The 55,522-nt window shown below is 67.1% G+C and carries 53 protein-coding genes, 1 other RNA gene and 3 pseudogenes (1 of these 57 only partly in view); 33 read left to right on the top strand and 24 right to left on the bottom strand.

Translation table 11 applies throughout. The features are described 5' to 3' along the window. Window positions 1–374: the 3' portion of an SsrA-binding protein SmpB gene (gene smpB, locus FAB82_RS08720; RefSeq protein WP_136534154.1), read on the top strand. The gene continues 130 nt to the left of window position 1, outside the view; 374 of the gene's 504 nt are visible here — the last part of the coding sequence; the start codon falls outside the window, past its left edge; it ends in the stop codon at window positions 372–374. Between the two features lie 91 nt (window positions 375–465). Continuing rightward, window positions 466–838: a transfer-messenger RNA gene (ssrA, locus tag FAB82_RS08715) on the top strand. Between the two features lie 625 nt (window positions 839–1,463). Here ssrA and FAB82_RS28850 read toward each other — a convergent pair. From FAB82_RS28850 to FAB82_RS08685, 5 genes and pseudogenes are all read right to left on the bottom strand, one after another. Then, a pseudogene (locus FAB82_RS28850) lies at window positions 1,464–2,483 on the bottom strand (recombinase family protein); the annotation flags it as partial. Between the two features lie 731 nt (window positions 2,484–3,214). Then, window positions 3,215–4,165 carry a replication-relaxation family protein gene (locus tag FAB82_RS08700; protein WP_136534153.1) on the bottom strand — a complete coding sequence of 317 codons (951 nt, stop codon included), beginning with the start codon at window positions 4,163–4,165 and terminating at the stop codon, window positions 3,215–3,217. 275 nt (window positions 4,166–4,440) lie between these two features. Continuing rightward, window positions 4,441–4,995: an NUDIX hydrolase gene (locus FAB82_RS08695; protein ID WP_136534152.1), complete on the bottom strand. Its 555-nt coding sequence runs from the start codon at window positions 4,993–4,995 to the stop codon at window positions 4,441–4,443. Next, complete coding sequence (locus FAB82_RS08690) at window positions 4,992–6,125, bottom strand: NAD(P)-binding domain-containing protein (RefSeq protein ID WP_211116470.1); 1,134 nt, start codon at window positions 6,123–6,125, stop codon at window positions 4,992–4,994. Before FAB82_RS08690 ends, FAB82_RS08695 begins: the two co-directional genes overlap by 4 nt. 68 nt (window positions 6,126–6,193) lie before the next feature. Continuing rightward, window positions 6,194–6,784 carry a hypothetical protein gene (locus tag FAB82_RS08685; protein WP_136534151.1) on the bottom strand — a complete coding sequence of 197 codons (591 nt, stop codon included), beginning with the start codon at window positions 6,782–6,784 and terminating at the stop codon, window positions 6,194–6,196. A 44-nt stretch (window positions 6,785–6,828) separates the two neighbouring features. Here FAB82_RS08685 and FAB82_RS08680 point away from each other — a divergent pair, with 44 nt between their 5' ends. Both FAB82_RS08680 and FAB82_RS08675 read left to right on the top strand, forming a co-directional pair. Next, window positions 6,829–8,175, top strand: coding sequence for a helix-turn-helix domain-containing protein (locus FAB82_RS08680; RefSeq protein ID WP_136534150.1), 1,347 nt, complete (start codon window positions 6,829–6,831; stop codon window positions 8,173–8,175). After that, window positions 8,175–8,711 carry an NUDIX hydrolase gene (locus FAB82_RS08675; protein ID WP_136534187.1) on the top strand — a complete coding sequence of 179 codons (537 nt, stop codon included), beginning with the start codon at window positions 8,175–8,177 and terminating at the stop codon, window positions 8,709–8,711. Before FAB82_RS08680 ends, FAB82_RS08675 begins: the two co-directional genes overlap by 1 nt. 231 nt (window positions 8,712–8,942) lie before the next feature. On the opposite strand, the gene FAB82_RS08670 is transcribed toward FAB82_RS08675, so the two are convergent. Then, the gene (locus FAB82_RS08670) at window positions 8,943–10,634 is read right to left on the bottom strand and encodes a hypothetical protein (RefSeq protein ID WP_136534149.1); all 1,692 of its coding nucleotides are present in this window, start codon (window positions 10,632–10,634) and stop codon (window positions 8,943–8,945) included. A gap of 636 nt (window positions 10,635–11,270) precedes the next feature. On the opposite strand from FAB82_RS08670, the pseudogene FAB82_RS28840 reads away from it, so the two are divergent. From FAB82_RS28840 to FAB82_RS08650, 3 genes and pseudogenes are all read left to right on the top strand, one after another. Beyond that, a pseudogene (locus tag FAB82_RS28840) lies at window positions 11,271–11,429 on the top strand (transposase family protein); the annotation flags it as partial. 152 nt (window positions 11,430–11,581) lie between these two features. After that, the gene (locus tag FAB82_RS27940) at window positions 11,582–12,307 is read left to right on the top strand and encodes a hypothetical protein (protein WP_246039519.1); all 726 of its coding nucleotides are present in this window, start codon (window positions 11,582–11,584) and stop codon (window positions 12,305–12,307) included. Between the two features lie 77 nt (window positions 12,308–12,384). After that, a complete protein-coding gene (locus FAB82_RS08650; protein WP_136534145.1) occupies window positions 12,385–13,140 on the top strand; it encodes a hypothetical protein in 756 nt (251 codons plus the stop codon). Window positions 13,141–13,373: 233 nt separating this feature from the next. On the opposite strand, the gene FAB82_RS08645 is transcribed toward FAB82_RS08650, so the two are convergent. Then, entirely contained in the window at window positions 13,374–14,336 is a 963-nt protein-coding gene (locus tag FAB82_RS08645) for a helix-turn-helix transcriptional regulator (protein WP_211116468.1), read from the bottom strand. A 112-nt stretch (window positions 14,337–14,448) separates the two neighbouring features. On the opposite strand from FAB82_RS08645, the gene FAB82_RS08640 reads away from it, so the two are divergent. Both FAB82_RS08640 and FAB82_RS08635 read left to right on the top strand, forming a co-directional pair. Beyond that, window positions 14,449–14,874, top strand: a complete 426-nt coding sequence (locus FAB82_RS08640; protein ID WP_136534144.1) for a VOC family protein — start codon at window positions 14,449–14,451, stop codon at window positions 14,872–14,874. A 193-nt stretch (window positions 14,875–15,067) separates the two neighbouring features. Then, complete coding sequence (locus tag FAB82_RS08635; protein ID WP_136534143.1) at window positions 15,068–15,763, top strand: hypothetical protein; 696 nt, start codon at window positions 15,068–15,070, stop codon at window positions 15,761–15,763. 108 nt (window positions 15,764–15,871) lie between these two features. Here FAB82_RS08635 and FAB82_RS08630 read toward each other — a convergent pair whose 3' ends face one another. Continuing rightward, the gene (locus FAB82_RS08630) at window positions 15,872–16,276 is read right to left on the bottom strand and encodes a DUF2784 domain-containing protein (protein ID WP_136534142.1); all 405 of its coding nucleotides are present in this window, start codon (window positions 16,274–16,276) and stop codon (window positions 15,872–15,874) included. 182 nt (window positions 16,277–16,458) lie between these two features. On the opposite strand from FAB82_RS08630, the gene FAB82_RS08625 reads away from it, so the two are divergent. Then, window positions 16,459–17,298: an alpha/beta hydrolase gene (locus FAB82_RS08625; protein ID WP_136534141.1), complete on the top strand. Its 840-nt coding sequence runs from the start codon at window positions 16,459–16,461 to the stop codon at window positions 17,296–17,298. Between the two features lie 31 nt (window positions 17,299–17,329). Here the strand turns inward: FAB82_RS08625 and FAB82_RS08620 are convergent, their stop codons facing one another. Further along, complete coding sequence (locus FAB82_RS08620; protein ID WP_136534140.1) at window positions 17,330–18,604, bottom strand: glycoside hydrolase family protein; 1,275 nt, start codon at window positions 18,602–18,604, stop codon at window positions 17,330–17,332. Between the two features lie 223 nt (window positions 18,605–18,827). Between FAB82_RS08620 and FAB82_RS08615 the strand changes: the two genes are divergently transcribed. From FAB82_RS08615 to FAB82_RS08600, 4 genes are all read left to right on the top strand, one after another. Continuing rightward, the gene (locus tag FAB82_RS08615; protein ID WP_136534139.1) at window positions 18,828–19,166 is read left to right on the top strand and encodes an ArsR/SmtB family transcription factor; all 339 of its coding nucleotides are present in this window, start codon (window positions 18,828–18,830) and stop codon (window positions 19,164–19,166) included. After that, the gene (locus FAB82_RS08610) at window positions 19,163–19,639 is read left to right on the top strand and encodes an SRPBCC domain-containing protein (RefSeq protein WP_136534138.1); all 477 of its coding nucleotides are present in this window, start codon (window positions 19,163–19,165) and stop codon (window positions 19,637–19,639) included. Before FAB82_RS08615 ends, FAB82_RS08610 begins: the two co-directional genes overlap by 4 nt. Beyond that, window positions 19,636–20,265 carry a dihydrofolate reductase family protein gene (locus FAB82_RS08605; RefSeq protein WP_136534137.1) on the top strand — a complete coding sequence of 210 codons (630 nt, stop codon included), beginning with the start codon at window positions 19,636–19,638 and terminating at the stop codon, window positions 20,263–20,265. Before FAB82_RS08610 ends, FAB82_RS08605 begins: the two co-directional genes overlap by 4 nt. Before the next feature lie 97 nt (window positions 20,266–20,362). Further along, window positions 20,363–20,806 carry a DUF2269 family protein gene (locus FAB82_RS08600; protein ID WP_136534136.1) on the top strand — a complete coding sequence of 148 codons (444 nt, stop codon included), beginning with the start codon at window positions 20,363–20,365 and terminating at the stop codon, window positions 20,804–20,806. A 68-nt stretch (window positions 20,807–20,874) separates the two neighbouring features. Here FAB82_RS08600 and FAB82_RS08595 read toward each other — a convergent pair whose 3' ends face one another. Next, window positions 20,875–21,462, bottom strand: a complete 588-nt coding sequence (locus tag FAB82_RS08595; protein ID WP_246039517.1) for a YqgE/AlgH family protein — start codon at window positions 21,460–21,462, stop codon at window positions 20,875–20,877. A gap of 263 nt (window positions 21,463–21,725) precedes the next feature. Then, entirely contained in the window at window positions 21,726–22,580 is an 855-nt protein-coding gene (mca, locus tag FAB82_RS08590) for a mycothiol conjugate amidase Mca (protein ID WP_136534134.1), read from the bottom strand. 232 nt (window positions 22,581–22,812) lie between these two features. Here mca and FAB82_RS08585 point away from each other — a divergent pair, with 232 nt between their 5' ends. Beyond that, complete coding sequence (locus tag FAB82_RS08585; RefSeq protein WP_136534133.1) at window positions 22,813–23,259, top strand: DUF4307 domain-containing protein; 447 nt, start codon at window positions 22,813–22,815, stop codon at window positions 23,257–23,259. Window positions 23,260–23,380: 121 nt separating this feature from the next. Next, window positions 23,381–23,875, top strand: coding sequence for a transcription elongation factor GreA (gene greA / locus FAB82_RS08580; RefSeq protein WP_136534132.1), 495 nt, complete (start codon window positions 23,381–23,383; stop codon window positions 23,873–23,875). Here greA and FAB82_RS08575 read toward each other — a convergent pair. Next, window positions 23,872–25,278 (bottom strand): ABC transporter ATP-binding protein, encoded by a 1,407-nt coding sequence (locus FAB82_RS08575; RefSeq protein WP_136534131.1) that lies wholly within the window; start codon window positions 25,276–25,278, stop codon window positions 23,872–23,874. The two genes, greA and FAB82_RS08575, sit on opposite strands and share 4 nt — an antisense overlap. Window positions 25,279–25,596: 318 nt before the next feature. On the opposite strand from FAB82_RS08575, the gene ilvA reads away from it, so the two are divergent. The 5 genes from ilvA to FAB82_RS08550 all read left to right on the top strand — a co-directional run bounded on the left by ilvA (window position 25,597) and on the right by FAB82_RS08550 (window position 29,091). Continuing rightward, complete coding sequence (gene ilvA, locus FAB82_RS08570) at window positions 25,597–26,811, top strand: threonine ammonia-lyase (protein ID WP_136534130.1); 1,215 nt, start codon at window positions 25,597–25,599, stop codon at window positions 26,809–26,811. A 3-nt stretch (window positions 26,812–26,814) separates the two neighbouring features. Then, complete coding sequence (locus FAB82_RS08565) at window positions 26,815–27,504, top strand: uracil-DNA glycosylase (protein ID WP_136534129.1); 690 nt, start codon at window positions 26,815–26,817, stop codon at window positions 27,502–27,504. 23 nt (window positions 27,505–27,527) lie between these two features. Beyond that, window positions 27,528–27,752: a hypothetical protein gene (locus FAB82_RS08560; RefSeq protein ID WP_136534128.1), complete on the top strand. Its 225-nt coding sequence runs from the start codon at window positions 27,528–27,530 to the stop codon at window positions 27,750–27,752. A 12-nt stretch (window positions 27,753–27,764) separates the two neighbouring features. Beyond that, the gene (locus tag FAB82_RS08555; protein ID WP_136534127.1) at window positions 27,765–28,046 is read left to right on the top strand and encodes a hypothetical protein; all 282 of its coding nucleotides are present in this window, start codon (window positions 27,765–27,767) and stop codon (window positions 28,044–28,046) included. Between the two features lie 277 nt (window positions 28,047–28,323). Continuing rightward, complete coding sequence (locus FAB82_RS08550) at window positions 28,324–29,091, top strand: alpha/beta hydrolase (protein WP_136534185.1); 768 nt, start codon at window positions 28,324–28,326, stop codon at window positions 29,089–29,091. Between the two features lie 114 nt (window positions 29,092–29,205). Here the strand turns inward: FAB82_RS08550 and FAB82_RS08545 are convergent, their stop codons facing one another. Beyond that, entirely contained in the window at window positions 29,206–30,510 is a 1,305-nt protein-coding gene (locus FAB82_RS08545) for a protein kinase domain-containing protein (protein ID WP_136534126.1), read from the bottom strand. A gap of 338 nt (window positions 30,511–30,848) precedes the next feature. Here FAB82_RS08545 and chvE point away from each other — a divergent pair, with 338 nt between their 5' ends. From chvE to mmsB, 3 genes are all read left to right on the top strand, one after another. Then, a complete protein-coding gene (chvE, locus tag FAB82_RS08540) occupies window positions 30,849–31,940 on the top strand; it encodes a multiple monosaccharide ABC transporter substrate-binding protein (protein ID WP_136534125.1) in 1,092 nt (363 codons plus the stop codon). Window positions 31,941–32,042: 102 nt separating this feature from the next. Next, a complete protein-coding gene (gene mmsA / locus FAB82_RS08535) occupies window positions 32,043–33,596 on the top strand; it encodes a multiple monosaccharide ABC transporter ATP-binding protein (RefSeq protein ID WP_136534124.1) in 1,554 nt (517 codons plus the stop codon). Further along, window positions 33,593–34,912, top strand: a complete 1,320-nt coding sequence (mmsB, locus tag FAB82_RS08530) for a multiple monosaccharide ABC transporter permease (RefSeq protein ID WP_136534123.1) — start codon at window positions 33,593–33,595, stop codon at window positions 34,910–34,912. The genes mmsA and mmsB overlap by 4 nt, the downstream gene beginning before the upstream one ends. Window positions 34,913–35,004: 92 nt before the next feature. On the opposite strand, the gene FAB82_RS08525 is transcribed toward mmsB, so the two are convergent. From FAB82_RS08525 to mce, 3 genes are all read right to left on the bottom strand, one after another. After that, window positions 35,005–36,837 carry a hypothetical protein gene (locus FAB82_RS08525; protein ID WP_136534122.1) on the bottom strand — a complete coding sequence of 611 codons (1,833 nt, stop codon included), beginning with the start codon at window positions 36,835–36,837 and terminating at the stop codon, window positions 35,005–35,007. A 156-nt stretch (window positions 36,838–36,993) separates the two neighbouring features. Further along, window positions 36,994–38,202 carry a coiled-coil domain-containing protein gene (locus FAB82_RS08520; protein ID WP_136534121.1) on the bottom strand — a complete coding sequence of 403 codons (1,209 nt, stop codon included), beginning with the start codon at window positions 38,200–38,202 and terminating at the stop codon, window positions 36,994–36,996. A 203-nt stretch (window positions 38,203–38,405) separates the two neighbouring features. After that, entirely contained in the window at window positions 38,406–38,834 is a 429-nt protein-coding gene (gene mce, locus FAB82_RS08515; RefSeq protein WP_136534120.1) for a methylmalonyl-CoA epimerase, read from the bottom strand. A 33-nt stretch (window positions 38,835–38,867) separates the two neighbouring features. Here mce and FAB82_RS08510 point away from each other — a divergent pair, with 33 nt between their 5' ends. The 5 genes from FAB82_RS08510 to FAB82_RS08490 are packed head-to-tail and all read left to right on the top strand — an operon-like array spanning window position 38,868 to window position 45,370. Beyond that, entirely contained in the window at window positions 38,868–40,049 is a 1,182-nt protein-coding gene (locus FAB82_RS08510) for an acetyl-CoA C-acyltransferase (protein ID WP_136534119.1), read from the top strand. Next, window positions 40,049–40,969 (top strand): methylmalonyl Co-A mutase-associated GTPase MeaB, encoded by a 921-nt coding sequence (gene meaB / locus FAB82_RS08505; protein ID WP_136534118.1) that lies wholly within the window; start codon window positions 40,049–40,051, stop codon window positions 40,967–40,969. Before FAB82_RS08510 ends, meaB begins: the two co-directional genes overlap by 1 nt. 42 nt (window positions 40,970–41,011) lie before the next feature. Beyond that, window positions 41,012–43,630, top strand: a complete 2,619-nt coding sequence (locus tag FAB82_RS08500; protein WP_136534117.1) for a valine--tRNA ligase — start codon at window positions 41,012–41,014, stop codon at window positions 43,628–43,630. Then, window positions 43,627–44,967, top strand: a complete 1,341-nt coding sequence (locus FAB82_RS08495) for a bifunctional folylpolyglutamate synthase/dihydrofolate synthase (RefSeq protein ID WP_136534116.1) — start codon at window positions 43,627–43,629, stop codon at window positions 44,965–44,967. The genes FAB82_RS08500 and FAB82_RS08495 overlap by 4 nt, the downstream gene beginning before the upstream one ends. Continuing rightward, on the top strand, window positions 44,960–45,370 hold the full coding sequence (locus tag FAB82_RS08490) for a DUF4233 domain-containing protein (protein WP_211116466.1): 411 nt from the start codon (window positions 44,960–44,962) through the stop codon (window positions 45,368–45,370). Before FAB82_RS08495 ends, FAB82_RS08490 begins: the two co-directional genes overlap by 8 nt. 3 nt (window positions 45,371–45,373) lie before the next feature. On the opposite strand, the gene FAB82_RS08485 is transcribed toward FAB82_RS08490, so the two are convergent. The 5 genes and pseudogenes from FAB82_RS08485 to FAB82_RS28835 form a co-directional block, all read right to left on the bottom strand. Next, complete coding sequence (locus FAB82_RS08485; RefSeq protein ID WP_136534115.1) at window positions 45,374–46,189, bottom strand: hypothetical protein; 816 nt, start codon at window positions 46,187–46,189, stop codon at window positions 45,374–45,376. Then, window positions 46,177–48,222, bottom strand: coding sequence for a hypothetical protein (locus FAB82_RS08480; protein ID WP_136534114.1), 2,046 nt, complete (start codon window positions 48,220–48,222; stop codon window positions 46,177–46,179). Before FAB82_RS08480 ends, FAB82_RS08485 begins: the two co-directional genes overlap by 13 nt. Beyond that, window positions 48,219–49,163: a hypothetical protein gene (locus tag FAB82_RS08475; protein ID WP_136534113.1), complete on the bottom strand. Its 945-nt coding sequence runs from the start codon at window positions 49,161–49,163 to the stop codon at window positions 48,219–48,221. The genes FAB82_RS08480 and FAB82_RS08475 overlap by 4 nt, the downstream gene beginning before the upstream one ends. 99 nt (window positions 49,164–49,262) lie before the next feature. Further along, window positions 49,263–49,598 (bottom strand): helix-turn-helix domain-containing protein, encoded by a 336-nt coding sequence (locus FAB82_RS27935; RefSeq protein WP_246039514.1) that lies wholly within the window; start codon window positions 49,596–49,598, stop codon window positions 49,263–49,265. 3 nt (window positions 49,599–49,601) lie between these two features. After that, window positions 49,602–49,859 (bottom strand): annotated as a pseudogene (locus FAB82_RS28835) (Crp/Fnr family transcriptional regulator); the annotation flags it as partial. Between the two features lie 210 nt (window positions 49,860–50,069). On the opposite strand from FAB82_RS28835, the gene FAB82_RS08465 reads away from it, so the two are divergent. Continuing rightward, entirely contained in the window at window positions 50,070–50,603 is a 534-nt protein-coding gene (locus FAB82_RS08465) for a GNAT family N-acetyltransferase (RefSeq protein WP_136534111.1), read from the top strand. On the opposite strand, the gene FAB82_RS08460 is transcribed toward FAB82_RS08465, so the two are convergent. From FAB82_RS08460 to FAB82_RS08455, 3 genes are all read right to left on the bottom strand, one after another. Next, window positions 50,600–50,866, bottom strand: coding sequence for a hypothetical protein (locus tag FAB82_RS08460; RefSeq protein WP_136534110.1), 267 nt, complete (start codon window positions 50,864–50,866; stop codon window positions 50,600–50,602). The genes FAB82_RS08465 and FAB82_RS08460 overlap by 4 nt on opposite strands. 64 nt (window positions 50,867–50,930) lie before the next feature. Beyond that, window positions 50,931–51,083 carry a hypothetical protein gene (locus FAB82_RS26990; RefSeq protein WP_168801498.1) on the bottom strand — a complete coding sequence of 51 codons (153 nt, stop codon included), beginning with the start codon at window positions 51,081–51,083 and terminating at the stop codon, window positions 50,931–50,933. Window positions 51,084–51,184: 101 nt separating this feature from the next. After that, entirely contained in the window at window positions 51,185–51,484 is a 300-nt protein-coding gene (locus FAB82_RS08455; protein ID WP_136534109.1) for a hypothetical protein, read from the bottom strand. A 214-nt stretch (window positions 51,485–51,698) separates the two neighbouring features. On the opposite strand from FAB82_RS08455, the gene FAB82_RS08450 reads away from it, so the two are divergent. From FAB82_RS08450 to FAB82_RS08440, 3 genes are read left to right on the top strand one after another with little or no spacing between them, the layout of a single operon-like run. Continuing rightward, window positions 51,699–53,570: an SCO2524 family protein gene (locus FAB82_RS08450; protein ID WP_246039526.1), complete on the top strand. Its 1,872-nt coding sequence runs from the start codon at window positions 51,699–51,701 to the stop codon at window positions 53,568–53,570. 3 nt (window positions 53,571–53,573) lie between these two features. Then, window positions 53,574–54,515 (top strand): SCO2523 family variant P-loop protein, encoded by a 942-nt coding sequence (locus FAB82_RS08445; RefSeq protein WP_136534107.1) that lies wholly within the window; start codon window positions 53,574–53,576, stop codon window positions 54,513–54,515. Next, window positions 54,512–55,507 (top strand): SCO2522 family protein, encoded by a 996-nt coding sequence (locus FAB82_RS08440; RefSeq protein ID WP_211116465.1) that lies wholly within the window; start codon window positions 54,512–54,514, stop codon window positions 55,505–55,507. Before FAB82_RS08445 ends, FAB82_RS08440 begins: the two co-directional genes overlap by 4 nt. The last annotated feature ends 15 nt before the right edge of the window (window positions 55,508–55,522 follow it).

Below are 55,522 nucleotides of genomic sequence, written 5' to 3'. Positions count from 1 at the left end.
CCGAGGTCAAGGCGCTGCGCCAGGGCCGGGGCAATATCGTCGACGCCTACGCCGAGATCCACAACGGCGAGGCCCGCGTCCACAACTTCCACATCCCCGAGTACGACTACGGGACGTGGACGAACCACCCGCCGCGCCGCATCCGCAAGCTCCTGCTGCACCGCGGCGAGATCGCCAAGCTGGCGAACAAGCTCGATGAGGCGGGCCTGACGCTGGTGCCGCTGTCGGTGTACTTCGAGAACGGCTGGGCCAAGATGGAACTGGGTCTGGCCCGGGGTCGCAAGAACTACGACAAGCGCCAGGCCATCGCCAAACGCGAGGCCGACCGCGAGATCGAACGCGCCGCCGGCGCCGCCCTCAAGCGCGGCCGCTAGTCCCCGCGGTGGGAATATCCGCTCGCGACGGGCGGTTGGACTGAGCTAGAATTCCATGACACAACTAAACAGGGGTAACTCACCTCAACCAGGGGCTGATCGGTTTCGACTCCGTGTGTTGATGTGAGGGAAGCGGGTCGAGGAAGCCAACGCATGTCTCGTTAACCAACGTTGGAAACCAATAAGTGCCAACGCAAAACGCACTGAATTCGCCCTCGCTGCTTAAGCGAGAGTGATTCTGCCGCTCCGGAAGCGCGTTCGTTCCGGATTCGCGGCATCATCTAGAACGCTAGGTCGAGGTCTTGGTCGCTGGGGCATCGAATGACATCAACGGCGAATAGAGCCCGTCTCACCGACTTGTCCGTGTGATCGGTGGGGCTCGATAATAGGTACAGCGGACTGCACCCGGAGAAGTCTCACAAAAGCAGCGGAGGACCAGGGTTCGATTCCCTGCAGCTCCACGACAAGGTCTGGCCTTGAACTCAGGGCCGTCTGAATATTGTTGTCGTCAGCGGCACCAGCCTCCGGGCTGGTGCCGCTTTCGCGTTCCCGGTTCCGGTAGGCCAGGAGCGGCGTGATGCTCGCGCTCGTCGAGCTGGCGGCGATGACCGGGCCCTTGGTCTCGTCGGCGTCGAGGGTGAGCCGGGTGAAGCAGATCGTATTGAGCGTCCGGCGGTCCTCGTCGACGAGTGACTCGTAGAGGCCGCGGGGGTCGGCAAGGAGGTCGAGGAAGGGCGTGACGATGCCCGCGGCTTGGTCGAGACGCGGTGTGCAGTCTGTGGCGAGTTGCACGTCGATGCGCTCTCGCTGGACGTGGATGTCCTGGATCTTCGCGGTGAGTTTCTCGGTGGGCCAGTCGGGGTGGCCGAGCAGTTCGATGATCTGGTTTTCGAGTGCGTCGAGTCGGGTGCGTTCGCGTTTGAGGTTGCGGCGCAGGGTCTGCGTCGTGCTGTGGTCGGTGGCGGCAGCGCTGGCGAGACCGGTCCTGGTCCTCGCAGCTTCGGCGGGTGTGAAGGCGATGGTGGCGTAGTGGGCGGCGACGGTGCGCTCGACGTCGGTGACGGCGAACCGGGGCAGGTCGCAGGAGCCGTTCTCGTTGCGGCTCAGGCAGAGGTAGTAGAAGTAGAGGCGGCCGGTCTTGGATTTGGCGCGCTCGATGATCAACCGGCGCCCGCAGCGCCCGCACCAGACGAGGCCCTTGAGGTAGTGGTTCCACTTGCGTTCGCGCACGCCCGCGCCGTGTTCCTCGTAGAGCACGGTCTGGACCTTGTCGAACAATGCGGTGTCGATGAGGGCTTCGTGTCGGCCGGGGTATTCGGTGCCGTTGAAGGTCACGTAGCCGAGGTAGTAGCGGTCGCGGAGCATCTGACCGATCTTGCGGATCGAGAGCGGCGAACCAGCCGGGTACTTGCGCGTCGGCCGGGACCGCAACCCCGCGCTGGTCGCGAGCTCACAGAGCTTGGGGAAGGAGCGTTGCCCGGTGTCGTACTGCTCGAAGAGCATCTTCACCAGTGGTGCGCGTTCGGGATCGAGGGCGATGGTGCGGATCTCGCGTCCGTCGATGGTCTCGCGGACGTTGAGGTAGCCCAGCGGGGGTTTGCCGGGGGTGCCACCGAGCGCGGCTTTGGCTTCCATCTTGTAGGCGATGTCCTGGCCCGAGACGCGCGACTGGTACTCGTTGAAGCCGTCGACCATGTGCGCCATGAGATCCCCGGTGGGCGAGTCGTCGGTGGGGTCCTTCACGGACAGGATCGCGACGCCGAGGCCTCGGAGTTCGCGTTTGGTGAGGCCTGCGTCGGTGGCGTCGCGGAACAGCCGTGAGCGCATGTACACGATGACGTAGTCGACGTCGTGCTGGTTGCGGATGCGGCCCATCATCTTGCGGAATGCGGGCCGCCCGTCGATGGAACGGCCGGACTTGCCCGGCTCGACGTACTCGTCCACGACCGTGAGTCCCATGCGCTCCGCGAGCTGCGCGCAGGCTTTGCGTTGAGCGGGGATCGAGTTGCCTTCGGGGTCGTAGTCGGTATCGACCTGTCCGCGGGAAGACACCCGCAGGTACACCACCGCCCGGCCCCCGCCCTGATTCTCTGCCTGCTGATCGTTCATGCCGCCGTTTCCCCTCTGGCGTCGCCTATATCGCTGTCAGGGGCCGCCGCACCCGCCGCAGCGTCGCTTGCCGCGCCACCATCACCGGTTTCCCGGCGGAGCGCGGCACGCAGCAGCAGTGCGGCCAACCGGTCGGTGTCGATGACTTCCCGCCGCGCCCCGGTGACCCGAATCCGCTTCGGAACCCGGCTCACCGCCCCCACCACCAGGTAAAAGACCAGGTGGCGGCCCTGGTGGCGACCGTAGCTCGTACTCGATGGGGGTACGAGCCTCCGACTCGGACGGGTGAACGGCCTCGGAGCACGCTCGATGGCAGCGGAGGGCTGACGGCTGCCTCGGGTGCGGGGCGGCGTGATGAGCGGGCCCGGTCGGGCGGTGGTGTGGGAGTTGACCAGTGCAAGGGAGGCGACGCGCCGTCACCCGTGGTCTCAGATGCACCCTAGGTTACTGGAATGTGACTCATGTTGCTAGTGCTGGAGTGGTTCCTGTTGCGGAGGTGCGGCGGTGTCACGCCGATAGGAGGCTGCTCGTTGTCGTCCTAGGACGCTTCGGGGGTAAATATGAATGTATTTAGTAGGACCCGCACGGCGACTTGCTTTTATTCGCAGCGAGCTGCGCAAACACGGTTGTGCGGATGCCGGGGGCGTCTCGGGACTGCTCGTGGAGGTTGGTACGGGAGTGGACCCGGACATGGTTCCGGGAGTCCTCGGCCGCATCCTCGGCCCGTGCGACTACAGGTGTCGGAAGGTGTAGACCTCGGCCAGGCTCCGCATGCCGCCGGGCGAATCACCGGCGCACCACCACACGGGTCCGAGCGGATCGGTGCTGCGGGCGCTCGTGGAGGTGGCGACGAGGCCGAGGCCGCCCGCGGTCGCGAGCCGGTCGTGGAGGTTCGCTTCCCGGCCGAGTTTGGTGAACTCGATGAGCATTATCCGGGGCGGCGCCTCGGCGAGGACTTGCTCGCGGGTCAACCTGCCCTCGTTCACGCGGCTGCGCGCGATGCTCTGGCGCCGGGCGATCTCGCGGTTGTACCAGTCGACCTTGCGCACGAGCCGGTCCAGCGGCTCGGTACCGGTGTCGTACTCGAAGCAGAACTCCCGCTCCTGTCCATCGAAGGCGAGATCGAAGCAGCCGTCCGGGCGCTGACCCGAAGCAGGAGATACGCTCCCGGCCTCGTGTTCGACGTACCAGTGCCGCAACTCGGTCTCAGGGCTGTGGCGGGCGGAGTAGGCCAGGCGTGTGTAGAAGTCGTTCACACCCTCGAGGTGTGAGCGGTGGGCCGAGAAGAACAGCGCATCGGCGTGCTGCTGGGCCTTCGCCTTCGTCGGGGTCCTGCCGGGCTTCGGTTTTTCGGGCTTACCGAAAATGTCCATCCCGGGGTCGCGCTCGAAGTCGGCGACGGCGGCGGCGTGGACCAGGCTCAGGCCGAGCAAGCCGAGGAAGTACCGGTACGCCTCGTGCGTCGAGGGCCGCCGGCGGTCGAGCAGCCCCTTCTCGTGCAGCGTCTTGATCCGGTCGTAGGCCGAGGAAGCGGAGTCGAAGAACACCCGTTCCAACTGCTTGATGGTCAACAGCCGGAACCGGCTCAGATGCTCGATGATCGCATGGTCCCGGTCGGTCAACTGGTGCGCGACCTCGCCCAACGACGCCGCCGCTAGGGCACGTTTACGCCATGACGTCATCAGCCACCACCCCGCGCTGGCGAGGCGGCGACATGCCGAACAGCGACACCGCCTGTAGCGCGGTGCCGTCCTGCCATCGCCCACTTCCAGAGAATCGTGCTCGAATCCTTCCTCGCGATCGGTGGAAGCAGCCCGAGTCGACCGCTTCCGTTGACCGCGAGTGTCGCTCGAAAACTCCGCCGAGATGAGGATTGTGCGGGCCACGCACCCTCACAGGCCCGCACAGCGATCGCTGTGCGGGCCTGTGAGGGTCTGGGATATCCGTCGTTCAGGGCTCAACGCTGGAGCGAGAGGGCGGCTTCGTCGGCGCGGGCCCGCAGGGTTCGGTCTGCGATCTCGTCGGCCGGAACCCACACGGCGTCGGTAACTTCCTCGTCCTGGAGGGCGAGATTGCCTTCGCCGGTGTAGGCGAAGGCGTACCGGAAGTCGGCGTGCCAGTGCTCGGGTTCGCCCTTGGCCGGGGAGTCGGGAATGCGGTGGACCTCGATATGGATCGGGCCCTCGCCGATCGCGGTGAGGTGCTGCGGGTCGAGTCCGGTCTCTTCGGCGAACTCGCGGATGGCCGCCTCGGACAGGGAAGTGTCGTCGGATTCGGTGTGGCCGCCGGGGAGGAGCAGGCGGTCGAGGGCGCGGTGCCAGATGTGCAGGACTTTGCAGTCTTGGTTGAGGACGACCGCACCGCAGGTGACGTGTCCGGCGAGTCGCGTCCGGGTGGCGAGGGGTTCGGGGTTGTCGAGGGCGTCCAGGAGCGGGTCGAGGCCGGGTCTGTCGCCGGGGTAGCGGTTGAGGTAGTCCTCGACGGTCTTGGCGATGTCGTGGTTTCCGATCATGCGTTGCTCCTGTAGTAGTCGAGCCAGATGGCGGCGATCGTTTGGCGGTCGACGGTGGTCATCTCATGGTGTCCGGCATCGAGAGAGCCTGCGGCGAGGCGCGCGGCGGCGGCGAGGATCTCGGCTTGGACGAGGTGGATGAACGGGCCGACGACCGCTCCATGGATGAAGTTGACGGCGTTGCCGCCGTTGTGGAGGTAGAAGTAGTGCCCGATCGTCTCGTACCGGGTGACGTGCTCGGCCACGGCCACCTCGCTGTAGAAGTCGGTGAGCCCGGAGAGGTCGAGTTCGTCCTCGGAGCTGGTGACGGTGGCGATGTGGGCGCCGTTGGCGAGCTTGGTGAAGTCGTCGAACCCGAGGGAGTGGTTACCGGTCGCGCACAGGACCAGCCCGGCACCGGTGATGGCCTCGGCGCATGAGGCGGACACGACGTATCCGGCTGCGAGGGCCTGGGTGGCACGGACGGGGTCGGTGTCGAAGACGCGAACCACTGAGCCCTTGACCTGGAGGGTCGCCGCTGCGGCTCGGCCGAGCTTGCCGTGCCCGATCACGGCGACCGGTCGCCCGATGGGCAAGTCGCCTACGGCCCGCATGAGCGCCTCGGCACTGAACGCGCACGACTGGCCCACGAGGTAGTCCTCGGGCTGTTTCAGCGGCGAGCGCGCCACCGAGTAGACCGGGCACGGGACATCGCCGAGGGCGAGGTAGCGCTGGTGGCCGTTCTCGGTGTCCTCCACGACTCCGACAATCCGTCCGGAGAAGTGCTCGCAGAGGTGGCCGAGGACCGGAGCAAAGTAGCCACCGACGTCGAGCAGGACCACCGAACGATTGGATGCCCGCTTCTCCAGGAACGCGAGGGCGGCTTCAGCATCGGCGAAGAGTTCGCGGGTGAGCTGGTCGACTTGGTGCCGCGCCGCGACTTCGTTAAGCGTTTCCGGGTCGACGCTCTTGGGCTTGGGCAGCAGAGCGGCGAGCTCGCCGAGGCCGGCGACGGCGTCGACGAAGGCGGGCCGCTCGCCCAGCAGGTGCGTGATGGCGATGACCGCGATCGGCTCTTTCGGGGCGAAGGTCTCGGTGATGCGGGTGAAGAAGCTCGATCGGCGCGCGAGTGCCGTGGTTTCGATGGTCATGACTTGCTCCCGAAGGTGGAGGGGTGGAGGCCGCCGCCCACCCGGCGGTCTCCTGGGGGAAGAAAGGTCTATCGCCCGCCGCGAGGAGCGGTCTGGGTCAGGATCGCTTCGCACTCGCTGCGCCACTGGCGTCGGCGTTCTTCAGGCGTGCCCTTCCATCCTGGGCGGGTGACGAGGCCGCAGATCCGGCCGTGCTCGTGGAGCAGGTCAGCTACCGGTGTGAGTCCGTTCTCGGTGTTCACCACGCTCAGCACCGCGTGCTCGTTGGCAGTGGTGGGTTCGACGGCGAACCGGAATCCGTCGAGCTCGAAGACGCCGATCACGCTCGCGGGCAGTGGTGCAGGATGGACGGGACGGATGTTCTCGGCGTGCCAGTCGGCAATGAGCCAGGCGATGTGGTTGCGCTGCTGGACCTTCCAGGCCGTGGTCTGCTCGTTCCAGGGTGGATCCCACCGAACTTCGCGAACCACGCCGCCCGCGTGGGCGGCGTATCCGATCTTGATCGGATCGCCGTTGTAGTCCAGCCAGATCGAGGCGTACCCGGTCTTGCGGCGGGCTTTGAGCCGCAGCACGTTTCCGGTCGCGGTCTGCCACTCTCCCAGAATCTCGAATCCGGCCATGCCGCCTCGGTTCGTTCCCTGCATGGTCTTGCTTGCCATCAGATCCACCCTTCACCTGCCGTGTCGGTCTCCTGATCGGGCGAATGACGTCTTGCGCCGGTTGGTTGTACGCCCGTAGCCTTGATTCCAACAGGCACAAACCGTCCAAACCAGAGCATCAACGCTGCACTCATGAGGCACGAATGAGGCATCGAAGCGGTGACCTGGGGTGTTGCGCGGTTCCGAGGTGGAGGTGGGCCGTGGCGAAACGGCGTGAGGCGCTCATCCGGCGCCGAAAGTCGCTGGGCCTCAGCCAGGAGCAGGCCGCTGACCGGCTTGGCGTCGAACGATCCACAATCTCCCGATGGGAACGAGGCGAGAATGAACCTTTGCCGTGGGTCAGGACCGACCTCGCAGCCCTGCTCGAAGTCAACGCGGCTCAGCTCGAACGAATGCTCACCGACAGAGGTCCAGAGCCCACCTCACCGGCTCGATCCCGATCTCAAGGACTTGCAGTCGTTCCATCGCCGAGACACAGTGCGGTGAGCGTCGAAGACCTCCGCAGGATCGAACAAACCCGCGCTCACTTCCAGGAGATGTACCGCCGCGTTGGCGGCGTGCCGACCCTGCCCAGGATCAGCGCCACCCTCGACCAGCGAGTCGCACCAATGCTGCGCACCGCCTACGAGAACAACCTCGGCCGTCAACTCTTCCGCGCTGCCGGAAGCCTCACCGCATTCGCCGGAATCTGCGCCTACGACGCCGACCAGCAGATGGCCGCCACTGCTCGCTTCGCTGAAGCCCTCGGACTCGCCCGCGCCGCGGCCGACCTGCAATTCGAGGGCTACCTCCACGCACTACTCGCCAACCAAGCCATGCACCTTGGCGAGCTCGACCAAGTCCTCGACCACACCGAAACCGTGCTCGACACCCTCGGCGACCAACTCAACCCCGCACTGACCTGCGACCTCCACAGCCTCGCCGCGAAAGCTCACGCCCGCCTGGGAACATCCCGCGCTTGCCACCGCCACCTCGAAGCAGCCGAAACCGATGCCGACCGCACATGGAACGGCCCGGACCTGCCCGAGACCTCCTACATGACCCCAGGCCTCGTCCAGCTCCAGACTGCGGAAGCCCTCCGACGCCTCGGCGACACCAGCGCCGCACGCACCTATGCCGACGAGGCCGTCCGCACCGCGCCCGGGACGCACCTGCGAGGCCAGGTCCATCGCTGGGCCGGCTACGCCCTCGTACTCACTGCTCAAGGAGAAATCGAGGAAGCCGCCGATGCAGCCGCGACCATGCTCGATCGCGCCGTGGGCATGGAGTCCGGCCGACTCCACGACCGCCTCACCAGCGTCGTCAGCGCCTTGCAGCCGTACTCGGCGGCACCTGACGTGGCGAGTACGCTCGAACGCGCCGAAGTCCAACTCACGGAACCGGGAGCATGATGCGCTGGCAGGTCAACTCCAAGCGGACGCTTTACCGGGACCAGTGGGTCCACGTGCGCACCGCCGACGTCGAACTCCCCGATGGCCGCCACCTTGACCACCGTCTCATCGAAACTGGCCCCGGAGCGGGAGCCGTCGTCGTCAACGACGGCAAGGTCCTCCTGTTGTGGCGCCACCGCTTCATCACCGACACCTGGGGCTGGGAAATCCCCATCGGCGGCATCGAACCCGACGAGACCCCCGAACAAGCCGCCCGCCGCGAAGTCGAAGAAGAAACCGGCTGGCGCGCCACTGGTCCACTCACTCCGCTGGTCTACACACAGCCCTCGCCAGGCCTCATGACCGCCGAACACCACATCTTCAAAGCCGAAGACGCGGAACAAATCGGCGAACCCGCAGACAGCTTTGAGTCCGAGCGGATCGAGTGGGTACCGCTGAGTGACATCCATTCGCTCATCGCCAAAGGCGACGTCAGCTCCGGAACGACCCTTGTGGCGCTCCTCTACTTGAGCGCCGAGCGACCCCAGCTTCACTAGATGATCTAAACAATTCAAATCATGTCGGACGCGAGAAGGACTCGGTCTGTACTGCGGCCAAGTTCTCGATCATAAGTACTCAGATCGTCAAGGCCGTCGAGGCGTCGATCAGGTTGAAACAGGCTCAGTGAGTCTTTCTCATCCTCGGTGGCAATGAGGAAGCTATTAATCTCCTAATTGGAGTGTGCGATCCACTCGCTACCCTTCGAACCGGTTCCCCCAAATTGCGGACTAGATTTGAGGAAGCAAGTCTCCCACTCTTTCCAAGGCGAAAGTGGGTGCTGTGCGGAGGATGGCAATAGCTTTGAGCGGTGTATCCCCCACCTTCACGGGCGAATCACTCTTGCTAGAAGAAGACCCACGTATCTTCTTTGAGATGATATTACCTCCTTGGTAGTCAAGGATGTGAATGCCTCGTTTCAGGCGGGATCCCGAGAACTGACTCAGGTCCAACATATATGCCTCAAAACGGTGTCCTGCTGCGTGCGGATCGGAAACGCCATCATCCACTAGGTGAATTAGGCGAAGATCCAACAAGTCGGTCAGGATGTTGTAATTGCTTGGCAAATTCTCCTTATCGCGGTAGCTAATTAGGAAATAGGTGTGGCTCGTTTCCTCGAGGCAAAAAGATCGCACCTTCTTCAGTGCTGCCAGGGTGCGCGTAGCCGAAGCCACGTCCGAGGCCATATCCTCTTCGAGCTCTTGCACCTTCGCTTGAGCTGCATCGCCAGCGGCCTGATTAACGTCCTGAACGCCCACCAACTTTGCATTCTGCCTTCTTTGAGCTCGTTGGATGGAATTTTGGGCGAGAATAAGATAGTCACGCGGAACGCCGCCCGAAGCAAGAACAAGTCGGTCGAGCGCTGTCGAGCTAAAAATCCTAGTTAGAGAGGGGATTCCTACATGTCGCGCATACTCGGTCAGGATGTTCTCTAGGAAGCGTTTTGCCCTGCCCGGGTCTTGCAATGTGACGTCAAGGTCAAGTAGATCAGCATCATGCATCGTTTGCAGGCCCAGAGGGGGGGCCGACTGCCACCAGCGAGTCAAATGCCGAATGGAGGCTACTTTTAGCCAGGCGTTACAGTCTCGAATGCATCCGTGCAACATGTCTAGAATCATGGGCTGATCTTTTCGTGGAAGATAATAAAAATCATCCACGAAAATGTAGATGCGCAGCCCATTTGAATCCAAGAATCGCTTAAGGACTCGTTGAACTTTTGGGATCAAGCGGGTGGCCAAGTCGTCAGCCGTGGAATCCACCGAAAGCAGGCCACGGATCTCGTCGTTAAGCTCTGTCGCACCCACTGAAATCGACGACGCGGATTGAATGCGCTGCTGTCGCGTGATCACTGCCTGGATGATGTCCTCAAGAATAAAGAGGAATACCCTGTTGGACTTCTCGTTCCTAAGGGTCTGCATGTTAGACCATGAGGAGATATTGGAGTTCTCATCCAAACTACGCTTTGCCTCGACAAGCAAGGCACTCTTTCCGGCACCCCGGCGGCCGAAAATCAAGTGGTGCCTAGGAGTTGTGACCGCAAAGAGATTTCGGTCCGCATCCTTAACGTACGACAGACTGGGCTGAATCTCTGAAACCCTTGAGCGCGCGCTAATGAGATTTGTTAGGTCGACAGAGCGACTATCCTGTACCCCTGCGGAAAGTGGCTTCATCTCCTTCTCAAGGAGTTCATCAGGAGCCTTCCTGACGATCACGAAGGCTCGATCACCTGGTGTTGAGATCTCCTCATCAAGGTCGTTTCCTACGACTGCGGCCTCGGCAACATCTGCCTCCCGCACGTAGACAATGTAGTTTGTTTCGTCAGGGTACTCGCGCACCATGACTTCGACCACTCGAATGCCGGCGCGCTGTTGGAACGCATCCTTAATGTGAGAAGAGCGATCACCGTAGATAGGCTTGCTCATACGTGTGAACATCCCTTCTGCTTCAGATATTGCGTTGCAATTTGCAGGAAAGCCGGAGCGGTGACACCGAGTGCCGTCGCCAAGGGATGCCAGTGACTTCGAGATTCGGGATATGGGTCATAGTCCGCGCTGTTTCGATTTAGGCGGGCATCCTTAAGCTCGTTCTGCCAGTAGCTACTTCGCGGGAAATCGTCAGGTAGCTTACCTGGGAGAACTGAATGCTTCTCGTGATCATCTCCGCCGTGATTGAAATATACAACGGCACGGGCAGCGTGATACATTGAATAGTAATATCTACTGATCGCGCTTCGATCTTGTCCAGGTCTCGAGTTAAATGCCTTATTTGCGGAGACAAGGAACGATGCTGAGAACCTTATGCGATCCGCGCAGACCTGATGTTTTAGGTCGCTTATGACGCGCGAGCTTCGGGTTTGCAAGCTGACGCCTTCGGCGAACATCTCCAGGGTCTTCTTGTCGGCCTGAGTTATGCGTGCAAGTACATCTTCGATGTTGGGGGTTCCCCCGGAGGTCCCGGCTCCGATACTTGGCATCACGCCGAGAATTCTATCTGCCTCTGTCTCGTGTCTGGGGGGCGGTGGCCATTGATGTATCTCGGCAGGGTGACAATTGCAGTGTGTGAGCGAAAGTCCCTGGGACGCAAGCTGCCGGGCCCTCGGCCCCGGCAACCAGGCGCTGCTCACCCTCTCCTACCTGCACCAGGGCCATACCCACGAGCTGCTCACCCCAGGGTTCGGGATCTCGCGGGCCACCGCTGCCAGGCGGGGGAACGAGCTCCTCGACCTGCTCTTGACCGGCGCCGCGGTTGCGGTCCGGCCTGCGCCACGAGAAGCGTTCGGGCCGGGGCTTCGTCATCATCGACGGCACACAGCAGTTTGGCCTCGGCCACGGTTGCCGAGTGTTCGGCGGGTTTTCGCTAGGCTGCGTCGGTGGATCGGTGGTCGGAAGTTGATGAGCGTGAGCTCGGTTGGCTGGTCGATGTCTGCGGGCAGGAGGTCACCGGGTTCGGGCCTCCGCCGTATCCTGCAGGGCTTTGGATTCTGCATGCCATGTATGAGGCGGAGACCGAGGCCCTTGCTGCTCATCGAAGGGCTCAGGATGAGGATGAGGCCGACAAGTCGGGGTGGCCCGCTGATCCCGGACCGGGGTGGCGGCGGCTGCGTTGGCATGAGCTGGCCGAGCGAACTGGAGATCCGTTGGTGGCGCAGCATGTAGCGCCGCAATATCGAGTGCCCTCGTTTCGGGCGTTCCCTTCAGTTCGGCAAGGGGACGGACTGTGGGAGACGATCAGGTGGCCGGATTGGGGCAGCTTGGATCGGGAGAGCTTCCGCTGTCTTGCTGACATTTTGCAGCGTTTCTCAGGTCCGGACTTGGTTGCGTACGCTCATCCTGCATTTCTCCGAGATCCGCAGGCCAGCCCGCGCGTATTCCGAGGCCACCTTCGTGACTTGGAGGCCCTTGAGCAGCTCGACGTCCATTACGGCCCGGCGAACATTTGGCCTGTTGACCGATCCTGGCTGGTTTATACCGACTGGGACTTGTCGGGAACGAAGGTCTACGGCCCCCCAGAGCTGCTGACGATGATCGAGGAGGACGAGTTCCTCGAAACGGTCTGGTTGCCGCTGCCGGGAGACGCCTCAAACGCGACGGTTTGAGTTCTGGCCCCTCGACCATGCCAGTGCTCGCCGGAATCTCGTTGGCAGGTCTGCGCCCGGTTTTGCATGCTTGGGCGATGCAGCAGTTGGTTCGTGTCTTCGAGGACTTCGTCTACGACTTCGATGGTGGTGTCGATGTGCCGATGGAGGCGGCGCATGCCCTTGCGCGCGGCCTCGATACCCCTGCACTGGTTGAGCTCGCTGGGCTGGACCGCAGTCAGACCCGCGACATCCGTGATCTGATCCCTGTCGTGGCCGGACAACTCGGGATCTTTCTTCCAACCCGTGAGGCCGTGGTGAGTCGGCGAGTAAAAGAGACTTCGGCCAGCTACCTCGCCGGGAGCGTCGGGTTCGTCGACAGCCTCTCGAACGTGTTGTGGTGGTTCATGAGGTACTTCGACGATGGATCGTCTCGCTGCTGTGATTCGATGCTTTGGTTGGACCTATGGCTTTCGTCCGGCGAGCTTGAAGACGACTGGACCTACTGGTACGGCTCGCAAGAAGCTGCCGAGGTGGCATTTCGCGAGCATTGCTCGGCGGTCGTTGAAGGTCGATCGTGCCCGACATCCGACCGGCGCTGCTTAGCCATCGGAACATGGAACCAGGCGCGCGCAGCGGGATACCTGAGCTGTCCCGATGGTCAAAGGTCACCGGCGCGTGTCTCGTCTCTGTTCATCCCGGGCTTCCCTGACGAGGCGTTTGACGCTGGAGCGGCTGATGCCGTACTTCTCTGCGAGCGTCTTCTGGAGTACGCCTGCCTCGTACTCGCTCACGATCGCGGCACGATCCGCGTCGGAGAGGCGCCGGTCAAGGGCCCAGGGTCTTCCGTTTGATGACCGGGGTTTGGGCTGGTCGGGCGCGGGGCAGGGGTCAGGATTTCGGGTAGGGCGGTTGAAGAGGTCAGGGAGCCGGTTTGCGTGGGTGTTGAGCTGGGGTGATGGGTTCAAGTAGGCCGTTGCCAGCTCCACACACCCACATGGGCCCCTCGCGGGGCCCATGTGTTCGTCTGTGCCCGCTTGTGAGCGGCTGCGATCGGCGTCCCCGGGGCTCCTGCCGGACTCCTCATCTAGCGACTCGAATCCGCGGCGGCGGCGAATCGGTCGGCCAGGCGGGCGAAGGTAGACGCGAGTTCGGGCGGGTGCACGGACTCGATGTCGGCGTCGAACCGGCCGATCGCTGTGGCCAGCGCGGCCCACGACCATGAGCCGAGGGTGAGCCGGCACCGCTCCGAGCCGAGATCCTCGACGACAGCGTCACCGACGAAGGGGGCCGCAACTGCGGCGGGCATGGCGAGGACCGCTGCTCCGGTGCAGGGCCAGACATCGGGGCCGTCCGATCCTTTGAATCTGGCACGCACGAAGTCCTGTACGTCGCCTCCGGGTAGCTCGCGCGGAGTGAAACGTGGCCCGTTCGGGGAGCGAGGCGCGATCCGGTCGACCCGGAAGACGCGCCAATCGTGACGGTCGAGATCCCATGCGATCAGATACCAGCGTCCACCCCAGGTGACGATGTGGTGCGGTTGTGTCCGGCGTCGAGTCTCCTCTCCGTGGGCGGCGTAGTCGAATCGCAGCTCTTCACGGGCCCGCACGGCGGCGCCGAGCGCCACAAGCTCGTCGGGCCCGACCGGTGGCCCGGCCGGTTCAGGGCGGGATGGAACGGCGGTGACCTGCAACGTGTCGACACGATGGCGAAGCCGGGAGGGCAGGACCTGGCGGATCGTCGCAAGCGTGCGCGCCGCTGCCTCCTCTAGGCCCGCACCGGTGACGGTCTTGAGCACCACGGTAAGCGCGACCGCTTGCTCATCGTCGAACAGCAGTGGCGGGAGGGCCGACCCCGCCTCGAGACGGTAGCCGCTATGCGGCCCCTTGCCCGCGTGAATGCGGTACCCGAGCTCGCGCAGGCGATCGACATCGCGCCGCACGGTGCGCTCGCTCACCTCCAGGCGTGCGGCCAACTCCCCGCCCGGCCAGCCTCGGGGTACCTGGAGCAGCGACAGGAGCTTGAGCATCCGCGATGAGGTTTCGGCCATGGCCGCAATCCTGCCATTGGTAGCGGACATTCTCTGTCCGCTACTGCTGCCAGCCTGGTGACGCGTCGGGCGAAGGCCGCCCGGCGGCAGGCAATCGAGCAAGGAGCAACACATGACCGTGAATGTCACGCCCCATCTCAACTTCCGCGGGGACGCTCGGGCGGCGCTGGAGTTCTACGAGTCCGCCTTCGGTGGTGACCTCGTCATCACCACCTACCGCGACATGGGGAACGTCCAGGACCCTGCCGAGGCCGAACACATCGTGTGGGGTCAAGTCGTGGCCGCGAACGGGTTCAGGGTGATGGCCTACGACGTGCCGGGGTCGCGCTCGTGGAGCCGGGGCGAGGACCCGTTCTTCGTGTCGGTCCGCGGCGACGACGTCGAGGAGATCACCTCTGCCTGGAAGGGACTCGCGAAGGGCGCGACCATCGTGCAGCCGCTCGGCCCCTCGCCGTGGGCCGCCCTCTACGGGATGTTGAAGGACCGCTTCGGCGTCACCTGGGTCATGGACGTCCTCGGCGATCCTGACCCGTCCTGATGCACGGCCAGTATGGCCTTGACCTGGTGCTTTGAGTCGTAGTTTGCGGCCGGAGGGTCCACGCACCCACATGGGCCCCCTTGCGGGGCCCATGTGTTCGTCTGTGCCCGCTTGTGAGCGGCTTCAGCTGGCGTCATCACAAACTCGCGACGACACCTCGCAATCCGGCGCATTCTCGGGTTGGATCTCACCCATGAGTCTTCACTCGTTCCATCTCGCTCAGATACCGATGCGCGAAGCGGTCGGTGCGCTCCTCGGTCCACCTTCGGCATCGGGGCTGCATCACATCGAGGTGCTCGCCGGGATGCAGTTGGGTGCACCCGTGGTGTCTCCGCGTCGGATGCAGATCCGACGCCTCGCCGTATTCGCCGAGTGGGCCGAAGCGGCGGCGCTCGAGGAATTCCTCGCGCGGCACCCGTTCGGCCGAAGGCTCGGCGGCGGGTGGCACGTGAGGCTCGAGTTCCTGCGCCGCTGGGGCACGGTGCGGGAACTGGCCCACCTCCCCGCCGAAGCCGAGCGGACCGATCCCGCCGAGCCCGTGGTCGCGGTGACGCTCGCCCGAATGCGTCTACCCGAACTGCCGCGTTTCCTCCACTGGGGCAGGCCCGTCGAACGTCAGGTTCGGGATCACCCCGAAACGACGCTGGCACTCGCGGCGATGCGGCCGCCCCGAACGGTCTCCACGTTCTCGGTCTGGACCAGCGCTCGCGCGATGACGGGCATGGTCTTCGGACGCGACGACGGCGACGCCGCCCGTCTCCACGGCAAGGCGATGGCCGAACGGGACCGACGGGACTTCCACCGCGAGTTCACGACGCTGCGTTTCCGGCCGCTGTCCGAGCACGGATCGTGGGGAGGCCGGTCGGACTTCATCCCCTGGGTCGAGTGAACAGGGTCAGGTCCCACGTCCACCGGATGGGATGCCGCAGTCGCACTCGAGCACACGGCCAGGGCCGCGATCGCCGCCCACTGCGACGAACCCGACCAGCGCGAATGATCAGTGGGTGACCGTGGGCCCGGAGGTGGTGGAACCGGTCGGCCGCAGCCGGCGGCGGCGCTCCGCGAGGAGCGCTCCAGTCCAGGAGACGGCGATGATCAGGGCGGCCAGGACGCGGGCGGGGAGGATGTATTCGACGGGATAGACGACGCCTTCGATGTAGGTGTCGATGAACCCGGTCGGCTCCAGCCCCGCCTGCCCGGCTCGCAGCCGCAGGTAGTGCTCGACCGGAGTGAGCGGGCAGTCGAAGTCGAACGCGGCGATGATCAGCCCGTAGGCGACCACGGCGGCGTGAGGGAACCACGCCCTGGGCCAGCGCCAGGCGAGGAAGCCGCCCAGCAGCACGTACACCAGGAACAGGAAGTGGAGCGTCATCGCGACGTCGGCGAGGACGCGGTAGACCACGGCGCACCTCCCGAAGCGGGCTACGCCTCAATCGTCGCAGAGCACCGCGCGGAATTCCAGTCCTGGGTAGGGCTGATTGCACCTTCGCGCGGGGCCGGCGCTGCCCGAAACCGGCCAGGTCGCGTCACTGCGGACGCTGCGGCTGCGACGCTCGTGCCGCCGTTTCGCTGCATAATGCTGGTATGCCTTGGGCCGGGCTTCTCCGTCTCTCCATCATCGTCCTGATCGTCGGGGCGCTGGTGGTCCTCGCGGCCTGGATTTGGCAGCGGGCCCTGATCTACTACCCCGACACGTCCACGCCCCCCGTTCCCAGCGGGGCCACAGAAGTCACGCTCCACACCGCCGACGGACTCGACCTCACCGCCTGGGAGTTCGCACCAGGCACCTCACTCGACCGAGAGTCGGCAGTCCTCGTCGCTCCCGGCAACGCCGGAAACCGCTCCGGGCGGGCACAGCTCGGCACCGCACTGGCCGCCGAGGGCTTCACCGTCCTGCTCCTCGAGTACCGCGGCTACGGCGGCAACCCCGGCTTCCCGAGCCAGGACGGCCTCTACGCCGACGCCCGCGCCGCCTGGGACCACCTGCGCGAACGCTTCGAAGCCGACCGCATCCTCCTGTTCGGCGAGAGCATCGGCGCCGGCGTCGCCACCGGACTGTCCACCGAGGTCGACCCCGCCGGACTCGTGCTGCGCTCCCCGTTCACCAGCCTCGCCGACGCAGGCCAAGAGCACTACCCGCTCCTGCCGGTGAAGCTGATGCTGCGCGACCGCTACCCGATCGTCGACGACCTCGCGTCCAACGGCGCGCCCGTGACCGTGATCTACAGCGAGAACGACGAGATCATCCCCGCGAGCCAGAGCAAGGCCGTCGCCGAAGCCGCCGAGGCTGCCGGAGTCCTGACCATGGTCGTAGCGGTCGAGGCATACGGGCACAACGATCCCACCCTGACCGGTGGCCGACAGGTCGTCGACGGCGTTACGGCGCTGGCCGACGAACTGGGGCTCTCCGCGGCCCCGCGGTGAACGTGATCGATCGGCCGCACCAGGCGTGCCCTCAGCGCGACGGCGACACCACCAGACGGTCGACCGTCACGCAGCAGTCGACCGCGCCGAAGCGGTTGTGGGCCTTGTCCGTCCACACCGGCGCTTCACCAGTGACGGTGATGCGCAACCGGTATTCGCCCGCAGCAAGGCGCGGACTGACATATCGCAGCCCCCGATCCGCTTGCAGGCTGTAGAAGTCGACCAGGAGCCCGCGGACGCATTCATCCCCCGCCGCATCGAAGATTTCGACCGAGGCGTAGCCACTGCTACGGTCAGCCGAGCCGTACACGGCGACTTGATCTCCGGAGAACGGAACCTCGACGAACGCACCGCGCTCCCGTGATGAGAAGCAGACCTCCAGCTCCGCGCCTTTGAAGTCCCTCTCCGTGAACGACTCCGGACTCCAGCTCGGGAGGAAGCGGGGCAAGGCGATCGAGTCGGATTCGATGTCCAGCGGCATCCACACGTAGGTTCCTGCCGAAGCCTGGTGCGGGAACGACCACCGGTCCCCCATGTACATGTGGACGGTCTTGCCGTCGCGATGCAACCGGAGCACGAAGGTGCACTGCGAATTGTGGGTCAGCGTGCCTTCTGGCGCGATAGGGCCCCGGTGCGTCCACGGACCCCGCACGGTCGGCGCCGACAGGTAGTAATTGTCATTGCGTTCCCAGCTCGTCTTGTTCGAGAACATCAGGAAGTACCGTCCCTCGTGCTCGAGCATCGCCGGAGACTCGCCTCCCGGGGCCAGTCCCGAGGCGATCAGGTCCTCCGCGCTCGCATAATCCGCGCTGAGACGGTAGATGTCGCCTTCGTGCACCAGGAGGTACCCGGTGCCCTCGCGATCTTGGAAGGTGCCCATGTCCCAGCGGCGGATCGGTGCATCACGGTAGTGCAGTGCGCCCTGGAAGCGGTACTCACCGGCGATGCTGTCGCCGACGGCCATGCCGATGTGCGGATCGGTGTATCCGAGATCGTCGCAGTGCATGTACATCATGTACTTGCGCGTGCTCGGGCATCGCATCACTTTGACGCGCTCGCCGATCCGGCCCGGTCCCAGGAGCCCGTCGTCTTGGCGCGGCAAGACGATCCTTTCGAAAGTCCAATGCACCAAGTCGGGGGAGGAGTAGCAGGAGAAGCCGATGAACGTGTTCACGTCGTCGGTCTTGTACTCGCCGAACAGGTAGTAGCGCCCGGCCTCCTCGACGATGCAGCCGCCGTGGGCGTTGACCGGCGCCCCTCGGTCATCGAACCAGGGAACACCGTTGACGATCAAGTTGTCGGTCATTGCGGGGGACCATGCCTTCGAAATCAGGTTCACCGAAAATTGGAATGCGCTTGCCGAGTGTATAACGCGTGACCGAACGCAGTACCTCCACACCACCATGGCCCCCTCGCGGGGCCCATGTGTTCGCCTGTGACCGCTTGCGAACGGCCGTGTTCGAGCCGTCCTTGGCGGCCTGAATACTTTGCTCTTGCGCTAAGTGTTTCCGAGGAGCATGCTTAGCCTCATGGCACAGTTTTCGTCGGAACTTGACGGCGTCCTCGCAGCCCTCGCCGATCCGACCCGCCGCGCTGTCGTCCGGCGCCTGGGCGGTGGCCCGATGAGCGTGGGCGATCTCGCCCGCGAGTTCCCGATGACCCTTCCCTCGTTCATGAAGCACGTGCGGACCCTCGAGGCGAACGGTCTGGTCCGCACGGTCAAGTCCGGTCGGGTGCGCACCTGCGAACTCAGGCGCGGCCGCCTCGCCCTTGTCGACGATTGGCTCGCCGAACAGCGTCGGGTCTGGGAAGCTCGCACCGACCGGCTCGAACGCCTCGTCACCGATCCCAAGGAGGAACGACGATGAATCCCGATCTCGACCTGACCCTGGAGCGGATCATCCGCGCCCCCCGCGCCGAAGTGTGGAAGGCGTGGACCGATCCGGCCAGTTTCGAACAGTGGTGGATCCCGGCTCCGATGCAATGCCGCGTCGAGCGTTTCGAGGCCCGGCCCGGAGGCGCACTGGTGACGCGGATGAGCGAGGACGGGACGGCCTTCGTCCCGCACCTGGACGCCAGCTTCCTCCTCGTCGACGAGCTGGAGCGGATCGTGTTCACCAACGCGGTCGACAGCGCCTGGCGTCCGGCGGCCCCGGAGCCGGTCGTGATGACCGCCGAGATCATCTTCGGCGATCACCCGGACGGCACGGACTATCGCGTCATCGTCCGCCACGGCGATCCGGCCTCCCGCGCCCGCCACGAGAAGCTCGGGTTCGCGGAGGGGTGGGGCACCGTCACCGGGCAGCTCGCCGCGCTCGCCGAGGAACGGGCCGCGCGATGAAGATCGTCCTCACGCAGTTCGTCACCGTCGACGGGGTCAGCCAAGGGCCCGGTTCGCCGACCGAGGACACGAGCGACGGCTTCACCCGGGGCGGCTGGCTCGTGCCCTACCTGGACGAACTGTTCGTCCGTCGCACCTCCGAGTGGCTCGACCTCGCCGACGCGCTGCTGTTCGGGCGGCGGACCTACGAGGCGTTCGCCCGCGACTGGCCGCGGATCACCGACCCGGACGACCCGTTCACCGAGCGGATGAACTCGCTGCCGAAGTACGTGGTGACCAATACCCTCACCGAGGCCGGATGGCACCCGACCACGGTGCTGGCCGGCGACCCGGTCGAGACCGTCGGGGCGCTCAAGGCGCGCCCGGGCCGGGAACTCCAGATCCACGGCAGCGCGCGACTCGGCAGCGCCCTGCTGGCGGCCGGCGTGGTCGACGTGCTCCGGCTCGCCGTCGCCCCGACCGTCATCGGATCGGGCCGGCGGCTGATCGACCATCCGAGCGCTCCGGTCGGCCTCCGTCTCGTCGACTCCGAGGCGACGGGCAGCGGTCTGCTCCTCCTGCAATATGAGCCCGTCGGCACCGCGCCGGTCGGGGAGTACCAGGGCGTCGCGGACCTCGCCGGATGAGCGAGTTGGTTCCTGGGCGAACCTGAAGGCGCTGGCCGCGGGTCACCCGGTCGGGCGTTTTCGGGCGGATTGCCCTGCTCGTCCGTAGGATCACGATATGTACACGCTGTTGTCAGTTCTGCACGTTCTGTTGGTGGCGATCGTCATCGGGCCGGCCATGCTCCTGCCGTGGCTGGGGGAGAAGGCACTGCGCAGGCGGGACGGCGACGCGGTGCACCAGGCCGGGCGCTGGTGCATGGCCTTCAACGCGCTCACGCTCGTGGGCGCTCTGTTCGGGGCGTTGGCGACGGCCACCAGCGAGGACTATTCCTTCGCGGACCCCTGGCTCATCATCTCCACCACGCTGTACGTGGTCGCCGTGGTCAACGGCACCGCCGTGATTCCGGGAGTGCTGGCGCGGATCGGCAAGGACCTGCAGGACTCGGGCGGCCAGATCGGTGCCGAGGTGTTCGAGCAGCACCGGGGGCGCCTGCTGGCGCTGTCGGGTCTGAACCTGGTCTTCTACTCGATCGTCATCATCCTCATGGTCTGGCGCCCTTGAGGTCTGATCGCACCCGCCTGGGATGGCGGACGAGTCGTGGTGGGTCCCTTGGGGATCGGACCCGGGGTTCAGTTCATGGCGGGGTCGACGACGGGGTAGTGCGCGACGGCCGAGAGCAGGCCTCCCTGGCGCTTCCACACCATCGCCCACAGTTCCTCGGGGTTGGTGGAGAACGGGTCGGTGGGGAGGGCGTCGAAGACCATCCACGCTCCGGCGTCGATCTCCGACTCCAGTTGCCCCGGAGACCATCCGGCGTATCCGGCGAAGACCCGCATGCCCTGGAGCAGGCCGCCGACGTCGTCGGGGTCCCGCGAGAGGTCAAGGGTGCCAAGGCGTCCCATGACCGGCCGGAACGCGTCCGAAGCGGGTGCGTCGGCCTTGCGCCAGCCGAGGGCGATCGCCGCCTCCGGTTGCACCGGGCCGCCTTCGAAGAGCACCGCCGGATCGCCGGCCAGGCCGCCCCATTCGCCGAGGACGTCGGATACCGGCATCTCCGTGGCGCGGTTGAGGACCACCCCCAGGACCCCGTCGGATTCGTGACCGACGCCTATGACGACGGTGCGGTCGAAGTTGGGGTCTTGCAGGGTTGGCGTGGCGACGAGGAGACTTCCGACGAACGATTCCGTTCGTGCCGGTGAAGTTTCGCGACTGACCAAGGCTCCACCTCCGTTCTTGCGGACGCCATCGAGAACCGCGCATGCCCAAGCTTTCTTGGCACGGTATCTCGCAGTGGCGCGCTTGCAACAACGTTCCCGCACTTTCCGGGGAAATACACCGTGGTGTCGGGAGCCCGACAGTTTAGCCTTCACGGAGGGTGTGTACGCGTGGACTGCTCGTCTTGTTCGGGCGGGTGCCATGGGAAGCAAGAGGCCCCCGGAAACCTCCGGGGGCCGTGGGACTGCTGTGGTGCCAAGCGGTTTCAGCGAAGCCCGGCGAAGAGGTCGTCCTCGGGGAGGCGCTCGGGCAGGTGCGAGGAGACCAGTTCGTAGTCCTCGGTCGGCCAGGCCTTCTCCTGGAGCTCGCGCGGAACGGCGAACCAGAATCCGTCGGGGTCGACCTGGGTGGCGTGGGCCTTGAGGGCTTCGTCGCGGATGCCGAAGCACTCGGCGCATTCGACGCGGGTGGTGACGCGCTCGCTCTTGTCGCGGGCCCAGTCGCGGTCGCCGACGAGCCATTCCTCATAGGGCGATTCGAGGCCGGCGGCGAGCATGGCCAGGTGCAGGGCCTCGATGCGGGCCTTGCCGAACGAGTGCTGGTAGTACAGCTTCAGCGGCTGCCAGGCCTCGCCTCGATCGGTGTACCGCTCCGGGTCTCCGGCGGCGTCGAACGCGGCCACGGAGATCTCGTGGGTCTTGACGTGGTCGGGGTGCGGGTAGCCGCCCTCCTCGTCGTAGGTGGTGACCACGTGAGGGCGGAAGGAGCGCATGATCTCGACCAGCGGCGCCGCCGCCGCCTCGGTGGGCACCAGATAGAAGGCGTCCTCGGGGAGGGCGATGCCGGAGTCGGGAAGCCAGCCGTCGGGGAGGCCGGAGTCGGTGAATCCGAGCCAGTGCTGCTTGACGCCGAGGATCTCGCGGGCGCGGTCCATCTCCTGGGTGCGGATGAGCGGGAGGTTCTCCTGCACTTCGGGGCGGTCCATCTTGGGGTTGAGCACGTCGCCGCGTTCGCCGCCGGTGCAAGTCACGACCAGCACTTCGATGCCTTCGCGGACGTAGCGGGCCATGGTGGCCGCGCCCTTGCTCGATTCGTCGTCGGGGTGCGCGTGGACACACATCAGTCGCAGAGTGCTCGACGGGACCGTCACGGCTTATGACCTCACTGGTGGGTGTTGTTGTGGGAGTTCCGCGCCCCACGAGCCGACTCGCGCGGAACGTAAGGTTGTCGGCTCTGGCATTCTGTGCAACGATACTCGATAATCGATTCTTCCCAGCCGGGCGAAACCGGGGCCACGGCGCGGCCCGGAGCCCCTGGAGTACGACGTCAGCGGCGGACTAGAGAGCGGCCAGATGAGCACCGAGACCCACACCACGGATGGGCGCGCGCCTGAAGCGGGCGACGTCGTCTTCCCCGAGGGTCGCTACGGTCGCCGCAGGGCGCCGCGCCGCCGTCGGCCGATGATCGCCGGTCTCCTCACGCTGGGCGTGGTCGCGGCCGGGGTCGGAGTGGCCTTCAGCCTGCAGAGCCAATACGGCCAGGGCGACTACACGTCGTCCCTGCTGGCGTTCGACGACTCGGTTCCCGGCGAAGTCGCCATCACCTTCGAGGTCTACAAGCCCGAGGGGGAAGGGGCCATCTGCCGGGTCAGATCCCGAGACATGGCCGGCGCCGAGATCGGGGCGGCCGAGGTGGAGCTCCCCGCGGACGACTCGACCCGCGTCGAAATGACGTTCACGCTCCCGGTGTCGGGAGAACCCAATACCGGCGAAATCCAGCGGTGCTGGAAGGCGGACTGAGCGAAGCGAACTTCGGCCCGCCGCACCGCGTTTCGGTCGGCGGGCGTTTTGCTACCCGCGCCTCCTCGGCGCAGACCGGACGCACTACATCGGATCGCAATATTCGGAGGATTTGGAACCTATGGCTACCGACAGCAACCAGGGCACTTGGCTTACCCAGGAGGCGTACGACCGCCTCAAGGGCGACCTGGACGAGCTCATCGCCAACCGCCCCCTCATGGCCGCGGAGATCAACGCGCGCCGCGAGGAGGGCGACCTGAAGGAGAACGGCGGCTACCACGCCGCCAAGGAGGAGCAGGGCAAGCAGGAGGGCCGGATCCGGCAGCTCGAGGACCTACTGCGCCACGCGAAGGTCGGCGAGGCCGGTTCCAGCGACGAGATCCAGATCGGCACCGTCGTCACCGTCGCCTTCGACGGCGACCCCTCGGACACCGAGAAGTTCCTGCTGGGCTCCCGCGAGATCGGGGCGACCACGGATCTGACGGTCTACAGCCCCGACTCGGCGCTCGGCGCGGCCCTCTTGGGGCACAAGGAAGGCGACACCGTCTCCTACGCCGCCCCCAATGGCGCGGAGCTGTCGGTCAAGATCGTCGGCACCGAGCTGTTCGAAGGCTAGCGCGACCGTTTCCTGAACCCCAGATCCCCAGACGTCACCGAGGGGCCCTTCCGCAGCGAAGGGCCCCTCGGTCGTGTCCGTGCGTAGGGGTGTCGGGTGGTGTCGGGTGAGGCTGGATCCGACACCCCTAATGCCCGCTGGGTCCAGCCGACGTCGATGCGCTTGCCGAACTTGTCGAAGTAGTGCAGCGCGTCCATGTGGACCGCCGTCGTGATCGGCTGCCCGGTCGCGATCGGGATGTGCGGGGGCAGGCGGAAGACCAGGTCGGCGGACTTTCGGATGGGTCCGGTGTCGACCTCGCGCCGCTCGGTCGACGGCTGGCCGAAACCCGAGAACAGTCCGGTCAGGCGCCGGCGCGGCTTGGATCCCGAGCGGGCCAGGTCGGGCTTGTCGCCGATGCCGTCGGGGATGATGGCGGTCGCGCCGATGTCGAGGAAGACGAGCGTCTCGTGGCCGTGGTGCTCGTAGAAGCGGACCCGGCCCTGGATGGACTGGCCCGGCTGGCCCTCGGCGACCGGCGCGAGCGCCTCGGCCCGCATGCCGACCACGATGTTCTCGCCGTGGTAGCGCGCCACAGCCCTGCCGCGCAGGTCGTGCCAGGGCAGGCGCAGTTCCTGGTCGCCGAAGTCGAGGGCGACGTAGCGGTCGAGGAAGACGTTGACGCGGGCTTCGAGGAGGTTCATGCGGGGCGTGCCGAGGAACGCTGCCACGTACATCGTCGCGGGGCGCTCGTAGACCTCGTCGGGGGTGCCGACATCTTGCAGGACTCCCTTGCGCAGCACCGCGACCCGGTCGGCCATGGTGAGCGCCTCGGTCTGGTCGTGGGTGACGTAGAGGGTGGTCGCGTCGTGGCGGCGCACCAGCGAGGAGATCTCGGTGCGCAGCTCCGCTCTGAGTCCGATGTCGAGATTCGAGAGCGGTTCGTCCATAAGGAACAGTTTGGGCCGCCGTACCAGGGCGCGGCCCATGGCCACGCGCTGCTGCTGGCCGCCGGAGAGCTGATTGGGCTTGCGGTCGATCAGATCGCTGATGCCCAGCGCGCCGGCCATGTCGCCGACGGCCTCGGGAACGGAATGCGCACCGTTCTTCTTGCCGAGTTTGAGCGGGAAGCCGATATTGTCCCCGACGGACATGTGCGGGTACAGCGCGAAGGTCTGGAAGATCATCGCGGCGTTGCGCTCGCGCGGGGGCAGGTCGTTCGCGTACTGGCCGTCGAGGAGGATGTCGCCGTCGGAGGGGGTCTCAAGTCCGGCGACCATGCGGAGGACGGTGGACTTGCCGCAACCGGACGGGCCGAGGAGCACCAGGAACTCCCCGTGGTTGACGTCCATGCTGAGCGAGTCCACGGCCAACGTGTCGCCGGGAAACACCTTCGAGACGTTCTTGAGTGTGACAGCAGTCACCGTTGACTCCAGGGGTTCAAAGGGGACCGATAAGTTCGGTGTGCGCAATGTGAAGCGGGCCTAACGCCGGGGTTGACTAGCCGTAGCTTAAGCCTTGCGGGGGGAGTGAGTAACGGGGGTCACCCGCCTCGCTCCAGATGAACACCAGGTTACCGATGGCGTCTCCATCCGTCCGCACCAGGCGCTCCGTTCCGTTGCGCGCGGTCGGAAGCCGGCCATTTCGGTCAAATGAGTTAGATATTCGAACCATTGTAACCGGTTTCCGACCTTGGCGCCGTCCTCAACGATGCCGCTCGCGGCGGCCACTACGATCGAGTCGTGACCGAGCTCGTGACTCTCGAAGACGTCCGCGCCGCGGCCGCCGCCCTGACCGGGGTCGTGCGGCGCACGCCGCTCGAACCCTCCCGCGATCCCTCCCTCGACGGCGTCCACCTCAAGTGCGAGAACCTGCAGCGGGCCGGCTCGTTCAAGATCCGCGGCGCCTACATGCGCGTCTCGCGCCTGACCGACGCCGAACGTGCCCAAGGCGTCGTCGCCGCCTCCGCGGGCAACCACGCCCAGGGCGTCGCGCTGGCCGCCACCACGCTTGGAATCCACTCGACCGTCTTCATGCCGGCCGCCGCGCCGCTCCCGAAGGTCGCCGCGACCAAGGGCTACGGCGCCGACGTCATCCTCGGCGGCGCCACCGTGGACGACGCGTTGGAGGCGGCCCACCGGTTCGCCGCCGAGACCGGTGCGACGCTCATCCATCCCTTCGACCACCGCGACATCGTCGCCGGCCAGGGCACCATCGCCCTGGAGATCCTCGACCAGCTGCCCGAGACGGCCACCATCGTCACCGCGGTCGGCGGCGGGGGCCTCATCGCCGGGATCGCCGCCGCCGCAAAGGAACTGCGTCCCGACATCCGCATCGTCGGCGTCCAGGCCGCGGGCGCGGCCGCCTACCCCGACTCGCTCGCGGCGGGCAAACCGGTGCGGCTGGAGAAGATGAACACGATCGCCGACGGCATCGCCGTGGGCCGCCCCGGCGATGTCCCCTTCGAGATCGTCGACCATCTGGTGGACGAGATCGTCACCGTCACCGAGGAGGACATCAGCCGCGCGCTGCTGTCCCTGCTCGAACGCAACAAGCTCGTGGTCGAACCGGCCGGTGCCACCGCCTACGCCGCGCTGCTGAACTACTCGGTGCCCTACACCGGCCCGACCGTCGCCGTCATCTCCGGCGGCAATATCGACCCGCTGCTGCTCATGCGGCTCATCGGGCACGGCCTCGCCGCCTCCGGGCGATTCCTGCGCTGCAACCTGCGCTGCCCGGACCGGCCCGGCGCCCTGGCCTCGGTGCTCCAGCTCGTGGGCGCCTACGGCGGCAATATCGTCGACGTCTTCCATCAGCGGTCCGACCCGCGCCTTTCCATCGGTGAAGTGTCCGTGGACCTCTCGATCGAGACGCGCGGTTCCGAACACGCGACCGAAATCGTTGCGGCCCTACGCGACGCGGGCTATTTCTTGACGGTGGCGGGATCTAGCATCTGAGTCATGCAAAAGAAACTCGAAGATCTCGTAGAGCCCGGCTGGGCCAAGGCCCTCGCCCCCGTCGCCGACGACGTCACCAAGATGGGGGAGTTCCTCCGCGCCGAGGTGGCCGCCGGACGCCGCTACCTGCCCGCCGCCGAGCACATCCTGCGCGCCTTCCAACAGCCGTTCGACGACGTCAAGGTCATCATCGTCGGCCAGGACCCCTACCCCACCCCCGGCCACGCCATCGGTCTGTCCTTCGCCGTCGCCCCCGAGGTGCGCCCCCTGCCCCGCAGCCTCGTCAACATCTTCAACGAGTACCGCGACGACCTCGGCTACGACCTGCCTGCCAACGGCGACCTCACTCCCTGGTCCGAGCAGGGCGTGCTGCTGCTCAACCGGTCCCTGTCGGTCATGCCCGGCGAGCCCGCCTCGCACCGCGGCAAGGGCTGGGAGTCCGTCACCGAGCAGGCCATCAAGGCCCTCGCCGAGCGCGGCGGCCCGGCCGTCGCCATCCTGTGGGGCGCCGACGCGCGCAAGCTCAAGCCGCTGCTCGGATCGGTGCCGTCGATCGAGTCGGCCCACCCCTCGCCGCTGAGCGCCCGCCGGGGCTTCTTCGGCTCCAAGCCGTTCAGCCGCGCCAACGAGCTGCTCGTACAGGCAGGCGGTGAGCCCGTCGACTGGCGGCTCCCGGCGCTGCAACAGGACTAACGCGGGGATATACGGTGGTAAACGTGGGATTTGAGTACCTGGCACAGGCAGAATTCGGGCCGGAACGAGACCAGGCCCTGGCCGGGCCGCTCGGGCTGTTCATCACCGTGTTCCTCGTCGTCGTGACGATCTTCCTCATTCGAGGCATGAACAAGCACGTCAGACGCCTCAATGAGCGGCTCGATCGCGAGGCCGCCGCGGAGGCGGCCGGCGACGGCGCGCCCGAGAGCGGCGCTGACCGCGCCTAGACCGGACTGGACATGCCCCGCAAGAACCGCCGTGAACGCCCGGCCGAGCCGCCGACGCGATCTGCCCAGGACTCGAACCTGGTCGACGGGCCCGACGGCCGCTACCAAACGCGCGCGATCCCCGGCGCGGGCGCGGCGAAGACCTATCGTTGCCCAGGCTGCGACTTGGAGATCCCACCGGGGACTCCGCACGTCGTGGCCTGGGCCGACGAGGGCGACGGCGACGACCGCCGCCACTGGCACAAGGGCTGCTGGAATGCGAGGGACCGGCGGAGACCGGGCCAATGGCGCTGAGCGCCGGGCCGCTCCATTCCCGGCACGACATCGAGCGGCCGGGCCCCCGGGTGACATGACGGCGGCGAGCGCCCGTTCCTGTCACACCCGCGCGCCATGATCGACGCCAGGCTCCCGGGTGGGTGGGAAAGGGAGGGCGGGTTCCGGAACGGCGAGACCCGGAACGCGGTCCCACACCTTCACACCGCGGCTCTGGATGCAAGGTGCGACACAGCGGGTGGACCGCCGGCCCGGTTCGGGCGATAATTCGGCCGTGGCCGTAATCAGATCAGCGAGCATGCTCCCCGCCCGGCGCGAGGCGCTCACCCTGCAGACCGCCGACGGGCTGAACCTCGTCGGAGAGGTCGCACTCCCTCTCGACGCCGAACCCGAGGCGACGATCATCTGCGTCCATCCGCTGCCCACCCATGGCGGCATGATGGACTCCCACGTCTTCCGCAAGGCCGCCTGGCGCCTGCCCGCGCTGGCGAATATGGCGGTGGTGCGCTTCAATACGCGCGGCACCGAGTCCCAGCAGGGCACGAGCGAGGGCGAATTCGACAATGGAGTGGGCGAGCGCTTCGACGTCGCCGCCGCGGTCGAGTACGCCGAGTTCGCGGAACTGCCGCGCCCGTGGCTGGTCGGCTGGTCCTTCGGAACCGACCTGACGCTGAAGTACGGTTTGGAGCCCGGCGTGGAGGGCGCGGTGCTCATGTCGCCGCCGCTGCGGTATTCCACTGAGGATGACCTGGCCCGCTGGGACGAGGACGGCCGCCCGCTGCTGGCGCTCATTCCCGAGAACGACGACTACCTCCAGTACCCCGAGGCCACCGAGCGCTTCGCGGCGATCCGCCAGGCCGAGGTCGTGAAGATCGAGGGCGGCGCCCACCTGTGGGTGGGCAAGGCCGAAGAGGCCCTGGACCGGATAGTCGGCCGCATCCTTCCGGGGCGCGCTCCGCTCCCGAAGGAATGGGACGGCCCGATGGAACGCGGCGACACCTCCGCCTACGCGAACAAGACGGTGGCGGCCTTCGGGGGATTCCTGCCGAAGCCCGAGCGCGACTAGGCTTCTCGAGCACCCCTGGGCCGCTCTGCTCTTCAGCTCCCCTTCAGGTTCCCCGTTGCACCATTGGCACTGCGCCCGATCGAAACCGGGCGCGGTGAGGAGGTGTCATGGACGCTAACCGCAGCTGAGGAATTTGAGGATGCTCTCGGGGAGGCCCACATCGGCGCAGTCGGTGACCGCCACCAGGTTCTCGCCCTCGATGCGCCAGGCCAGCCGCTCCGTGGCCGCTTCGCCGCCGCCTCCTGAGCCGCCCTCGTAGTCGACGGTCGCTGCGACGAATTCGTCACCGGCGCACCAGCTGTCGACGATCGTGCCGTCCTCCAGCTGCTCGCTGATCCGCCCGCCCAGTTCCGCCGGGTCGTTGCAGACGGAGCCGGAGCTCTCCGGGTTGGTCGCCGCGTACGTCGCCAGTGCGGCCCCGCCCAGAAGCGCCCCGGTCAGGGCGATTCCCGCGGTGGCCGTGGCGATCTTGCGAAGTCTCGGGCGCAGGCCCGTCCGTTCCGGCCCGGGCCGGTAGGGGGCGAGCTCGGTCGACATCGAGACGGCGACCGGGCGCAGTCCCCGGCTCGGCAGCAGCGCGGACGGGACCGAGGCGGGTCGGTGCCCGGGGGCCCTTGCGGCGGTGAGGTCGAGGCGGGTGAGTTGGTCGCGCAGGACGGCCGAGGTGGGCCGGCGGCGCGGATCGGGGTGGAGCGCGGCGCCGATGTGGTCGGTGAGCTCGGTGTCAACGCCGGGGATGTGCGGGATCGGCGCGGCCCGCAGGAGCGGGTCGGCCACGCCCTCGCGGCTCGACCGGGACCACGGCAGACGCCCGCCAAGGGCCGCGTAGAGCACGGTGGCGAGCGCGTAGACGTCCCCGGCGGGACTGGCGGCGACCTCGCCTGCAACGGCGGCGTCGAGGTGCTCAGGGGCCGTGTAGGGGGACGGGGGGAGCGGGGCGGCCAGGACGGGGGCGGTCACGTCGTAGGCGGTGAGCTGCAAGTGGTGGCCCGAGCCGACGAGGATGTGGGCGGGCTGGATGGCGCCGTGGATGAGGCCGCCGCGGTGGTAGACGGCGACGGCGTCGCTCAGGGCGACGCCGAGGGCGCGGACCTGCCCGGCGGGCATGGGCCCGGTCTCGGTCAGCAGGTCGGACAGGGTGCGCCTGGTGGTGCCCACGGCCAGGTAGGGGCGGCCGTTCTCGGTGAGGCCGACGGCGCTGCACGGGGACAGGTGGGGGTGGGCGGGGAGGCCGGTGAGTTTCGCGGCCCATTCGAGGAAGACTTCGCGGCGGGAGCCGTCGACGCGCTCATGTGCGACGGTGACGCACAGCAGGCCGGCCGGGTCGGCGGGGACCGTGCCGCTGAAGACGCTGCATACCGGGTCTCGATGCAGTAAACGGTCGACGGTGGCGGCACCGACGGTCGTAGTCTGGGGCATGGTCACCTCCCCTCGTGGGTCGTATGAACGGCTGGCGTGATTTGCCACCAAATGTGAGGCTATCCCATCCGAAAGGTCGAGTGGTAGTGGGCCGTAGGGATGTGGCACGAACGGGTGGTCGTTCGACGACGTTCGGTTGCGACCTAAGATGACCAAGTGACGGATGTGGCGAATGTGGTTAAGGTGTCGCTTTTTGTGAGCTTCGAAATACAACGATTCGGACACGAGGCCTTTCCACTGTTGACGCTTGTCGAAAAACGTTGAAGCATCGATGAAGTCTTGACCCAGGGCGGTGGCGATCACGGATCGCAACGTCCGGTACGAAGGAGTACTAACAGATGAACGTCAATCGACGGCATTTGCTCACCGGTTCGATCGGTGCGGCCGCAGTGGCCCTCACGGCCTCGGCCTGTGCGAGCGAAGACAGTGGCAGCAATGGCGGTAGCGGCGGCGGAGGCAAGGTCGGCATCGCGATGCCCACCAAGACCTCCGAGCGTTGGATCTTCGATGGTGACAACCTGAAGACCTCGTTCGAGGACGCGGGCTACACGGTCTCGCTCCAGTACGCGAACGACGAGCCCGACAAGCAGGTCAGCCAGATCGAGACGATGGTGGGTCAGGGCGTAGACGTCCTGGTCGTCGCCGCGATCGACAACAAGTCCCTCGGCGGTGTACTGGCTCAGGCCAAGGAGCAGGAAATCACGGTCATCGCCTACGACCGCCTGATCCTGGACACTCCCGACGTCGACTACTACGTCAGCTTCGACAACACCAAGGTCGGTACCCTTCAGGGCACCTACATCGTCGAGGCCCTGGACCTGGAGAACGCCGAAGGGCCCTTCAACCTGGAACTGTTCGCCGGCGCACTGACCGACAACAACACCAAGTACTTCTTCGACGGCGCCTGGGCGGTTCTTGAGCCCTACGTCACCGAGGGCAAGCTGGTCATCAGGTCGGGCCAGACCTCGCTGGAGCAGATCGCCACCGAGAACTGGGACGGTTCCATCGCCCAGGAGCGCATGGACAACATTCTCTCGAACTCCTACAAGGGCGACAACAAGGTCGATGTAGTGCTCGCGCCCTACGACGGCATCAGCCGCGGGATCGTGGCCGCCCTTCAGAGCTCCGGTTACGAAAAGATGCCGGTCATCACCGGCCAGGACGCCGAGGTCGAGTCCGTCAAGTACATCATCGAGGGCCTTCAGTCCATGACGGTCTACAAGGACACCCGCGCGCTGGCCTCCACCACCGTGGACATGGTTCTGGCCTCAATTGACGGGGGAGAGGTCGAGGTCAACGACACCGAGACCTACGACAACGGCGACCACGTCGTGCCCGCGAACCTGCTGGACCCGGTGAGCGTCGACGTCAACAACTACCAGGAGGAAGTCGTCGACTCCGGGTACATCGACGAGGCCGACCTCGCCTAGGCGAAGGCCCAGCGACGCGATATTTCGGGGGCGTCGGCGACGGCGCCCCCGAACCTCTCTCCTCTCCCCAGAGCATCCAGTTATTCCACATAGGACAGAATTATGTCTGAAGACATCCTCCGAATGCGGGGGATCACCAAGCGATTTCCGGGCGTCCTAGCGCTCAGCGAAGTCGATTTGCAGGTCAAGCGGGCCTCGATTCACGCGCTGGTCGGCGAGAACGGCGCCGGCAAGTCCACGCTGATGAAGGTCCTCTCGGGTGTATACGCCTACGGGGACTACGAAGGCGAGATCGAGGTCGAGGGCGAGCCCGCCCGCTTCCGAGGCATCCGCGACTCCGAGGAAGCCGGGGTCGTCATCATCCACCAGGAGCTCGCGCTCGTCGACGAACTGTCGATCGCCGAGAACATCTTCCTCGGCAACGAGCGCAAGGCCGGCGGCATCATCTCCTGGGACCGCACCAACACCGAGGCCGCCCGCCTCATGAACCAGGTCGGCCTGCACGACAACCCGCAGACGCTGGTGGAGAAGATCGGCGTCGGCAAGCAGCAGCTGGTCGAGATCGCCAAGGCCCTGTCCAAGGACGTCAAGCTCCTGATCCTCGACGAACCGACCGCGGCGCTCAACGACACCGACTCCGAGAACCTCCTGCAGCTGCTCAAGGCGCTCCGCGACGAGGGAGTCACCTCGATCATCATCTCCCACAAGCTGGGCGAGGTGCTGGCGGTGGCCGACGAGATCACGGTGCTGCGCGACGGCCAGTCGATCGAAACGCTCGACAGGGTCGGCGACGCCGTCACCGAGGACCGCATCATCAAGTCGATGGTCGGCCGCGACCTCGAGCACCTGTTCCCGCCGCATGAGAGCAATATCGGCGAGGTGTTCTTCGAGGTCGAGGACTGGACCGTCCACCACCCGGAGCACCGCGAGCGCGTCATCGTCAACCGCGCCAACCTGCGCGTGGCCCGGGGCGAGATCGTGGGTCTGGCAGGGCTCATGGGCGCCGGCCGCACCGAGTTCGCCATGAGCGTGTTCGGCCGCAGTTGGGGGACCAATATCTCCGGCAGCGCGCGCCTGGACGGCAAGCGGCTCAAGTTGCACTCCGTGCCCGACGCCATCGACGCCGGACTGGCCTACGCCACCGAGGACCGCAAGAACTACGGCCTGCACCTCGACTACGACCTGCGCCAGAACTTCACGCTTCCCGGCCTCGACCGGGTCTCCAGGAATGGAATCGTGAACCAGGACAGGGTCAACGAGGTCGCCGAGCGGCTGCGCACCGAGTTCGGGGTCAAGGCCCCGTCGGTCTACCAGCTCGCCGGGAACCTCTCGGGCGGCAACCAGCAGAAGATCGTGCTCGGCAAGTGGGTGTTCACCGAGCCGGAGCTCTTGATCCTCGACGAGCCGACCCGCGGCATCGACGTCGGTGCCAAGTACGAGATCTACGAGCTCATCCAGTCGCTCGTGGACATGGGCAAGGGGGTCCTCATGATCTCCTCCGAACTGCCCGAGCTGCTCGGCATGTGCGATCGCATCTATGCCATGAGCGCCGGCCACATCACCGGTCAAGTCGACCGCGAGACCGCCACACAGGAAGAACTGATGCGTCTCATGACCCTTGAGACCGCATCCGGGGGAGAAGAGCTACGCCAATGACCACCGTCCCGACCAAGCCGCGCCCGAGTCTGATCTCGGGCCTGCGCAACTTCAACCTGCGCTCCTACGGCATGATCATCGCCCTGGCGCTGATCATGGTCTTGTTCCAGGTCCTCAACGTGACCATGCAGAACGAGAACTTCATTACGCCGCTGAACATCACGAACGTGATCCTGCAGAACTCGTACATCCTGATCCTCGCGATCGGCATGATGCTGGTGATCGTCAACGGCCACATCGACCTGTCGGTCGGCTCGGTCCTGGCGTTCTGCGGCGCGGTCTCGGCGATCGCGCTCTCGGACTGGGGTCTGCCCTGGTACCTCGCGGTCCTCCTCGCGATCGGACTGGGCGCCCTCGTCGGCGTCTGGCAGGGCTTCTGGATCGCCTACGTGCGGATCCCGGCGTTCATCGTGACGCTGGCCGGCATGATGATCTTCCGAGGACTGACGCTCAAGGTCCTGGGCGCCGAGACGGTGGGCACCACCGGCACCTACAACGAACTGGCCTCCGGTTACGCCATCGCCGGTATCGACCTGCGCCTGCCGACCCTCATGTTCGGCATCCTCGGAGCGGCCCTGTACGTCTACCTCCAGGTGCGCAGCCGCTCCCGCCAGGCCAGGGCCGGCATCGCCGGGTCCTCGCAGCTGGCGTGGACGGCCAAGGTCGTCCTGGTCGCCGGGGTCGTCCTGGTCGCCGCGTACATGTTCTACGCCCACAAGGGCCTGCCGATCATCGGCTGGATCCTGCTGGGTCTGGTGCTGCTGTACAGCTTCATCGCCGGCCGCACCGTGTTCGGCCGCCACATCTACGCCGGCGGCGGCAACGAGAAGGCCGCGATGCTCTCGGGCGTCAAGACCAAGCAGACGACCTTCTGGGTGTTCGTGAACATGGGTGCCCTGGCCGGCCTGGCCGGCGTCATCGTCACCGCCCGCCTGCACGCGGCCGTGCCGCAGGCCGGCGAGATGTTCGAGCTCCACGCCATCGCCTCGTCGTTCATCGGCGGCGCCTCGGTCACCGGAGGCGTCGGCACCATCATCGGCGCCCTCATCGGTGGTCTGGTCATGGGTGTCCTGAACCAGGGCATGCAGGTCCTGGGCATCGGCTCCGACACCATTCAGATCATCGTGGGTCTGGTCGTCCTCGCGGCGGTCCTGTTCGACGTGTGGAACAAGCGGCGCGCCTCCGGGCCGGTCGTGGGCACCACCCCCGGCGGCTCCGGCGAGGCCAAGCGACGTACCAAGGGGCCGAACGGCTCCGGCTCGTCGGCGGAGGCCGACGACAATCAGCCGGAACCGGTAGGCGCCAAGAAGGAATAGGCGCCGCTCCCGGTAGCGAAGGGCCCGTACCGACTGGAGTTCTCCAGTGGTACGGGCCCTTCGCATTGCTCGGTGCCGCGATCGCGCCGTGCTTACGAGGAGGAGACCTTCTCGGCGGCCTCACTCGTCTGCTTGCCCCCGGCGGGACGCTTGCGTCCGCTCTTCTGGTTGGCCTGCGCGGGCTCCTTCGACTGCTCGTCGGCGGCCTCGTCGGACTTCGCGCCGCGGGCCTCCTCCATGAGCTTCTTCGCCTGAGCCCGGGCGGTCGCCAGGATCGCCTCGGAGTCACGCCGCGCGGTCTGCTTGGCCGACTTGGACAGCTCCTCGGCCCGACGCTTGGCCGTGGCGGCCCGCTTCTCGGCCTCGGAGACGAACTGCTCCCGCTCGGCCTTGATCTCCTCGGTCTGCAGGTTCGCGTCCTTGAGTAGCTGCGCGGCCTGCGCCTTGGCGTCGGCCAGGAGCTTCTCGCGCTCGGCCTCGATCTCGGCCAGCTCGGCGCGGGCCTTCGCGACCTCGGTCTCGGCCTTGACGCGGTCGGCGTCGGCGGTCTCCCGCAGCTGCTTGGCCTCGGCCGCGGCCGCGTCGCTCAACTGCTTGGCCTTCTGAGCCGCGTCCTTTGTCAGCTGCTGGGCCTCGGTGGAGGCCTGGCCGCGCAGACGCTTGGTCTCGGCGGCGGTCTCCTCGGTCAGCTTGCGGGCGGCGATCTCGGCGGCCTCGCGCTCCTTGCGGCTGGCGTCGGCGGCCTCGGAGCGCAGACGCTGCGTCTCCCGCTCGGTCTCCTCGCCCAGCCTCAGCGCGGCGGCCTCGGCCTCCTCGCGCTTGGCACGGGCGGCCTTGTCGGCGTCGCCGTGCAGCTTCTCAGCCAGCTCCTCGGCCTCGGCGGTGACGCGCAGGGCCTCGGTCTCGGCCTCCTCGACGCGCCGCTGCGCCTCCTGGCGCACCCGCTTCGCCTCGTCGGCGGCCTCGGTCCGCGTGAGCGTCGACTGGTCGGCAGCCTCGGCGCGGACCCGCGTGGCCTCGTTCTCGGCCTCGGTCCTGACGGTCTGAGCGAACGTCTCGGTCTCCTGCTTGAACCGCTCCAGGCTCTCGACCGTCTCGGTGCGCAGGTCACGCATATCGGCCTCGTGCTCGGCGCGCTTGCGTTCGGCCTCGGCCTCGGCCTCGGAGACGATCCGCTCGGCCTTCTCGCGCGCCTCGGCCACCGCCTGCTCGGCGTTCACGGAGGCGTCGTCCTTGATCTGCTGAGCCTCGGCCCGCAGCCGTTCCACGTGCGCGACCAGCTGCCGGGTCTGTTCGTCAGCGGCGGCGCGCTTGTTCTCCGCGTCCTGCTCGGCCTCGGCGACGAGCGCCGCGGCCTGCTGCTTCGCCTGGTCCACGACCGCCTGGGCCTCGCGGGCCCGCTTATTGATCTCGGCGTCGATGATCGCGCGCCGGTCGGCCTCGGCCTTCTCGGCGGCGGCCCGGCGGGCCTTCAGCGTCGTCTCGAAGTCCTTGCGGGCCTCGTCGATCTGTCCCTCGGCCTCGCGCAGCTTGTTCTGCGCGTGGGCGTGCAGGTGTTCGGTGTCGGTGTGGGCCTTCGCCTTGATCTCGGCGGCCTGCTCCTCCGCCAGCGTCAGCATGTGCTCGATGCGAACGCCCAAATGCCGGTAGGAGGCCTTGTCGCCGGCGGCCGAGCGCCTGCGCAGATCCTGGATCTGGGCCTGCAACTGCTGTACCTGGACCACGAGCCGGTCAATTTGAGCGAGGGCCTCGGCCCGCTCCCCGGCGAGCGTGTCCATCTGCAATTGCATGGTGGCTATATAGCGGTTGACCTGCCGTTTATCAAAACCGCGCAGCGCGGTTTCGAATCCGCGGTCAATGGGTTGCGACTCATCGAACCCTGTCAGCAGTTCTGAGTCGTCTCCGAGTCTGTCTTCACGCGCCATACCCTCATCCTCACGTAAGCCGCGTCCCGCCACACCCGGCAAGGGACCGGATGTGACGGGACGCGGCCGAAGCTGTGGTTCCTCCACCGTCATCGACCTACGCCAAGATAATTCTTATCTGTCGTTGGCTACGACGGTAACGCGGATTCACCAGTTTTATTTCTCGTCGCCCGTATCGAGGCCGGCACCGGGGAAGTTGCCCATCATGCCCGACAGGGTCTGCGTCATATTGCGAAGCGTCGCCTGCACCTCGTCGCGCTTGGCCGTGAGGTCGTTGACCTTGTCCTCCGCGTCCTTGGTGACACGCTCCGCATCGGACTTGGCGTCCGAGAGGAGCCGCTCGGCCTCGGCCTTGGCGTCGCCGACGAGCTTGGTCGCGTCGCGCTTGGCCTTGGTCGTGGTCTCCGAGGCGTAGGCGTCGGACTCGGAGCGCTTCTGCTCGGCCCGGGTCTCCGCGGCCTTGGCGGCCTCGTCGGCGTCGCGGGCGCGGCTCTCGGCGTCCGTGACCAGCTTCTGGGTCTCGGACACGGCTCGGGTGTGGCGCTCGGACTCCTCGCGCTCGGACTTCTCCTTGCGCTCGGCAAGTTCGAGGTCCAGGGCCTGGAGGTCCTTGTCGCGCTTCTCCTTCGCCTCGGCGAAGAGCTTCGCGGCCTCGGCGCGCTTCTCCTCCGCCTCGCGGGCGGCCTTGGCGCGGAGCTGGGTGATCTCGCGGTCGGCGGTGGCGCGCATCGTGGCGACCTCGCGTTCGACGGAGGCCTTGAGCTCGGCCACCTCGTGGCCGGTCGCGGTCCGCAGTTGCTTGGTCTCGCGCTCGGCGTCGGCGCGCAGGGTCTCGCACTCGCGGCGGGCATTGGTCCGCAGCTCGGCGACTTCGCGTTCGACGTTGGTGCGCAAGGTGTTCGCCTCGCGCTCGGCGCCCTGCTTGAGGCTGCCGGCCTCGGACCGGGCGGCGTCGGTGATCTCGCGCGATTCCAGGCGCGCCGCGGACAGTATGCCCTCGGTCTCGCGCTTGGCCTCGGCTCGGTGTTCGTTGGCCTGCTCCTCGGCGAGGCGCAGGATCTGCTCGACGCGAGTGCCGAGACCGGAGAGCGTCGGGCGGGTGTTCTCCTCGAGCTGTTTGGACTGCTCGTTGAGGCGCTGCTCAAGGCCCTGGATGCGCTGCTCCGCCTGTCGCAGACGGCGCTGGGCGTCGGTCATCCGCTGTTCGGCCTCGGTGCGCTGCTGCTCGGTCTGCGTCAGCTTCGCGATGTTCTTCTGGATGAAGTCATCCACCTGGTGCCTGTCGTAACCCCGCAACTGCACGGGGAATTCCGGCACCGATTGGTCGTTGTCGAAAAAAGTACTGCTGGAGGGCTGCTGCGACATGGACCAATACTTGCAGATGCACACCCGGATGTCGACAGCAAGGTCAGGGGTTTGTGGAGGTCTGATCACCAGCAACAGCAGTCCCGAAACGGGTCGAAATCCTTGAACCAGTACAGAAGTCGACTCTTGTAACGAGTTTCGATCAATCCGGTGACGGACTAGCGGCGTCGGAAATCCGACAGGGCGACGGTGGGCGGAACGTCCTACGCGGGCTCCACGAGCTCGACCAATACGCCCCCCGCATCCCTCGGATGGACGAAATTGATTCGGCTTCCGGCGGTCCCGATCCGGGCCTCCTCGTAAAGCAGCGTCGCGCCCCGCTCCCGCAGCGCGGCGGACGCCGCGTCCACATCCTCCACGGTGAAAGCCAGCTGCTGAAGGCCGGGTCCCTTGCGGTCCAAGAACTTGGCGATCGCCGAGTCCTCATGCAACGGCGCCAGCAGCTGCACCTGGGCGCCGCCGTCGGGCCAGGACACCATGACCTCCTCGACGCCCTGGTCCTCGTTGACCTCCCGGTGCACGGCCTCGCCGCCGAGCGTCCCCACGTACCAATCCAGGGCCTCGTCCAGATCCGGCACCGCCACCCCGACGTGGTCGATGCGCCGCAAGCCGATCCCATTCGCAAACGTCATACGATCGAGGGTATAGACCAACGGAGGTCCGCCATGTACGACAGCACCGTCATCCTCGCCGCCGCCCGCACCCCGATCGGGCGCTTCAACGGGGCGCTGGCCGACATCCCCGCCACCGACCTGGCCGGGACCGCGATCAGCGCCGCACTCGAACGCGCCTCAGCGTCGCCCGAACTCGTCGACCAGGTGATCCTGGGACACGTCCTGCCCGCCGGATGCGGGCAGAACCCGGCCCGCCAGGCCGCCGTCGCCGGCGGCGTGCCGATGCGCGTGCCCTCCCTGTCGGTCAACAAGGTCTGCCTCTCCGGCATGACCGCGGTCGGGCTGGCCGACCAGCTGCTGCGGGGCGGCGCCGCCGACGTCATCGTCGCCGGGGGCATGGAATCGATGAGCCGCGCCCCGCACCTGCTGCCCGGCTCGCGGCGCGGCTTCAAATACGGCGACGCGGTCCTGCTCGACCACCTCGCCCACGACGGCCTCACCGACGCCTACGACGGCATCTCCATGGGCGAGTCCACCGAACGCCACCTCTCCGGCCGCGGCATCACCCGCGAAGAGCAGGACGCGTTCGCCGCCACCAGCCACCAGCGCGCCGCCAAGGCCGCCGACCGGCTCGGCGAGGAGATCACGCCCGTCGAGACCCGCCGCGGCCTCATCGACGCCGACGAAGGGGTCCGGCCCGAGACGAGCCCCGAGAAGCTCGCGCAGCTGCGCCCGGCGTTCATCGACTCCGGCACCATCACCGCCGCCAACGCCTCGCAGATCTCCGACGGTGCCGTCGCCCTGGTGCTGACCCGCAAATCCGTCGCCGAGGCCAACGGCTGGTCCTATATGGCCGAGATCCTCGGCTACGGCACCGTCGCCGGACCCGACAACTCCCTGCTCGACCAGCCCGCGAACGCGATTCGAGCGGCGCTGGCCCAGGCCGGAGTCGACGCGGCGCAGCTCGACGTGGTCGAGATGAACGAGGCCTTCGCCGCCGTCGCGATGGCCTCGGCCGAGACGCTCGGCGTCGACCTCGAACGCGTCAACCCCGACGGCGGCGCGATCGCCCTGGGCCACCCGCTCGGGGCCTCGGGCGCCCGCCTGGTCCAGACCCTGGCCCGCCAGCTCGGCCCCGGTCAGCTCGGCGCGGCCGGACTGTGCGGCGGCGGCGGTCAGGGCGACGCGATCGTGCTCCGCGGGGCGGCGGCGAACGGCCTCAAGGGAGCTTGATGAGCGTCGAGGAAACCGTTGCCCTGGCCCGCAGGGGCGACCGGCGGGCCACCGCCCGGCTCCTGACCGCCGTGGAGAACCAGACCGGCGATGCGGCCGAGGTCGCCGCGCTCACCGCCGGCGGTGACGCCCGCGTCGTGGGCGTCACCGGCTCACCCGGAGTCGGCAAGTCGACCCTGGTGTCCGCGCTCATCGGCGCCTGGCGCGAGGCCGGCCTGCGCGTGGCCGTCCTCGCCGTCGACCCCTCCAGCCCGTTCTCGGGCGGGGCGATCCTCGGCGACCGGGTCCGCATGGCCGACCACGCCCTGGACGAGGGCGTCTACATCCGCTCGGTCGCCACCCGCGGCCACCTCGGCGGGCTCGCCGCCACCACCAGCGCGGGGGTGCGGCTGCTCGAAGGGCTCGGCTTCGACGTCGTCATCGTCGAGACCGTCGGGGTGGGACAGGCGGAGGTCGAGATCGCCGCGCTCGCCGACACGACGCTGCTGCTGCTGGCCCCCGGCATGGGCGACGGCATCCAGGCGGTCAAGGCCGGCGTGGTCGAGATCGCCGACGTCTACGTCGTCAACAAGGCCGACCGGCCCGGCGCCGACGCGGTCGTGCGCGACCTCAAGGCGATGATGTCGCTGGTCAAGCGAGAACCGAGGGAGTGGCGACAGCCGGTCGTCAAGACCGTCGCGCAGGAGGGCGGCGGCGTGGACGAACTGGTGGCCGCCATCGCGAAGCACCGCGACCACCTCGACGGGGACGACCGGCTCGCGGTCAAGCGCCGCGAGCGGGCCGCGGCCGAGATCCGCGCCCGTGTCGACGCCGCCCTGGTCCGGCGCTACGCCGTGCCCGAGGACCTGGCCGAGGCCGTCGCGACCGGCCGCACCGACGCCGCCGAGGCGGCGCGGAGAGTTCTGGGAGACACCGCCTAAACCGCGTCGACGCCGCCTCGGGCGGCTCATTAAACTGGGAGGGTGACAGACGCAGCGAAGACCAATCCGGACCTGGCAGACCAGCTTTCGAAGACGTACGCGCCGGTAGAGGTAGAGGCGCGACGCTATGCGAAGTGGGTAGCCGACGGACGCTTCGCCGCGTCGGACTCCTCGGATCGCGATCCGTACGCCATCGTGATCCCGCCGCCGAACGTGACCGGCCAGCTCCACCTCGGGCACGCGCTCGACCACACCATCATCGACTCCCTGGTGCGCCGCGAACGCATGCGCGGCAAGGAGGCCCTGTTCCTGCCGGGCACCGACCACGCCGGCATCTCCACCCAGAACGTGGTGGAGCGCCAGCTCGCCGACAAGGAGGGCGTCTCCCGTCACGACCTGGGCCGCGAGGCCTTCGTGGACAAGGTGTGGGAGTGGAAGGACGTCTACCACGAGCGCATCTCCAACCAGATGAAGAAGATCGGCGACGGCGTCGACTGGTCCCGCGAGCGCTTCACGCTCGACGAGGGGCTCTCCTCCGCCGTGCAGACGATGTTCAAGCGCATGTACGACGACGGCATGATCTACCGCGCCGAGCGCATCATCAACTGGTGCCCGCGGTGCATGACCGCGCTGTCGGACATCGAGGTGGAGCACCAGGACGACGCCGGCGAGCTCGTCTCGATGCGTTACGGCGAGGGCGAGCACTCGATCGTGGTCGCCACGACCCGTCTGGAGACGATGCTCGGTGACACCGCGGTGGCGGTCCACCCCGATGACGAGCGCTACGCCCACCTGCTCGGCACGACCGTGGAGGTGCCCTTCACCGGGCGGCGCATCCCGATCATCGCCGACGCCCACGTCGACCCCGAGTTCGGCACCGGTGCGGTCAAGGTGACCCCGGCGCACGACCCGAACGACTTCGCGATCGGCCAGCGCCACGACCTCGAGGCGATCCTGATCATGGACGAGCGCGGCGTCATCACCGCCCACGGCCCCTTCCAGGGCCTGGACCGGTTCGAGGCCCGTTCGGCCATCGCCGCTGCCTTGCGCGCGGGCGGCCGGATCGTGGCCGAGAAGCGCCCGTACATGCACGCCGTCGGCCACTGCGATCGCTGCGACACCACGGTGGAGCCGCGGCTGTCCAAGCAGTGGTTCGTGAAGGTGGAGCGCCTCGCCAAGTCCGCCGGGGACGCGGTGCGCAACGGCGAGACGAAGATCCACCCGCCGGAGATGGAGAAGCGCTACTTCTCGTGGGTGGACAACCTGCTCGACTGGTGCATCTCGCGCCAGCTGTGGTGGGGCCACCGCATCCCGATCTGGTACGGCCCGAACGGTGAAGAGATCTGCGTGGGCCCGGGCGAGAGCGCCCCCGAGGGCTACACCCAGGACCCCGACGTGCTCGACACGTGGTTCTCCTCCGGCCTGTGGCCGTTCTCGACGCTCGGCTGGCCCGAGCAGACCCCGGCCCTGGAGAAGTTCTATCCGACGGCGACGCTGGTCACCGGCTGGGACATCATCTTCTTCTGGGTGGTGCGGATGATGATGTTCGGGACCTACGCGATGGGGAAGGCGCCCTTCAAGGAGGTGTTCCTGCACGGCCTCATCCGCGATAAAGAGGGCAAGAAGATGTCGAAGTCCTCGGGCAACGGCATCGACCCGCTCGAGGTGGTCGACCAGTACGGCGCGGACGCGCTGCGGTTCATGCTCGCCCGCGACGCCCAGCCCGGCGCCGACTCGACCGCGTCGATCGAGCTCGCCGAGATCAGCCGGAACTTCTGCAACAAGCTCTGGAACGGCACCCGGTTCGCGCTGATGAGCGGCGCCACTGTGGAGGGTGAACTGCCCGCCGAGCCGTCGCTGATCGACCGGTGGATCCTCTCGCGCCTGTCGCACACGATCGAGGCCGTCGACACCCACTTCGAGGCCTATGAGTTCGCCAAGGCCATGGACGCGCTCTACCACTTCGCGTGGGACGACGTGTTCGACTGGTACCTGGAGCTGACCAAGCCCGTGCTCGCCGAGGGCGGCCAGGCCGCGGACGACACCCGCCGCGTCCTGGGCCACGTCTTCGACCAGCTGCTGCGCCTGCTGCACCCGGTCATCCCGTTCGTGACCGAGGAACTGTGGCTCACCCTCACCGGCGGCGAGGAGCGGAACGAATCGCTCACCGTGGCCGTGTGGCCGACTCCCGCCGGGGCCGACGATGAGGCCGAGCGCCTCGTGGACGCCTTGCAGCACTTGGTGGTCGAGGTGCGCCGCTTCCGCTCGGACCAGGGCGTCAAGCCCAGCCAGCGGGTGGCCGCGCGCATCGGCGGCCTGGACGCGGCGGGTCTGGCCGACCAGGAGCGGTTCATCCGGGTCCTGGTGAAGCTCGACGTCGAGGCCGAGGGCTTCGCACCGACCGCCGAACTGGCCGTGTCCGACCAGGTCTCGGTCGCGCTCGACACCTCGGGCACCATCGACGTGGCCGCCGAGCGCGCCCGTCTCGACAAGGCGCTCAAGGCCGCCGAGAAGGAACTGGCCGGGACCACCGCCAAGCTCGGCAACGAGGCCTTCCTGGCCAAGGCCCCGGACAATGTGGTCGAGAAGATCCGCGCCCGCAAGGCCACCGCCGAGGCCGACATCGCCCGCGCCACCGCACAGCTCGAGCGTCTCGCATGAGCCGGAACCTCGAACTCGCCCGCCTGGAGGCGCTGCTGGAGGCCCGCGGGTTCTCCCGCTGGGACTTCACGCTCGACCGCATCAAGGCGCTGCTAGACCTCATGGGCGACCCGCAGCGCGCCTTCCTGTCCGTCCACGTCACCGGCACCAACGGCAAGACCTCGACCACCCGCATGATCGAGCGCCTGCTGCGCGGCCACAACCTGCGCACCGGCATGTTCACGTCGCCGCACCTGGACAATGTCACCGAGCGGATCTGCATCGACGGCGAACCCATCGCCGCCGACAAGATGTTGGAGGCCTACAACGAGATCGCGCCGCTGGCCGCCCTCGTGGACGGCGAGGGACCCGAGACGCTCACCTACTTCGAGATGACCGTCGCGCTCGCCATGGGCGTCTTCGCGGACACCCCGATCGACGTGGGCGTCATCGAGGTCGGACTCGGCGGTGAGACCGATTCGACCAATATCCTGAACGCCGGGGTCGCCGTCATCAGCCCCATCGCGATGGACCACACCAAGTGGCTCGGCGAATCGCTCGCCGAGATCGCCACCATGAAGGCCGGGATCGTCCATGAGGGATCGACCCTGGTGACGTCGGCGCAGGAGCGCTCCGCGATGGAGCCGCTGCTGCGGCGCGCCCAGACCGTCGGCGCGAACCTCGTCTCGGAGGGCCGCGGCTTCGAGGTCACCGCCCGCGAGGTCGCCGTCGGCGGGCAGCTGCTCACCATCGAGACCCGGGCCGCCCGCTACGAGGACCTGTTCCTGCCGCTCCACGGCGAATACCAGGCCCACAATGCGGCGCTGGCGCTGGCGGCGGTCGAGGTGCTGCTCGGCGCTGGGGAGCCGAAGGCGCTCGACGCCGAGATCGTCGGCCAGGCCTTCGCGGACTTCACCTCGCCCGGCCGGTTGGAGGTCGTGCGCACGGCCCCGACGGTCATCCTCGACGCCGCCCACAATCCGGCGGGCATGGAGGCCATGACGAAGGCGGTGAGCGAGGAGTTCAGCTTCCGCAAGCTCGTCGCCGTCGTGGGCATGCTGGCGGACAAGGAGACCGACCACATGCTCGAGCTCCTGGAGCCGATCGCCGACGAAATCGTCATCACCAGGTCCTCTTCGGACCGGGCCATGCCGGCGGCGACGCTGGCCAAGACCGCCCGCGAGATATTCGGTGAGGAGCGCGTCATCGTCGTGCCGCACGTGCGGGACGCGATCGCGCGCGGCATCGAACTGGCCGAGGAGGCCGACGACGTCTACGAGTCGGGCGGCGGCGTCCTCGTCACCGGCTCGGTCTTCACCGTCGCCGACGCCCGGAAGATCCTGGTGCGCCGTGGATGATCCGGTTCCGCCGCAAGGACAGTCGGAAGCACAGTCGCAGGCCGAGCTCGATCCGAACCGGTCGGGTCTGAAGGACCCGGACCGGGCCGGGCGCAGCCTCGCCGCGATGGCCCTGAGCCTCGAGGCCATGGCCCTGCTCATGGCGATCATCCCGATGCGGATCCTGCTGGACGACGCCACGGCCGCGACGATCGCGGTTCTGTCCCTGACGGTCGCCTGCATCGGCCTGGCCGGCTTCTCGCGCCGGCCCTGGATCTGGAAGGCCGGAGCGGTAATTCAGGTTGCGCTGATCGCCTGCTGGTTCATACATTGGTCCCTCGGCGCCGCCGGAATCGTCTTCGCCCTCGTGTGGGCCTTCTGCTGGCAGACCAGGAACCAATTGGCGAAACCGCCCCGGCGCTGATCACTACCGCGGGTTCGCCCCGAGTACCTTTCTGGCCTCGGCCTCCAACTCGGGCTCTCCGAAGTTCCGGAACAGGTCGATCAGCAGCTTGGCGGTGGCCCACACCGAGCCGTCGCGATGCCGGTGCAGGAACTCGCCGAGCAGTCGCAGGCAGGAGCGGCTGTCACCGGCCGTCACCGATTCCTTCGCGTAGACCTCGAGTCGTTCGTCGAGCTCGATGAAGGCGTCGGTGCGTTTCCTGAGCGCATCGATTTCGCCGGGTGCTTCGGCCAGTCGCCAGCTGACGGCCGTGCGGGGGTCCGCCAGCGCCTTGGAGAGGAAGTCCATGCGCTGTTCGATCCGGTCCTGCTCCAGTTGGTCGCGGTGGCGTTCGATCTGCGCCCGTTCGGCGTCCTGGACGAGCGAGAGTTCGGCCTGGTTGACCTCGATGGCGGCGCAGCGGGCCGAGACGCGGGCGACCTGGCCGGGGATGTGCTGTTCGATGGGCAGTTCGGAATTGAGCAGGAAGTGCAGCTGCTCGCTGTCCGTCAGCGAGAGGTCCTCGCTGAGGGCGACGCACCGTCGGTAGACCGCGGTTTCGGCGAGCGCCGTGACCCGGTCGTCGGGGATCTTGCTGTCGCCGTATTTCACCGTCATGTACAGCGAGATCTTGAACTTGAGGCCGGGGCGGTCGCTGGGGGCCTTCAGAATCTTGAGCCAGGTCTTCTCGTCGTAGCTCGGATGTTCGGGGACCCTGATCCAGTCGGCGAGCGCGTTGCGAAAACGCTGCCAGCGCGTCAGATCGGTGTCGGCCGCTGGAATCTCGGTCATGTTGTCCATGCGATGGGTTCCTCACTGAGTCGGTCGATGAGATCGGAGATCTCCGCGTGGACCTCGGCGTGCAGCTTCAGTCGCCGTTGCACGAGGTGAAGCGACTGCAGCAGCTTGCCGGTGAGCTGGAGGTCGCCGTCGGCTGCCAGGATGGACAGCGCCAGGTCCCCGGAGAGCGGAGTGCGCGCATTTGACAGCGCCGCCACCCAGCGGGCGGTGATGTCCGCGATTTCAGTCGAGTTGCCGTGGACGAGCACGGCCCGCCACAGCAGCCAGGCCATCCTGCGGATCTTGCGATGGACCAACGGGTCGCGGGTGCGCAGCGTTTCCTGCACGGGTCCTCGTTCGAGCATCTTCTCGATGAGTTCGTGCAGCTCGTGAGGTATCGCCTGGTTCCACTGGACCCATCCCGCCAGCCCGTGGAGCACCACGTCGAGGCGGAGCCGGTCGGCGGCATGGAGGATCGTGGCCCTCGCCTGCTGCTGTATGAACGGCAGCTGGTGTGACATGACGCGGTTGAGCACCGCGAACGCGCTGTCCGGATGGCGTTCGAGGAATTCGTCATCGCCGCAGACATGGAGCAGCACCAGCGGGAGGACGGGAGTGTCCCTTTCGTTCGCCCAATCGGCCAGGGTCCTTCGCACTGGTTGGCCGATCAGGGGATCGAAGGCGGCCAGGCGAACTAGTCGCACCGCTCGGAGCAGATCGACCGGCAGGCGTCCGGCTCCGTTGAACTTGAGCAGCTCCTCGGGGTCGTCGGTGATCAGCTTCCGGGCGGGGTCGGTGAGCAGTTTCGGGAAGTCGGTCTCTCGGGCGAGTTCGGCGACCCGGGCCGCCATGCCTTCGAAATCGTCGGCTTCGAGCCGGGCGGATTCGGGGCTGACGAGGACGATCCAATCCCGGATCGCGGGGCGCATGCGCGGGTAGTCGTCCCAGATGAGCCGCAGGGTCGCCCTGGCGCCGCCGATCTGGCGGAATCGCAGGCTCCGGCAGTCGAAGACCTCGCTGAGGTCTTTGAATTTCGCTTCGAGACCGGACTCGACCATGACGGACGGCGGCCGGTGGTCGGGGTCGGCGAGGTCGAGCAGCGCGGTCGCGGCGGCGATCTTCGCCGCCGACGAGGCGGATTCCAGGAACGCCGAGGCGGTCAGTATCGCTCTCGGCCAGGGGCCGAGTTTTGCGATCTTCGGGGAGGTCAGCTCCAGCGGCTGTTTGAACAGGAGGGCTTTGGCGCCCTGAAGGAGCCGCGCCGGGTCGGTGACGCCGGCGCCGATCTGGCGGTCGAGGTGAATCGCGAGGGAGGCGACCCGCGGGGGCCAGGCGGTGTTTCGGGCGTCGGTGAGGGAGGGATCCAGGAAGACCTTCCAGGCGAGTTCGCGGTGGGGGCTGTCGGTGATCCAACGGCCGAAGACCGCCTCTTCTGAAGGACGCTCCAGGGGGATCACCGCGTCGGGCGTGGCGGAGGCGGCATGCTCGCTCAGCCGGTCGGCGACCACGGCCAGCAGGTAGACCTGCTTCGTTCGCAGCTGGTTCAGGCAGTCCTTCAACTGCCCGAGGATCGAGGTGGAGGCGGCGTCGTCCCCGACGGTGTCAACGACGATGATCGTGCCCGCTTCCAGCAGATGCAGGTGGTCGTGCAACCGGGTCTCGGCGGTCGCCGTCAGGTGGGAGAGCGTCGGCTCGGTCTCGTCTCGGCGGATCCGCGCGGCGAGTTCGAGGGTCAGCCATCCCAGGGCGGTGCGGCGACCTTGATGGGGCTGCGCGGTCACGATGGCGAGATGACCGCTCTTGATCGAGTCGACTCGACCGGCGAGTCCGGGAGGGGCGATGACCTTGTCTCCCAGGGCTTTCTCCAGCGAGAGGAGATCGTCGAACCGGGTCTCGGCCGGTCGCGGCCGGGATGCCGGCCCTTGGCCCCCGCCCTCGCTGAGCAGGTTGAAGATGGTCATGGCGCCTTTGGCCTGGTACTGGTGCTTGTCGCGCTCGGCCGTGTCTCCGACGTGCACTTCCTGCGGCCGGGGCGAGTCGTTTTCCGTGGTCATCGCTCGGTGCTCCGATTGTGGACGGTCATGGAGTCGGCCTCGTATTGATGCTTGTCGCGCTGGACCTTGTCGCCGAAGTGCTGGGTGACCCGGTCCTGGCGCACATCCCGGCCCGCGACGTTGGAGCCGTTCGAGACGTCGCCGGTCCGCGGCGAATTGCGGTACGACTCGCCGCCGGGAGCGGCGTCGCCGCGGGCGTCGAGGAGGGAGCGGAGCACCGTGACCCGGGTGTCGTCGGATTCCGGCTCAGCCTTGATTTCGGGGCCGGTGTAGCCGTGGACGAGCAGCGCGCCGGAGGGAGTCGGCACGTACAGGTAGGCGGGTTCGGAGTACGTCTTGGACACGGCCTCGACCTTCACGAACCGGGACTGGTGCACCAGGTCGTTGTAGTGGCGGACGGCGCTGTGCATGGCGTGCTCCGAGAGCCCGACGGCCAGGAACGTCGCGTCGTGGTCGGAGTGGTCGAGCAGGGCACGCACCTGGTCGGATTCGGAGAGCCGAGCCGCCTCGATGAGGATGTCGTCGGAGGCCGAATCGGCCCGCTCATCGGACTTCGGCCGCCGGGGGCCGACGGTGATCCCCAGGCGCATGCGCATCCGGAGGTGGTCGGCGTGGTGATGGAACCGGTGGTATAGCTCCCGCTGGAGAGCGTCGGGGAAGCGTTGCACGACAGGGCGGAGGAGGTTCCCGTTGAAGGAGATGATGACGCCGTCGCCGCGGTCGGCGATGTTCCCCTGTTCCTCGCTCTCGTCCCAGACGTGGTGGAGCTCGCAGGCGTACAGGGCGTTGCGGATGCAGTCGCGGAACGCCGACACCGATTGGCTGCGGTCACGCTGGTACATGCCGCTGAAGTCCTTGATGTCGAAGGCCAGCACGGCTTCGATGGATTCGCATCGGTCGGGCTCGTCGTACCGGGGGTGGCCGATTTCCGGGTTCATCATGACTCCCAAGGTGATCGGGGAATGTTCTGGAAGTCATGGTGCGGTCCCGATCTGGGCTGCGATGTGCAATTTTGCATACCTGTTAAAGTGATATGAGTCTCAGTCGGATCTGGCGAGCCGTCGCAGGAAGTCCGACTCGGCGATGACCATGCCCGAGCCCTCCGTGCGGACGACGCCGAGCTCCTTCCAGTCCGCGATGGTGCCGGCGACCGAACGCAGCGACATTCCGATGGAGTCGGCGAGTTCGCGCTGGGTCATGGGGATGCTGGGGCCGGTCGTCTCGTCGCCGGCATCGACTATGTAGGTGAGGAGTGCGGCGAGGCGGGCCTTGACCGGAAGGCGCGTGGCAATGGTGAACTCCGTGGTCTCGCGGGTCTTCTTGATGAGATATTTCAAGAGCGTGCCGTCGAGCTCGAGTCGCTGGACGGTCCTCATGAATCGAGGGGCGTGGAATATCGTTCCCTCGCAGGCCTCGACGGTTCGGACATCCGCGGAATGGGCCTGGCTGTCGAGCACGGAGAATTCGCCGATGAGATCCCCGTGGCCGCGCATTGCGAGGAGCGTCGACCGCCCCTCGGCGTTCGTGTAGTCGACCCGTACGCGTCCTGAATGGATTGCGATGACCCGGCTCGACCTGCCCCCTTGCGAGAACAGCCCGACCCCGGGCGGCCAGCGTTGACGTCGCCCGTGCTGCATCAATAGTCTCCAAGGGCCGCGGCCTGCCATCGCCTCGAAACCGCGCATTGGATTGTCCACGATATCCTTGTCTATCGCGACTGTGCGTGATGGCGCTGTCGTCTACAGGACACGAGACGTTCTGCCATGGCCGTGACCGTCCGATAAAAGGCTCGAATGTCCACCGCTTCAGGACCTACACTCGGTCGGCCGACTTCGGAGGGACTTGAGATGGCGAGCGAGACAGTGCAATTGAAGACCGAGCGGTTGATCCTGCGGCCGTTCACCGAGGGCGATGCCGAGCCGTTCGCCGCGATCAATGCCGACCCCGAGGTCATGCGCTACATCGGGAACGGACAGCCGCGAGACCTTGAGCGGACGCGGGAGGGGATCGAGAAGTCCGTGCGGGACTGGGACGAACAGGGTTGGGGAACCTTCGCGGTCGAGGAGACCGCGACCGGGGAGCTGGTCGGCTTCGCCGCGCTGGCCGTTCCGACGTTCCTTCCCGAGATCCTGCCCGCGGTCGAGGTCGGCTGGCGCTTCAAGCGTGACCGCTGGGGCCGCGGTTATGCGCCCGAGGCCGCCCGCGCCGCGATCGCCTTCGGCTTCGAGGAGGTCGGGCTCGACCGGGTCGTCTCCTGCATTCACAGCGACAATGCCGCGTCGATCCGGGTGGCCGAAAAGCTGGGGATGACCCTGGAACGACGGACCGTCGTCCCAGGGCTCGAGGTGCCTTGCAGCGTCTACGAATTGAAGCGCGCTTAGTCGCCGCCTCCGCCTCCGCCGCCGCAGTCTCCTCCGCCACCTCCACCGCCTCCGTCATAGGAACCGCCGCCGCTGGTGTCGCACGAGTTCGAATCGGAGCCGCCGCCCGAGTAGCTGCCGCTGCCCGAATTGCCGCCGGAGTAGTCGTGATACGTCGAATTGGTGTAGGCGCCGCCTCGGGCGTGCCGCTTCTCGCTGCGGTAGGCGGCGATCCCGATAGCGACGACGATGAGGATGACGATGAAGAATACGGCCAGACCCATCGTGGCTCCTTTCAACAGGGGTGGAAGCCGACCCGCCGCTGCACTGGCGGGCGTGGGGGTGTGGTCAGGCGCCGGCCTCGGCCGGGCCGCCGTGGTGCGCCGGGTCGGTGTGAGAGCCGTGCCGGTGGCTGAGCTGCTTCTCGCTGTTCCTGGTGGCGACGAAGATCGCGATGCCGATGCCGACGAGGGTGGCGATTGCGCAAACCGAGCCCATCATGGCTCCTTTCGTTGGGGGACACCGCGCCGCGGGGTGGCGGCGCGAGTGTCCAGAGTAACGGCGGGGGTCAAGTCGGCCCTCCTGAGGCGGAACTGAAGCGCCTAGTCACCGCCTCCTCCGCCGTCACCCCCGCCGCCGTCATGGCCCCCACCGTCGAAGCCGCTGACGTCGTAGGTGCTGCCGGTCTCGCCGGAACCCGCATCGGTGCCGCGCTTTGAGGAGTCGTCGTCCCAGGGCTCGGCCTCGCTCGAACCGACTCCCGGGGTGTCGTAGTACATCGAGCCCGCGTAGGGGCGGCCGCCTGGAGTTTCGTCGCCACCCGGACCCGCACGGTAGTAGGCGATGATGCCGGTCGCGATGACGGCTCCGACAATGGCGCAGACCCAACTCTCGACGGTCATCGCAGTTCCTTTCGCAGGGGTGGAAGCCGCGGCGCCGACGGACGGGCGGGCGTTCGGGGTAGGAAGAGGAGTCGAGCAGGCCGCGCCCGGAGACGAATCCGGTCTGTCGGGTAGTTGACAAAACACGTTCTGCGAGCGTGATTGTGTCGCATCGTCATGCCATAGTGAACATGTCCTCGCAGTCTGGATTCCCAGGTGGTGGTCCCCGGTGAAAATGCAGCCCAGGCAACAACTTCTCGACATCTGGAAGGCGCAGGTCGCCTACTGCCTGCGTCCGGTGGTCGAGGAGGACGGCCGTGAGCACAAGGCCTGGCACTGGGGCGGGCGCAATGACTCCGACGCCGTCGGCGACGCCCAGCAGCTGCTCTGCCTGCTCTACCCCGCGCAGGAACTGCCCGAGCTCAGCTACGCCGATCCCGACTCCACCAGTGACGCCGTGCTGGACGCACTGGCGGGCCTCGGCGACCCGATCGAGATTCCCATCCGTGTCATGCGGATCATCCGGGAATACATGGTCAAGCACTCCGACGAGGCGGGCGTCCCGGTCTACAGCGGCGGCTCCAATATGCACCGCACCGACCGGAGCGTGAAGGCCTCTCCCGAGCAGCGCGCCGTCGACGTCACCGAGGGTTTCGCCCTCGCCATTCCCCTGTGCATCACGTCGCTGACGTTCCTGGCGGACTTCGCGCCCACGGTCGACCGGCTCGGCCGGACCACGCTCTCCAAGGAGCGCCGCGAGATCGAGGAGATGGTCCATCGCCGCCTCGTCGGCGCCCTCACCGGTCTGCTGCGCTCGTTCTCGGTGTCCACCTTCGACGCCGACACCGCCTTCGGGCGGCAGCTGATCGACCTCATCAACGTCGACGGGCTGGCCTCCCGCAAGATCGTGAGCCGCTTCCGGGCCGCGTCCCAGGAGATCATCGGCTCCCTGCGCGACATCACGGTCGGTTCGGGCGGCACCGCGGGCGTCGAGGCGCCCACGAAGCTGTTCGAGATCGGCTGGTCCTGGTCGGTGGTGGAGAAGGCCCCGGAGGTCGAGATCGTCGCCGACCGCTCCACCCAGCGGCCCGGCCGCGCCCAGGACGCCCCGTACCTGTACTTCACCGTGGTCGCGATCGAGGCCATCAGCGCGCTGTTCTCGCCGAGGGTCATGCGCCGCAACTTCCTCACCGACGAAGAGCAGCAGCTGACCCAGTCGCTCCAACTGCGTCTGGACGTCACGCGCCGCTACTGGGCGATGGTCGCCTCCTTCGGCGGCGGCTCGAAGTGGCCGCTCGAGGACGTCCCGTGGCGCACCACCGACGGCCTGGAGTACGACTACTACTCGCTCCTGGTCTGCGCGGTCTCCACCGATGCCTTCGGCGCCCAGCGCGGCGGCGACGACGACCTGCTCCGCCTCGGCGACGTCCTGATCGAACTCGCCAACCGCGGCCGCATCACGCGGCGCGCCATGGCGGGCGACCGGTCCATCGAAATGCACTTCCCCGGCGTCAGATCCGAGCTGACCGGCATCGAGAAGCTCGACGGCCCCGCGATGATCTGGAACATGGTCGACTTTGCCCCGCTGCTGCTCAAGCGGCTCTACCACGCCGCAAGCCTGCTGGTCACGATCGGCGCCCGAGCCGAACTGCTCGAAGTCGCCGACCTGGTCTGGGAGCACCTGTCGCGTAGGAGGATCCGCGACGGAGCGGCCGCGCGGCTGTGGGATCAGCCGGTCCAGGTCTACGAGGAATTGGAGAAGTGGTTCGAGGACCCGTCCTGGCACTTCACCGTCCGCGTGGTCGAGGCGATGGTGCTGGCCGCCCAGTTCGCCTCCTCCGCCCCGGCCCGGTCCCGGTCACTGGAGAACCTGGCCGAGGAGTTGCTGGTCGAGGCCGAACACGTCTACGACCAGGAGCTGCTGCGCGGCTCGGGCAATGCCGGTCCCTCACTGGCGCAAGAGATCCACGCGGTCGGCACCACCATCCGCCACGCCAAGGAAGTGGTCGACGAGCGTCCCGGCACCGCCTTCGCGCTGGGCATCAGGGCCCTGCTCGAACTCGACCGGCTCATCGCGGCCGGCCGCGACGCCGAGACCGGGGTGTAGTCGATGCTGCTGTTCGCGACCTCGGACAAGGGCGGCACCGGCCGCTCGGTCACCTCCTGCAACGTGGCCTACCGCCGCGCCCTCCAGGGCAGCAATGTCTGCTATGTGGACTTCGACTTCGGTTCGCCGACGTCCGGGGCCATCCTCGGCATCGACGCCCTCGAACACGGCACCACCGGCAACGGCATCCACGACTACCTGCAGGGCATCGCCTCCGAGCCCGAACGGCATTCGATCTGGGCCGAGACCGACCGCTCCGAGCTGCGGGTGCGGCCGGACGGCGCCGGAGAACTGGTGCTGTGCCCCGGCGACTCCGACGGCGGCGAGTTCCCCTCCGACGACTCCACCATCGACCGCTGCGTCCGGCTGTTCCTCCAGCTCTCCAGCGAGTTCGACCTCGTCATCGTGGACCTGAGCGCGGGCCGCTCCCACGCCACCGAACTGGTCATGGCCGCCACCGCCACCCGCGAACTCGCGGCCCTGCCGTGGCGCTGGATCGTGTTCCACCGCTGGACGAAGCAGCATGTGCTCGCCGCCCACAGCCTCGTCTACGGCGAGCGCGGACTCTCCGAGACCAGCGCCATGTGGGGCCATCCCGAGAAGCGGCTGACCTCGTCGGTCCGGTTCGTGCGCACCGCTGTGGTCGACCCCGACGGACCCGAGCTCTCCGGGCTCAAACCCACGCAGGTCCGCTGGCTCAACAAGATCGACGCCGACCTCCACCAGATGGCCGCGAACCTGAAACTGGGGCGCATGAACCTGCTCGGTTCGGTCCCGCTCGACCCGGTCCTGCAATGGCGCGAGCAGATCATCACCGACGCCGACTCGGTCACCCTCGACATCGCCAACCAGAAGACGGTCAACGCCTTCTCCGCGCTGGCCAAGCGCTCCAGTGAGGAGCTGTTCGTCGCCGGACTGGACGTGAACGGGGGTCTTGACCGGTGAGTTACTCAGAGTCCAGCGCGAAACAGCGCACCGAGCGGTTCGGCATGTCCCACTTGTCGATCGAGGTCGGCCACCTCTACGCCGACGACCTGGCCCGGCCCGAGACGCTGCGGTCGGAGATGGCCTCGGCCGCCGCCTGGGTCGACGGGACCACCGCGGCATTGAGCAAGCGCCTCGGCGGCAAGAAGCCCCGGGTGAGCACCTGCTACCTGGTGGACGACTACTTCCACCAGGGCCTGCCGGCCCCCGAGAAGCTCATCGCGGTGGTCGAGGAGGCCGCGGCCGACGTCGGGCTGCGCATCGACTACCTGGCCCGCGAGTCGGGCTGCGCCATGATGGGCCAGCTGGACCTGGCCGAACTGGTGGCCGGCCGTATCGTCTCCGAGCCCGCGCCGGGCACGAACGGCTCCCGTCCTCCGGTGAATCAGTCGGGGTGGCTGTGCAACGGGGTGCGCACCCCGCAGACGCCGCGCGTGGCGATGAGTCGGCCCGACAAATGGGTGCCGCCGAGCCAGAACGCCCGCCGCGAGCACTCGGTGTTCCTGGACGTGGAGCTGTGGAACGACACTCCCGAGGGCAAGCTCTGGTCGTGTCCGATGCTGGCGGCGGTGTGGCAGCTGCTGCGGCTGGGGGTGCTGCGCGACCAGGGGCGTCGGATCGGCGTGCCGGCCTCGCGCAGCTCGGTCGCCCCGGTCGAGCACGGCCACGACCCCGAGAGCGAGGGTGTGGCCCGATACCCCGACACCTGGAAGGACATGCCCGCGATCCTGCAGCTGAACCAGAAGGCGGCGCCGTTCCCGGCCTACCGGACGGTTTCGGTGCTGTCGGTCGACTTCTTGGAGGTCGAGCACGCGGTGCGGCTCATCTGCTCATGTGTCAGTCCCGATCACGGTGCGACGCAAGCGGTCAGGAAGGCCGCCGAGCGGGAGGGCATGGAGCTGCCGGAGGAGCTGGTCGACCGGCTCTCCTACATCTTCCAAGGTCCGCTGTAGGCGGATCATGATCGC

It is taken from the genome of Glycomyces buryatensis (assembly GCF_004912275.1).
Lineage (GTDB): Bacteria > Actinomycetota > Actinomycetes > Mycobacteriales > Micromonosporaceae > Glycomyces > Glycomyces buryatensis.
This window is presented reverse-complemented; position numbering and strand designations above follow the sequence as displayed.

Excerpts from the sequence above, each read along its gene's own strand:
- meaB (WP_136534118.1), top strand. The coding sequence starts at position 40,049 with ATGAGCGTCGAGGAAACCGTTGCCCTGGCCCGCAGGGGCGACCGGCGG.
- mce (WP_136534120.1), bottom strand. The coding sequence starts at position 38,834 with ATGACGTTTGCGAATGGGATCGGCTTGCGGCGCATCGACCACGTCGGG.
- FAB82_RS08600 (WP_136534136.1), top strand. The coding sequence starts at position 20,363 with ATGTACACGCTGTTGTCAGTTCTGCACGTTCTGTTGGTGGCGATCGTC.
- FAB82_RS08520 (WP_136534121.1), bottom strand. The coding sequence starts at position 38,202 with ATGTCGCAGCAGCCCTCCAGCAGTACTTTTTTCGACAACGACCAATCG.
- FAB82_RS08690 (WP_211116470.1), bottom strand. The coding sequence starts at position 6,125 with ATGACCATCGAAACCACGGCACTCGCGCGCCGATCGAGCTTCTTCACC.
- FAB82_RS08550 (WP_136534185.1), top strand. The coding sequence starts at position 28,324 with ATGCTCCCCGCCCGGCGCGAGGCGCTCACCCTGCAGACCGCCGACGGG.
- FAB82_RS08670 (WP_136534149.1), bottom strand. The coding sequence starts at position 10,634 with ATGAGCAAGCCTATCTACGGTGATCGCTCTTCTCACATTAAGGATGCG.
- FAB82_RS27935 (WP_246039514.1), bottom strand. The coding sequence starts at position 49,598 with ATGAGGACCGTCCAGCGACTCGAGCTCGACGGCACGCTCTTGAAATAT.
- FAB82_RS08635 (WP_136534143.1), top strand. The coding sequence starts at position 15,068 with ATGAGTCTTCACTCGTTCCATCTCGCTCAGATACCGATGCGCGAAGCG.
- FAB82_RS08565 (WP_136534129.1), top strand. The coding sequence starts at position 26,815 with ATGCAAAAGAAACTCGAAGATCTCGTAGAGCCCGGCTGGGCCAAGGCC.
- FAB82_RS08685 (WP_136534151.1), bottom strand. The coding sequence starts at position 6,784 with ATGGCAAGCAAGACCATGCAGGGAACGAACCGAGGCGGCATGGCCGGA.
- FAB82_RS08525 (WP_136534122.1), bottom strand. The coding sequence starts at position 36,837 with ATGGCGCGTGAAGACAGACTCGGAGACGACTCAGAACTGCTGACAGGG.
- FAB82_RS08555 (WP_136534127.1), top strand. The coding sequence starts at position 27,765 with ATGCCCCGCAAGAACCGCCGTGAACGCCCGGCCGAGCCGCCGACGCGA.
- FAB82_RS08475 (WP_136534113.1), bottom strand. The coding sequence starts at position 49,163 with ATGATGAACCCGGAAATCGGCCACCCCCGGTACGACGAGCCCGACCGA.
- FAB82_RS08495 (WP_136534116.1), top strand. The coding sequence starts at position 43,627 with ATGAGCCGGAACCTCGAACTCGCCCGCCTGGAGGCGCTGCTGGAGGCC.
- FAB82_RS08640 (WP_136534144.1), top strand. The coding sequence starts at position 14,449 with ATGACCGTGAATGTCACGCCCCATCTCAACTTCCGCGGGGACGCTCGG.
- mmsB (WP_136534123.1), top strand. The coding sequence starts at position 33,593 with ATGACCACCGTCCCGACCAAGCCGCGCCCGAGTCTGATCTCGGGCCTG.
- FAB82_RS08510 (WP_136534119.1), top strand. The coding sequence starts at position 38,868 with ATGTACGACAGCACCGTCATCCTCGCCGCCGCCCGCACCCCGATCGGG.
- FAB82_RS08605 (WP_136534137.1), top strand. The coding sequence starts at position 19,636 with ATGAAGATCGTCCTCACGCAGTTCGTCACCGTCGACGGGGTCAGCCAA.
- FAB82_RS08455 (WP_136534109.1), bottom strand. The coding sequence starts at position 51,484 with ATGACCGTCGAGAGTTGGGTCTGCGCCATTGTCGGAGCCGTCATCGCG.
- FAB82_RS08460 (WP_136534110.1), bottom strand. The coding sequence starts at position 50,866 with ATGGGTCTGGCCGTATTCTTCATCGTCATCCTCATCGTCGTCGCTATC.
- mmsA (WP_136534124.1), top strand. The coding sequence starts at position 32,043 with ATGTCTGAAGACATCCTCCGAATGCGGGGGATCACCAAGCGATTTCCG.
- FAB82_RS08545 (WP_136534126.1), bottom strand. The coding sequence starts at position 30,510 with ATGCCCCAGACTACGACCGTCGGTGCCGCCACCGTCGACCGTTTACTG.
- FAB82_RS08625 (WP_136534141.1), top strand. The coding sequence starts at position 16,459 with ATGCCTTGGGCCGGGCTTCTCCGTCTCTCCATCATCGTCCTGATCGTC.
- FAB82_RS08445 (WP_136534107.1), top strand. The coding sequence starts at position 53,574 with ATGCTGCTGTTCGCGACCTCGGACAAGGGCGGCACCGGCCGCTCGGTC.
- FAB82_RS08450 (WP_246039526.1), top strand. The coding sequence starts at position 51,699 with ATGCAGCCCAGGCAACAACTTCTCGACATCTGGAAGGCGCAGGTCGCC.
- FAB82_RS08485 (WP_136534115.1), bottom strand. The coding sequence starts at position 46,189 with ATGGACAACATGACCGAGATTCCAGCGGCCGACACCGATCTGACGCGC.
- chvE (WP_136534125.1), top strand. The coding sequence starts at position 30,849 with ATGAACGTCAATCGACGGCATTTGCTCACCGGTTCGATCGGTGCGGCC.
- FAB82_RS08700 (WP_136534153.1), bottom strand. The coding sequence starts at position 4,165 with ATGACGTCATGGCGTAAACGTGCCCTAGCGGCGGCGTCGTTGGGCGAG.
- FAB82_RS08650 (WP_136534145.1), top strand. The coding sequence starts at position 12,385 with ATGCAGCAGTTGGTTCGTGTCTTCGAGGACTTCGTCTACGACTTCGAT.
- FAB82_RS08585 (WP_136534133.1), top strand. The coding sequence starts at position 22,813 with ATGAGCACCGAGACCCACACCACGGATGGGCGCGCGCCTGAAGCGGGC.
- FAB82_RS08610 (WP_136534138.1), top strand. The coding sequence starts at position 19,163 with ATGAATCCCGATCTCGACCTGACCCTGGAGCGGATCATCCGCGCCCCC.
- FAB82_RS08675 (WP_136534187.1), top strand. The coding sequence starts at position 8,175 with ATGCGCTGGCAGGTCAACTCCAAGCGGACGCTTTACCGGGACCAGTGG.
- FAB82_RS08615 (WP_136534139.1), top strand. The coding sequence starts at position 18,828 with ATGGCACAGTTTTCGTCGGAACTTGACGGCGTCCTCGCAGCCCTCGCC.
- FAB82_RS26990 (WP_168801498.1), bottom strand. The coding sequence starts at position 51,083 with ATGATGGGCTCGGTTTGCGCAATCGCCACCCTCGTCGGCATCGGCATC.
- FAB82_RS08620 (WP_136534140.1), bottom strand. The coding sequence starts at position 18,604 with ATGACCGACAACTTGATCGTCAACGGTGTTCCCTGGTTCGATGACCGA.
- FAB82_RS08465 (WP_136534111.1), top strand. The coding sequence starts at position 50,070 with ATGGCGAGCGAGACAGTGCAATTGAAGACCGAGCGGTTGATCCTGCGG.
- FAB82_RS08695 (WP_136534152.1), bottom strand. The coding sequence starts at position 4,995 with ATGATCGGAAACCACGACATCGCCAAGACCGTCGAGGACTACCTCAAC.
- FAB82_RS08680 (WP_136534150.1), top strand. The coding sequence starts at position 6,829 with ATGACGTCTTGCGCCGGTTGGTTGTACGCCCGTAGCCTTGATTCCAAC.
- greA (WP_136534132.1), top strand. The coding sequence starts at position 23,381 with ATGGCTACCGACAGCAACCAGGGCACTTGGCTTACCCAGGAGGCGTAC.
- mca (WP_136534134.1), bottom strand. The coding sequence starts at position 22,580 with ATGTGTGTCCACGCGCACCCCGACGACGAATCGAGCAAGGGCGCGGCC.
- FAB82_RS08480 (WP_136534114.1), bottom strand. The coding sequence starts at position 48,222 with ATGACCACGGAAAACGACTCGCCCCGGCCGCAGGAAGTGCACGTCGGA.
- FAB82_RS08645 (WP_211116468.1), bottom strand. The coding sequence starts at position 14,336 with ATGGCCGAAACCTCATCGCGGATGCTCAAGCTCCTGTCGCTGCTCCAG.